The organism is Micromonospora sp. NPDC047812 (assembly GCF_040704175.1).
In the GTDB taxonomy this organism is placed as follows: domain Bacteria; phylum Actinomycetota; class Actinomycetes; order Mycobacteriales; family Micromonosporaceae; genus Micromonospora.
This window is the reverse complement of the sequence record NZ_JBEYRY010000002.1, coordinates 897,498-954,369: the sequence shown is the minus strand read 5'-3', so window position 1 is coordinate 954,369 and position 56,872 is coordinate 897,498. Positions and strand designations below refer to the sequence as shown.

General features: G+C 73.3%; 54 protein-coding genes and 1 pseudogene (1 of these 55 running past the window's edge). 38 read left to right on the top strand and 17 right to left on the bottom strand.

The annotated features are described in order from the left end of the window. On the top strand, positions 1-41 hold the 3' end of the coding sequence (locus AB0883_RS12195) for an ABC transporter ATP-binding protein (RefSeq protein WP_366641718.1). Its footprint begins 760 nt before the window's first position; only the last 41 of its 801 coding nucleotides appear in the window; its start codon lies beyond the left edge, outside the window; the stop codon is at positions 39-41. Between the two features lie 113 nt (positions 42-154). On the opposite strand, the gene AB0883_RS12190 is transcribed toward AB0883_RS12195, so the two are convergent. From AB0883_RS12190 to AB0883_RS12175, 4 genes are all read right to left on the bottom strand, one after another. After that, a complete protein-coding gene (locus AB0883_RS12190) occupies positions 155-916 on the bottom strand; it encodes a VOC family protein (RefSeq protein WP_366641227.1) in 762 nt (253 codons plus the stop codon). 95 nt (positions 917-1,011) lie between these two features. Next, positions 1,012-1,749, bottom strand: a complete 738-nt coding sequence (locus AB0883_RS12185; protein ID WP_121397107.1) for an ABC transporter permease — start codon at positions 1,747-1,749, stop codon at positions 1,012-1,014. A 13-nt stretch (positions 1,750-1,762) separates the two neighbouring features. After that, the gene (locus AB0883_RS12180; RefSeq protein ID WP_366641226.1) at positions 1,763-2,683 is read right to left on the bottom strand and encodes an ABC transporter ATP-binding protein; all 921 of its coding nucleotides are present in this window, start codon (positions 2,681-2,683) and stop codon (positions 1,763-1,765) included. Positions 2,684-2,743: 60 nt separating this feature from the next. After that, positions 2,744-4,918 carry an AAA family ATPase gene (locus AB0883_RS12175; RefSeq protein WP_366641225.1) on the bottom strand — a complete coding sequence of 725 codons (2,175 nt, stop codon included), beginning with the start codon at positions 4,916-4,918 and terminating at the stop codon, positions 2,744-2,746. Positions 4,919-5,151: 233 nt separating this feature from the next. On the opposite strand from AB0883_RS12175, the gene AB0883_RS12170 reads away from it, so the two are divergent. From AB0883_RS12170 to AB0883_RS12155, 4 genes are all read left to right on the top strand, one after another. Continuing rightward, positions 5,152-5,736 carry a helix-turn-helix domain-containing protein gene (locus tag AB0883_RS12170; protein ID WP_366641224.1) on the top strand — a complete coding sequence of 195 codons (585 nt, stop codon included), beginning with the start codon at positions 5,152-5,154 and terminating at the stop codon, positions 5,734-5,736. A 40-nt stretch (positions 5,737-5,776) separates the two neighbouring features. Continuing rightward, positions 5,777-7,135 carry an MFS transporter gene (locus tag AB0883_RS12165; protein WP_366641223.1) on the top strand — a complete coding sequence of 453 codons (1,359 nt, stop codon included), beginning with the start codon at positions 5,777-5,779 and terminating at the stop codon, positions 7,133-7,135. A 28-nt stretch (positions 7,136-7,163) separates the two neighbouring features. After that, a complete protein-coding gene (locus tag AB0883_RS12160; protein ID WP_366641222.1) occupies positions 7,164-7,874 on the top strand; it encodes a DUF3800 domain-containing protein in 711 nt (236 codons plus the stop codon). 287 nt (positions 7,875-8,161) lie between these two features. Further along, the gene (locus AB0883_RS12155) at positions 8,162-9,013 is read left to right on the top strand and encodes a menaquinone biosynthesis protein (RefSeq protein ID WP_366641221.1); all 852 of its coding nucleotides are present in this window, start codon (positions 8,162-8,164) and stop codon (positions 9,011-9,013) included. Between the two features lie 28 nt (positions 9,014-9,041). Here the strand turns inward: AB0883_RS12155 and AB0883_RS12150 are convergent, their stop codons facing one another. Then, positions 9,042-9,983: a hypothetical protein gene (locus tag AB0883_RS12150; RefSeq protein WP_366641220.1), complete on the bottom strand. Its 942-nt coding sequence runs from the start codon at positions 9,981-9,983 to the stop codon at positions 9,042-9,044. After that, positions 9,983-10,939, bottom strand: coding sequence for a hypothetical protein (locus tag AB0883_RS12145; protein ID WP_366641219.1), 957 nt, complete (start codon positions 10,937-10,939; stop codon positions 9,983-9,985). Before AB0883_RS12145 ends, AB0883_RS12150 begins: the two co-directional genes overlap by 1 nt. Before the next feature lie 358 nt (positions 10,940-11,297). On the opposite strand from AB0883_RS12145, the gene paaA reads away from it, so the two are divergent. Genes paaA through paaE form a run of 5 tightly spaced genes read left to right on the top strand, consistent with a single transcriptional unit; the run spans position 11,298 to position 15,039 of the window. After that, positions 11,298-12,365: a 1,2-phenylacetyl-CoA epoxidase subunit PaaA gene (gene paaA / locus AB0883_RS12140; protein WP_366641218.1), complete on the top strand. Its 1,068-nt coding sequence runs from the start codon at positions 11,298-11,300 to the stop codon at positions 12,363-12,365. Continuing rightward, the gene (gene paaB, locus AB0883_RS12135; protein WP_121397098.1) at positions 12,362-12,682 is read left to right on the top strand and encodes a 1,2-phenylacetyl-CoA epoxidase subunit PaaB; all 321 of its coding nucleotides are present in this window, start codon (positions 12,362-12,364) and stop codon (positions 12,680-12,682) included. The genes paaA and paaB overlap by 4 nt, the downstream gene beginning before the upstream one ends. Next, a complete protein-coding gene (gene paaC / locus AB0883_RS12130; RefSeq protein WP_366641217.1) occupies positions 12,679-13,404 on the top strand; it encodes a 1,2-phenylacetyl-CoA epoxidase subunit PaaC in 726 nt (241 codons plus the stop codon). The genes paaB and paaC overlap by 4 nt, the downstream gene beginning before the upstream one ends. Before the next feature lie 55 nt (positions 13,405-13,459). Then, positions 13,460-13,933, top strand: coding sequence for a 1,2-phenylacetyl-CoA epoxidase subunit PaaD (paaD, locus tag AB0883_RS12125; protein ID WP_366641216.1), 474 nt, complete (start codon positions 13,460-13,462; stop codon positions 13,931-13,933). Beyond that, positions 13,930-15,039, top strand: a complete 1,110-nt coding sequence (gene paaE / locus AB0883_RS12120) for a 1,2-phenylacetyl-CoA epoxidase subunit PaaE (protein ID WP_366641215.1) — start codon at positions 13,930-13,932, stop codon at positions 15,037-15,039. The genes paaD and paaE overlap by 4 nt, the downstream gene beginning before the upstream one ends. Positions 15,040-15,127: 88 nt before the next feature. On the opposite strand, the gene AB0883_RS12115 is transcribed toward paaE, so the two are convergent. The 3 genes and pseudogenes from AB0883_RS12115 to AB0883_RS12105 all read right to left on the bottom strand — a co-directional run bounded on the left by AB0883_RS12115 (position 15,128) and on the right by AB0883_RS12105 (position 16,063). Then, entirely contained in the window at positions 15,128-15,379 is a 252-nt protein-coding gene (locus AB0883_RS12115) for a hypothetical protein (RefSeq protein ID WP_366641758.1), read from the bottom strand. A 136-nt stretch (positions 15,380-15,515) separates the two neighbouring features. Next, a pseudogene (locus AB0883_RS12110) lies at positions 15,516-15,893 on the bottom strand (N-acetylmuramoyl-L-alanine amidase); the annotation flags it as partial. Then, positions 15,893-16,063 carry a hypothetical protein gene (locus tag AB0883_RS12105; protein ID WP_366641214.1) on the bottom strand — a complete coding sequence of 57 codons (171 nt, stop codon included), beginning with the start codon at positions 16,061-16,063 and terminating at the stop codon, positions 15,893-15,895. The pseudogene AB0883_RS12110 and the gene AB0883_RS12105, both read right to left, overlap by 1 nt. Positions 16,064-16,276: 213 nt before the next feature. Here AB0883_RS12105 and AB0883_RS12100 point away from each other — a divergent pair, with 213 nt between their 5' ends. From AB0883_RS12100 to AB0883_RS11995, 22 genes are all read left to right on the top strand, one after another. Further along, positions 16,277-18,121 carry an FG-GAP-like repeat-containing protein gene (locus AB0883_RS12100; protein WP_366641213.1) on the top strand — a complete coding sequence of 615 codons (1,845 nt, stop codon included), beginning with the start codon at positions 16,277-16,279 and terminating at the stop codon, positions 18,119-18,121. 142 nt (positions 18,122-18,263) lie between these two features. Continuing rightward, complete coding sequence (mqnC, locus tag AB0883_RS12095; RefSeq protein WP_366641212.1) at positions 18,264-19,454, top strand: cyclic dehypoxanthinyl futalosine synthase; 1,191 nt, start codon at positions 18,264-18,266, stop codon at positions 19,452-19,454. Positions 19,455-19,807: 353 nt separating this feature from the next. After that, positions 19,808-21,010 (top strand): LPXTG cell wall anchor domain-containing protein, encoded by a 1,203-nt coding sequence (locus AB0883_RS12090; RefSeq protein WP_366641211.1) that lies wholly within the window; start codon positions 19,808-19,810, stop codon positions 21,008-21,010. A 222-nt stretch (positions 21,011-21,232) separates the two neighbouring features. Continuing rightward, positions 21,233-22,474 (top strand): cell wall anchor protein, encoded by a 1,242-nt coding sequence (locus tag AB0883_RS12085; protein ID WP_366641210.1) that lies wholly within the window; start codon positions 21,233-21,235, stop codon positions 22,472-22,474. Between the two features lie 148 nt (positions 22,475-22,622). Continuing rightward, complete coding sequence (locus AB0883_RS12080; RefSeq protein WP_366641209.1) at positions 22,623-23,333, top strand: demethylmenaquinone methyltransferase; 711 nt, start codon at positions 22,623-22,625, stop codon at positions 23,331-23,333. 65 nt (positions 23,334-23,398) lie between these two features. After that, complete coding sequence (locus AB0883_RS12075; protein ID WP_121397089.1) at positions 23,399-23,629, top strand: hypothetical protein; 231 nt, start codon at positions 23,399-23,401, stop codon at positions 23,627-23,629. Positions 23,630-23,777: 148 nt separating this feature from the next. Beyond that, positions 23,778-25,055, top strand: coding sequence for a geranylgeranyl reductase family protein (locus AB0883_RS12070; protein WP_366641208.1), 1,278 nt, complete (start codon positions 23,778-23,780; stop codon positions 25,053-25,055). A 192-nt stretch (positions 25,056-25,247) separates the two neighbouring features. After that, positions 25,248-25,613: an NADH-quinone oxidoreductase subunit A gene (locus AB0883_RS12065; protein ID WP_091099323.1), complete on the top strand. Its 366-nt coding sequence runs from the start codon at positions 25,248-25,250 to the stop codon at positions 25,611-25,613. A gap of 14 nt (positions 25,614-25,627) precedes the next feature. Continuing rightward, positions 25,628-26,308 carry an NADH-quinone oxidoreductase subunit B family protein gene (locus tag AB0883_RS12060; RefSeq protein WP_366641207.1) on the top strand — a complete coding sequence of 227 codons (681 nt, stop codon included), beginning with the start codon at positions 25,628-25,630 and terminating at the stop codon, positions 26,306-26,308. Beyond that, on the top strand, positions 26,305-27,042 hold the full coding sequence (locus AB0883_RS12055; RefSeq protein ID WP_121397086.1) for an NADH-quinone oxidoreductase subunit C: 738 nt from the start codon (positions 26,305-26,307) through the stop codon (positions 27,040-27,042). Before AB0883_RS12060 ends, AB0883_RS12055 begins: the two co-directional genes overlap by 4 nt. Then, positions 27,039-28,364, top strand: a complete 1,326-nt coding sequence (locus AB0883_RS12050) for an NADH-quinone oxidoreductase subunit D (RefSeq protein WP_366641206.1) — start codon at positions 27,039-27,041, stop codon at positions 28,362-28,364. The genes AB0883_RS12055 and AB0883_RS12050 overlap by 4 nt, the downstream gene beginning before the upstream one ends. Before the next feature lie 106 nt (positions 28,365-28,470). Beyond that, entirely contained in the window at positions 28,471-29,643 is a 1,173-nt protein-coding gene (nuoE, locus tag AB0883_RS12045; RefSeq protein WP_366641717.1) for an NADH-quinone oxidoreductase subunit NuoE, read from the top strand. After that, a complete protein-coding gene (gene nuoF, locus AB0883_RS12040) occupies positions 29,640-30,956 on the top strand; it encodes an NADH-quinone oxidoreductase subunit NuoF (RefSeq protein ID WP_121397083.1) in 1,317 nt (438 codons plus the stop codon). The genes nuoE and nuoF overlap by 4 nt, the downstream gene beginning before the upstream one ends. Further along, positions 30,956-33,475, top strand: a complete 2,520-nt coding sequence (locus tag AB0883_RS12035) for an NADH-quinone oxidoreductase subunit G (protein ID WP_366641205.1) — start codon at positions 30,956-30,958, stop codon at positions 33,473-33,475. Before nuoF ends, AB0883_RS12035 begins: the two co-directional genes overlap by 1 nt. Next, a complete protein-coding gene (gene nuoH, locus AB0883_RS12030) occupies positions 33,472-34,827 on the top strand; it encodes an NADH-quinone oxidoreductase subunit NuoH (RefSeq protein WP_366641204.1) in 1,356 nt (451 codons plus the stop codon). Before AB0883_RS12035 ends, nuoH begins: the two co-directional genes overlap by 4 nt. Before the next feature lies 1 nt (position 34,828). Beyond that, positions 34,829-35,470 carry an NADH-quinone oxidoreductase subunit NuoI gene (nuoI, locus tag AB0883_RS12025; RefSeq protein ID WP_121397080.1) on the top strand — a complete coding sequence of 214 codons (642 nt, stop codon included), beginning with the start codon at positions 34,829-34,831 and terminating at the stop codon, positions 35,468-35,470. Next, positions 35,467-36,237 carry an NADH-quinone oxidoreductase subunit J gene (locus tag AB0883_RS12020; protein WP_366641203.1) on the top strand — a complete coding sequence of 257 codons (771 nt, stop codon included), beginning with the start codon at positions 35,467-35,469 and terminating at the stop codon, positions 36,235-36,237. The genes nuoI and AB0883_RS12020 overlap by 4 nt, the downstream gene beginning before the upstream one ends. Then, positions 36,234-36,533 carry an NADH-quinone oxidoreductase subunit NuoK gene (nuoK, locus tag AB0883_RS12015; RefSeq protein ID WP_089002424.1) on the top strand — a complete coding sequence of 100 codons (300 nt, stop codon included), beginning with the start codon at positions 36,234-36,236 and terminating at the stop codon, positions 36,531-36,533. Before AB0883_RS12020 ends, nuoK begins: the two co-directional genes overlap by 4 nt. A gap of 11 nt (positions 36,534-36,544) precedes the next feature. Beyond that, entirely contained in the window at positions 36,545-38,503 is a 1,959-nt protein-coding gene (gene nuoL / locus AB0883_RS12010; RefSeq protein WP_366641202.1) for an NADH-quinone oxidoreductase subunit L, read from the top strand. 64 nt (positions 38,504-38,567) lie between these two features. Next, positions 38,568-40,103 (top strand): NADH-quinone oxidoreductase subunit M, encoded by a 1,536-nt coding sequence (locus AB0883_RS12005; protein WP_366641201.1) that lies wholly within the window; start codon positions 38,568-38,570, stop codon positions 40,101-40,103. 52 nt (positions 40,104-40,155) lie between these two features. After that, complete coding sequence (gene nuoN / locus AB0883_RS12000) at positions 40,156-41,709, top strand: NADH-quinone oxidoreductase subunit NuoN (protein ID WP_366641200.1); 1,554 nt, start codon at positions 40,156-40,158, stop codon at positions 41,707-41,709. Positions 41,710-41,799: 90 nt separating this feature from the next. Next, positions 41,800-42,885, top strand: a complete 1,086-nt coding sequence (locus AB0883_RS11995) for a polyprenyl synthetase family protein (protein ID WP_366641199.1) — start codon at positions 41,800-41,802, stop codon at positions 42,883-42,885. Between the two features lie 114 nt (positions 42,886-42,999). Here the strand turns inward: AB0883_RS11995 and AB0883_RS11990 are convergent, their stop codons facing one another. Continuing rightward, the gene (locus AB0883_RS11990; protein ID WP_366641198.1) at positions 43,000-44,181 is read right to left on the bottom strand and encodes an MFS transporter; all 1,182 of its coding nucleotides are present in this window, start codon (positions 44,179-44,181) and stop codon (positions 43,000-43,002) included. A gap of 154 nt (positions 44,182-44,335) precedes the next feature. Here AB0883_RS11990 and AB0883_RS11985 point away from each other — a divergent pair, with 154 nt between their 5' ends. Continuing rightward, a complete protein-coding gene (locus AB0883_RS11985; protein ID WP_366641197.1) occupies positions 44,336-45,118 on the top strand; it encodes a helix-turn-helix domain-containing protein in 783 nt (260 codons plus the stop codon). Between the two features lie 146 nt (positions 45,119-45,264). Here the strand turns inward: AB0883_RS11985 and AB0883_RS11980 are convergent, their stop codons facing one another. Both AB0883_RS11980 and AB0883_RS11975 read right to left on the bottom strand, forming a co-directional pair. Next, positions 45,265-47,376, bottom strand: coding sequence for a PhoX family phosphatase (locus tag AB0883_RS11980; RefSeq protein WP_366641196.1), 2,112 nt, complete (start codon positions 47,374-47,376; stop codon positions 45,265-45,267). Positions 47,377-47,442: 66 nt separating this feature from the next. Continuing rightward, positions 47,443-47,673, bottom strand: coding sequence for a hypothetical protein (locus AB0883_RS11975; RefSeq protein ID WP_366641195.1), 231 nt, complete (start codon positions 47,671-47,673; stop codon positions 47,443-47,445). Here AB0883_RS11975 and AB0883_RS11970 point away from each other — a divergent pair. Beyond that, entirely contained in the window at positions 47,626-48,120 is a 495-nt protein-coding gene (locus AB0883_RS11970; protein WP_366641716.1) for a sigma-70 family RNA polymerase sigma factor, read from the top strand. The genes AB0883_RS11975 and AB0883_RS11970 overlap by 48 nt on opposite strands. Next, complete coding sequence (locus AB0883_RS11965) at positions 48,117-48,809, top strand: zf-HC2 domain-containing protein (RefSeq protein WP_366641194.1); 693 nt, start codon at positions 48,117-48,119, stop codon at positions 48,807-48,809. Before AB0883_RS11970 ends, AB0883_RS11965 begins: the two co-directional genes overlap by 4 nt. A gap of 10 nt (positions 48,810-48,819) precedes the next feature. Here the strand turns inward: AB0883_RS11965 and rarD are convergent, their stop codons facing one another. From rarD to eccE, 4 genes are all read right to left on the bottom strand, one after another. Beyond that, positions 48,820-49,749 carry an EamA family transporter RarD gene (rarD, locus tag AB0883_RS11960; protein WP_366641193.1) on the bottom strand — a complete coding sequence of 310 codons (930 nt, stop codon included), beginning with the start codon at positions 49,747-49,749 and terminating at the stop codon, positions 48,820-48,822. Continuing rightward, positions 49,746-50,246: a GNAT family N-acetyltransferase gene (locus AB0883_RS11955; RefSeq protein WP_366641192.1), complete on the bottom strand. Its 501-nt coding sequence runs from the start codon at positions 50,244-50,246 to the stop codon at positions 49,746-49,748. The genes rarD and AB0883_RS11955 overlap by 4 nt, the downstream gene beginning before the upstream one ends. Positions 50,247-50,331: 85 nt before the next feature. Continuing rightward, positions 50,332-50,718, bottom strand: a complete 387-nt coding sequence (locus AB0883_RS11950; RefSeq protein ID WP_121397067.1) for a phage holin family protein — start codon at positions 50,716-50,718, stop codon at positions 50,332-50,334. Positions 50,719-50,776: 58 nt separating this feature from the next. Continuing rightward, on the bottom strand, positions 50,777-52,543 hold the full coding sequence (eccE, locus tag AB0883_RS11945) for a type VII secretion protein EccE (protein ID WP_366641714.1): 1,767 nt from the start codon (positions 52,541-52,543) through the stop codon (positions 50,777-50,779). A 388-nt stretch (positions 52,544-52,931) separates the two neighbouring features. Between eccE and AB0883_RS11940 the strand changes: the two genes are divergently transcribed. Then, a complete protein-coding gene (locus AB0883_RS11940) occupies positions 52,932-53,252 on the top strand; it encodes a WXG100 family type VII secretion target (protein ID WP_366641191.1) in 321 nt (106 codons plus the stop codon). Positions 53,253-53,278: 26 nt separating this feature from the next. Continuing rightward, complete coding sequence (locus AB0883_RS11935; protein ID WP_366641190.1) at positions 53,279-53,572, top strand: WXG100 family type VII secretion target; 294 nt, start codon at positions 53,279-53,281, stop codon at positions 53,570-53,572. A gap of 157 nt (positions 53,573-53,729) precedes the next feature. On the opposite strand, the gene mycP is transcribed toward AB0883_RS11935, so the two are convergent. Beyond that, the gene (mycP, locus tag AB0883_RS11930) at positions 53,730-55,010 is read right to left on the bottom strand and encodes a type VII secretion-associated serine protease mycosin (RefSeq protein ID WP_366641189.1); all 1,281 of its coding nucleotides are present in this window, start codon (positions 55,008-55,010) and stop codon (positions 53,730-53,732) included. Between the two features lie 152 nt (positions 55,011-55,162). Between mycP and AB0883_RS11925 the strand changes: the two genes are divergently transcribed. Further along, positions 55,163-56,872, top strand: a 1,710-nt coding sequence (locus tag AB0883_RS11925; protein WP_366641188.1) for an SseB family protein, incomplete at its 3' end; no start/stop codon positions are given.

Here is a 56,872-nt window from a genome sequence, read left to right as displayed (position 1 = left end):
ACCACGGCCCCCTGGTGGTCCCGGTCCGCCCCCACCACTGACCCGCCCCGCGCCCCTCCCTCCCATGTCGATCATGCAGTTGTGGTGCCCCGCGAATGGGGCGAGCATGCGTGAACGCCCACCCGGACTGCATGATCGACGGGGGTGGAGGGGCTCAGGGGCGGGTGAGGATGTTGAAGAGGGCGCCGTGGGGGTCGCGGAGGGCGGCGTAGCGGCCCGCCGGGGTGGTCTGGGGCGGGACCAGGATGGTGCCGCCGAGTTCGGCGGCGCGGGCGGCGGCCGCGTCGGCGTCGGCCACGGCAAAGTACACCGACCAGTACGCGGGCGTGTCCGCGGGGAACCCGTCGCCGAGCGGTGGCACCATGCCGGCCACGATCCGGGTGCCCAGCCGCCAGCCGGTGTACGTGACCTGGCCCGCCCGCTGGTCGTCCGGGTGCCAGCCGAAGACCAGCTCGTAGAAGACCTTCGCGCCCTCCGGGTCGGGGGTGACCAGCTCGGTCCAGGTCAGCGCCCCCGGGACGTCGAAGACCTCGGCCCCGGGCATCGACATCGGCTGCCAGACGCTGAACGTCGCCCCGGCGGGGTCGGCGAAGACCGCCATCCGCCCCTGGTCGAAGACCTCGAACGGGGGCACCACGACCTGCCCGCCGGCCCGCTCGACCCGGCCGGCGACCAGGTCCGCGTCGTCGGTCGCCAGGTACGTCGACCAGATCGGCACCTGGTCGGGGACGGCCGGCGGGCCCGCGCCCGCCACCGCCCGCCCGCCGAGCAGGAAGAACGTGTAGCCGCCTGCCTCGGGCTGCGGGTCGATCCGACCGGTCCAACCGAACAGCTCGGGGTAGAACCGTCGCGCCTCGACGAGGCCCGGGGTGGCGAGGTCGGCCCAGCAGGGTGTGCCCGGCGGGACGGTGCTCACGTGGACCCCTCTCGGCGGGGGACGGCCACGTCGGCACGCCCCTGCCGGAATCGTGGCACCGACCCGCCGCGCCCCGCGGCGGATCCGAGGAAACGTCAGCTGAACCGTCGACCCTCGTCGCGCCGGTACGCCCACCCCGCCAGCAGCGCCAGCAGCACCACCCAGACCCCGAGCATGACCATCGACAGCGGGTTGACCGGGTAGTCGCCGACCGCCGCCCACATCAGCTCCACCGCGCCCCGGGTCGGCAGGAACGGCGCGACGGCCTCGACGAACCCGGGCGCCTGGTCCGGTGCGGAGAGCAGCCCGCCCCCGAAGGCGAGCGGGAAGAAGACGACCTGCGCCACCACGATCGCCGCCTTGCTCGGCATCGAGTAGCCGATGGCGAGACCCAGCAACGTGAACGGCACCGAGATCACCGTGACGATCGCCAGGGCCAGCAGGAACGCCGGTGCGCTGATCCGCGCCTCGGTGAGCGCCGCCCCGATCGCCACCACCGGAACTAGGGAGAGGTAGGTGAGTGCCAGCCCGGCCAGCACCCGCCCGGCGAAGCGCGGTGCCGGGCCGGCCGGCAGGGTCCGCGTGTACGGGTTCCAGGGCTGGTCGCGGTCCTCGGCCACCCCGACGCCGTACTGGAAGATGTTCGCGCTCATCACCGAGAAGGTGACCATCGCGGCGGTGGCGTAGGTGGCACCGACCGGGTCCTTCCCGGCGAACGGCACCACGAAGAAGAGCATCGCGACGGCCGGGAAGAAGGCGCTGCCGACGACGGCGACCGGGATGCGGACCGTCTCCAGGAGCTGGTAGCGGGCGTGGACCAGGGCGAGGCGCATCAGATCCGTCCCCTCAGGCGGTGGCCGGCGGGCCGGCCACGGTGGTCGTCGGACGGTCGGCTTCCGAGCCCGGTGCGGCGGTGATGGCGAGGAACGCCTCCTCCAGCGAGGTGGGGCGGACCTCCAGGTCGGCGAACGCGACCCCGGCGGTGACCAGGGCCCGCACCAGCTCGTCGGCGTCGGTGGTGAGCAGGTGGGTGCGGCCGTCGACCCGCTCGGTGCGGACCACTCCGGGCAGCGCGGGCAGGCCGTCGGCGACCAGGCTGACCCGGCGTACGCCGACGATCCCCCGGACCGCGTCCACCGTGTCGTCGGCCAGCACCCGGCCGTGCCCGATGACCACCACCCGCCGGGCCAGCGCCTCGACCTCCTCCAGGTAGTGGCTGCTCAGCAGCACGGTGCCGCCGTCGTCGTGGAACGCCCGGATCGCCTCCCACAGGGTGTGCCGCGCCGCGACGTCCAGGCCGGTGGTCGGCTCGTCGAGCAGCACCAGCCGGGGTCGGCCGACGAAGGCGAGCGCCACCGCGAGCCGGCGGCGCTGCCCGCCGGAGAGGCCGCCGGTCTGCCGCCGGGCCAGCTCGCCCAGGCCGAAGCGGTCGAGCAGCTCGCCCCGGGGGACCGGGTCGGGGTGGTGGGCGGCGACGAAGTCCACCACCTCGCCCACCCGCAGCGTGCCGGGCAGGCCCGTCTCCTGCGGGGTGACCCCGATCTGCCGCCGGCTCGCCGGGTCGCGCGGGTCGCCGCCGAACAGCTCAACCCGGCCGGCGGTGGGCCGGCGCAGCCCCACGAGCAGGTTCAGCAGTGTGCTCTTGCCGGCCCCGTTCGGGCCGAGCAGGCCGACCAGTTCGCCGGCGGGGACCTCCAGGTCGACCCGGTCGAGGGCGAGCACGTCGCCGTAGCGGCGGCTGACCGCCTGGGCGCGGGCCAGGATCACGGGGCGCTCGTCGTGGCTGTCACGGACACCTGTCTACCTTCCCGGCGCAAGCCGCCGGGGTCACCCGAGCGGCGCGGGCAGCGGTCGGGCGTGCAGCACGGCGAGGCGGGAGACCGCCCGGGTGAGCACCACGTAGAGCCGGTGCAGGCCGCGCGGCTCGGCGGCCACGATCGCCGCCGGCTCGACGACGATGACGTGGTCGTACTCCAGGCCCTTGACCAGGGTCGCGGGCACCACCGTGACGCGCGCCACGGCGGCCGGCTCGTCGACGGTAGCGGTGTCGAGGCCGGCGGCGTCCAGCGCCGCCCGCAGCCCGCCGACCGCGTCGTCGGCGGCGATCACCGCCACCGAGCCGTCGAACGTCAGCGCCGCGCGCACCTCGGCCACCGTCGCGGCGACCAGGTCGTCGACGGTACGCACGTCCAGCGCGCCGTCGCGGCGCAGCGACTCGGCCGGGGGTACGTCGACGGCGAGCGCCGGCAGCAGCCGGTTGGCGAACGCGACCACGGCGGCGGGCACCCGGAAGCCGACCGTCAGCGGGACCACGACGGCGTCCGGCTTGCCGAGGTGGCGCAGGGACTCCCGCCAGTCGGCGGCGGCCCACGGGGCGGTGCCCTGGGCCAGGTCGCCGAGGAGGGTGATCGACCCGTGTTCGCTGCGCCGGGCAATCACCCGGCACTGCATCGGGGAGAGGTCCTGGGCCTCGTCGACGACGACGTGCCCGAAGCCGCCCGGCCGCTCGATCAGCCCGGCCGCCTCGTCGATCAGCACGGCGTCGGCCGCCGTCCACTTCGTGGCCTTCGGCGTGCGCCCGAGCTTCGTGCCGGCCGGGGCGGAGCGTCGCGCCGGGGCGGGCGTCGTGCCGGCCGTCGCCGTCGGGTCGGACCCGGGGTCCGCGACGACGAGCCCGCGCAGCCGCGCCTGCTCCTCGGCGTCGAGCAGCCCGTCCGCCGCCGCCGCGAGCCGCTGCGGGTCGGTGAGCAGGGCGTGCACCAGCCCCTCCGGGGTGAGCGCCGGCCAGACCGCGTCGAGGAAGGCGGTGACCGGCGTGGCCTTGCCCATCCGGCGCAGCCAGGCGTCGCTCGGGGACTCGGCGCGCCGCGCCTCGGCCTGCCGTTGCAGCAGCGCCACCACCCGGGCCCGGACGCGCTCGCGCCCCGTGGCGTACGGCAGGCGCTCCCGGCGGGTCTCCTGGACCACCCGGTGCAGCGGGTCCAGCCCGATCCGCCAACGGAACGACCCGTCCGACACCATGATCGGCTCGGTCGGCTCGCCGATGTGCGCGTCGACCGCCCGGCGCAGCACCTCGGCCATCCGGGCGTCGTGCTTGACCGCGGCCACCGCCGGGTCCTCGACGGCCCGCACCGGCACCCGGCCGACCAGGTCCTCCACGGTGGCCTGCTCGACCTCCACCTCGCCGAGCGCCGGCAGCACCGCCGCGATGTACGACAGGAAGGCCCGGTTCGGCCCCACGATCAGCACGCCGGAGCGGCGCAGCCGTTCCCGGTGTAGGTAGAGCAGGTACGCGGCCCGGTGCAGGCCGACGGCCGTCTTACCGGTGCCCGGGGCGCCCTGCACGCAGATCGAGTCGGCGAGGTCGGCCCGGACCAGTTCGTCCTGCTCGGGCTGGATGGTGGCGACGATGTCGCGCATCGGCCCGACGCGCGGCCGTTCGATCTCGGCGGTGAGGATCCGGCTGGTCGTGCCGAGTTCCTCGCCCCGGTCGAGGCGCTCGTCCTCGAAGCTGGTCAGCGCCCCGTTGCTGAACCCGAAGCGGCGCCGTACGGCCACGCCCTGCGGGTCGCGGGCGCTGGCCCGGTAGAACGACCGGGAGACCGGGGCCCGCCAGTCCAGCACCAGCGGTTCGCCCCGGTCGTCGGTGACGTGTCGCCGGCCGACGTGGTAGCGCCGCCCGGCGTGGTCCGCGTGCCACCCGTCCGGCCCGTCGCCGGGGTCGCCGGGCGGGTCGCCGGCGGGCGGGGCCCCGGTCGCCGGGCCGAAGTCGAGGCGACCGAAGAAGAGCGGCGTGGTGGGGTCGTCGGCGAGTTCGGCGACCCGGCGGGCCAGGGTGCGCCCGAGCGTCTCGGCCGCGTACGCGTCGCCGGCCACCTGGTCGCCGGTGGAGAAGAGGGCCTGGGCGCGTTCCCGCATCTGGGCCAGGGCGGCCCGGGAGGTGGCGAGGTGCTCGCGTTCGGCGGCGAGGTCGGCGTCGAGGTCGAGATCGAGGTCGGTCACGCTGAATCCCGTCGGGGTCATCTGCCGGTCGCTCGCGTGTCCGGCGGGCGGATGGGCCGGCCCCCGGCGCGGGACGCCCGATGCGGTGGTCACCTCACCCTGGCCGTCAAGCGACCTGACAGCCTACGCGCCGGGCGCGCCACGCTCCACCGGATTTCGACCGTGGCGCCGCCGCCTCCGGTGCCGGTCGACCGGCGACCCACGGCGGGCGGGCGACCAGGAATCATGGACGCATGACGGAGGCGCGTCCCGAACAGCGCCGGATCACGATCAGCGACCCGCAGGTGATGCGGGCGCTGGCCCATCCGGCCCGAATCGCGATCATGGAACACCTGGGCGTGGTGGAGGGCGGCGCGACCGCCACCGAGTGCGCGGAGGTCGCCGGGCTGTCGCCGAGCGCGACGAGCTACCACCTCCGGGCGCTGGCGAAGTCGGGCCTGGTGGAGCAGGCGCCGAGCCGGGGGGACGCGCGCGAGCGGCTGTGGCGCACGGTCGGCCGGAGCCTGATGGTCGACGCGGGGCGGTCCGCCGGCCCGGAGGCGCGCGCGGCCGAGCAGGCGCTGGTGGAGGCGCACGCGGCCCGGGACATGGAGCGGACCCGGGACTGGCTGCGCCGTGCCGGCGGCGAGTCCGCCGAGTGGTACGACGTCGCGCTGTTCAGCGACACGCTGCTGCTGCTCACCGCCGACGAGTTGGCCGGGCTGAACGAGGCGGTGAGCGCGCTGTTCGAGCCGTACCGGCAACGGAACCGGCAGGCGGATCCGCCGGCCGGGGCGCGCACGGTGGCGGTGCAGTACCGGGCGGTGCCGCTGGCGTAGGGGCTTGCCCCGATCAGTTGTGAAGGATTATTTTCGAAGTATGTCCTTCACAACTGACGGGTCGCGCTGGTCCGACGTCTGGCTCGCGGCCACCGCACGCGGCACCTCGATGTGCGGTGACTTCCTCGCCGCCACCGCCCTGGCGCTCGCCCTCCAGTCCGCCGGCGCCAGCGGCCTCGCCGTGTCCGGACTGCTGTTGGCGGCCACTCTGCCGCTGGTGGTGCTCGCGCCGCTCACCGGGCGGCTCGCCGATCGGGTGGACAGCCGGACGTTGCTGGTCACCGCCGGCCTGGGGCAGGCCGCCGTCTGCGCCCTGCTCGCCTTCGCCGACCATCCGACCCTGATCATCGGGCTCGTGGCGCTGCTCGCCTGCGGGCTGGCCGTCACCCAGCCCTGCCTGGCGGCGCTGCTGCCGGCGATGGTGCGCCCCGGCGACCTGCCCCGGGCGAGCGCGATCAGTCAGACGGCCAGCAGCCTGGGCGCGCTCGGCGGCCCGGTGCTCGCCGGGCTGCTGGTCGGGCAGTTCGGCGCGCGCGTACCCCTGCTCATCGACGCCGTGAGCTATCTCGCGCTGGTGGCCGCGGGTCTGCTGCTGCGCACCCGCAGGGGCGGCCGGCGGGTCACGGCCGCACCCGCGTCCGGGACGGAACGGGCCCCGGCGTGGCGGCTGCGCAGCGACCCCCTGCTGCTGGCCGTCGTCCTCAGCACGGCCGCGGTCATCACGGCCGTCGGCGGCATCAACGTGGTCGAGGTCTTCTTCATCCGGGAGACCCTGGACGGCTCGCCCACGGTGTACGGACTGGTCGGCGCCGCCTGGATGGCGGGGATGCTGCCCGGCAGCTGGCTCTGCGCCCGGCTGGCCCACCGGCTCACCGACGACGGCGCCCTGGTGTACGGGGTGCTGGTGACGCTCGGCGGAATCTGCCTGACGGTGGTCGTCGCCGCCGCCGTGCCCACGGCCGCGCTGCTGGTCCCGCTCTGGCTGGTCGCGGGCGCGGCGAACGGCGGGGAGAACGTCTTCGCCAACCTGCTCACCGCCCGGCGGGTGCCGGAGGCGTCGCGCGGCCGGGCGTACGCCCTCTACGGCGCAGCGGTGCAGGGCGGCTCGATGGGCGGCTACCTCATCGGTGGCGCCCTGCTGGCGCTGCTGGCGCCACGACCGCTGATCGCGGGGGCCGGCGCGGTCGGCCTGCTGGTCGTCGTGGCCTTCGTGCCCGCCGTCGCCCGGTCCGTCCGACGGGTCAGAGCGGCCGGCGCCCCCGGCGCCGCTGCTGAGCCGCCCGGCCAGGCAGAACGACAGGGAGCGGTGGGTCCCGCCGGGCCTCCCGACCCACCCGTAGTCTCCGACGCCATTCGGCGACACGCCGACAACACGATCGGCTCATTCGACGCTCACTGAACGTCACGGCCCGTCGTATTCTCACCCGGTGCTGCTCACCTACGTGGACGAGTCGTTCACCGCCCGCACCTACTGGATCGGTGCGCTGCTGGTGCCCGACGCGACCGCGATGCCGCTGAGCGAAGCCCTCGACCAGGTCGTGACCGGCGCGGCGAAGTCCTACGGCCTGCCGGTCGACGCCGAATTGCACGGCTACGACATCTTCCACGGTCGCAGGGGATGGAAGGGCATCCCGCCCCGAGCGCGGATCGCGGTCTATCGGGCAGCGATGGCGGCTGTCGGCGCCCACGACGTGGCGATCATCCTGCGCGGGGTGAGGCGTGCCCAACTGGCGAAGCGGTACGCCGACTCCGCTCGGCCCGCGCACGAGGTGGTGCTGTCGCACGTGCTCGAGCGGGTCGACGGGTACGCGGCCTCCCGGGGGGAGTACGCGCTGGTCATCGCGGACGAGGTGCACGACCAGGCCACTCACCGGGCAGACCTGAGCCGGTACCGGGTGTCGGGCACCGGGGGGTACCGGTCACGGAAGCTCACCCGGATCGTCGACACGCTGCACTTCGCCCCGTCGCACGCCAGCAGGCTGGTGCAGGCTGTGGACCTGGTGACGTTCCTGTTTCAGCGGCTCGACCTGCCCGGTACCGATCCGCGGGCGGCGGCCGTGAACGAGCAGTTGTGGGGGTTGGTCGCGCCCCGCTGCTACCACTGCTGGTGCTGGGACCCGATGGCCACGCAGTCCTGACCCCTGGATGCACGAGAGGCCCGCGTGAGCGGGCCTCAAGGCGGGCGCGGGAGCCTCGGAGGGCATCCTGCGAGCCCAGGCTAGCAGCAGTTCGTGCGGCACGCACAGAGAACGCGCAGGCGGCGTGACCTGGCAGGTGGCCGCGCCGTACGGGTTGGGGGAAGCCGGCGGGGCGACTCGACGTCGACGCGGTGGCGCCGTCGTGCGTACTGGCGGCGGATGCGGGGTTGGCCACTCCCGACCCGGCCCACTGAGCCACGGGACGGTGGCGGGGATACGGTCGGGGCATGGCTGAGCACGTCGCACGCCCCCGGGTCGGGCACATCCAGTTCCTGAACTGCCTGCCGATCTACTGGGGGCTGATGCGCTCCGGTGCCCTGATCGACGTCGACCTGCACAAGGACTCCCCGGACCGGCTCAGCGCCGCCCTGGTCGCCGGTGACCTGGACATCGGCCCGATCTCCCAGGTGGAGTACCTGCGCCACGCCGACGAGCTGCTGCTCCTGCCCGACCTGGCGGTCGGCAGCGACGGCCCGGTGCTCTCCGTCAACGTCGTCTCCACCCGCCCGCTGGCCGAGCTCGGCCACGGCAAGGTGGCGCTGGGCTCGACCTCGCGGACCGGCGTGCTGCTGGCCCAGTTGCTGCTCGGCGAGCGGTACGGGGTGAACCCCGAGTACTTCCGCTGCCCGCCCGACCTGACCCAGATGCTGCTGGAGGCCGACGCCGGGGTGCTGATCGGCGACGTGGCGCTGCGCGCCCTCTACGAGGCGCCGAAGCGTGGGCTGGAGGTCACCGACCTCGGGCAGGCGTGGCGGGAGTGGACGGGCCTGCCGATGGTCTTCGCCGTCTGGGCGGTACGCCGCGACTTCGCCGCCGCCCACCCGGGCCTGGTCAAGGAGGTGCACGAGGCGTTCCTGCGCTCCCGGGACCTCTGCCTGGCCGAACTGGACCAGGTGGCCGAGGCGGCCGCCCGCTGGGAGCCGTTCGACGCGGCGACCCTGGCGACGTACTTCCGGGCGCTGGACTTCTCCCTCGGCGAGCGCCAGGTGGCCGGCCTGCGCGAGTTCGCGCGTCGCGCCGCCGCCGTCGACGCCGCCCCGCCCCTGCCCGACTCCGGCCCGGCCTTCTTCATGGGCTGAACCCCTGGCCGACCCGGAGGCGGCGGGTCTAGGTGGTGGGGCGGAGGAGGGCTTCGGTGATCTTCTGGCAGTTCTTCATGCCGTACTCGTAGCCCTTGCCGATGGGGTAGCGGACCATCACGCCCATCGTCCAGGTGTCGCCGATGGCGAGGCAGTTGATGTGCATCTCCTGCTCGCGCGTACGGTCGATCCAGCCGTTCTTGATGGCGATGGTCTTGCGCTCCGCGGCCGGGAACGCCTTGCGGATGCCGAAGTCACCGGCGCCCCGGACCAGCCGCATCTCGTCGATCAGCCACTTGGTCCACTCGGGTCCGGCGGCGCGGCCGTCGGCGATGCAGGCGCCCATCCGGGCGGTGTCCCGGGGCGAGAGGGCGGTACGGCTCCAGCCGCCGTCGGCGGCCACCTTGCTGTCGGTCAGGTCGCACAGGGAGATCAGCCGCTTGATCGAGGCGGACCGGCCGACGGTGTTGTAGAACTGCTCGGCCCGGGTGTTGTCGCTGTCCCGGATGATCTTCGTGGCGTCGGCGAGCTTGGCGTCGCTCGGGGTCTGGCCGGCGTCGTCCGCCCGGCGCAGGTAGTCGGCGACGATCCAGGCCTTGATCAGCGACGCGGTGGTGCTGGTCTCGTCCATGTTGTCCGAGCCGACGATCTCGCCGCTGCGGCGGTCGAGGACGCTCCAGGAGTACCAGCCCTCGATGTCCAGGTCGAGGTCCTTCGCCTGGAACGGCAGTGGCTCCGGCGTGGGGCTCGGCGTCGGCGACGGCCGCGAGCTGCGGTCGCTCGGGGCCCCCGTGGCGCGCTCGGCGGGGCCGGCGGGGGCGCCCCACTCCGCAGCGGCGCGGGACTCGAACGGCGAGCCCGGCAGCAGCCGCAGCGAGACGAGCACCAGGGCGATGAGGACCACCGCGATGGCGATGAGCTTGCCGGGGGAGGCGTCGGCGGGCTCGTCGGCCCGGCGCTGGCGCGCCATCAGAGCTTCCCGGCGGGCTGCTGGGGCACCTTGAGGGCGGCGCCCGGCTGCGGGGTCACGAGCTGGCTGGCGACCGAGGCGCAGACCTGCGCGCCGTAGGCGAGGCCGCTCTCCCGGGGGTATCGCAGCATCACCGCGAGGCTCCACCTGTCGGTGACGGCGAGGCAGTTGACGTGCCAGTTGCCGTCGTAGTTGAGTGAGGTCCAGCCGTTCTTCATGCCGACGGGGCCCTGGCTGACGATCGACTGGGGGAGGCCGTCGATGATGCCCCACCGGCCGCCGCCGGAGCGGGCCTTCTGGTCCTTGGCGGCCGTGCTGCCCCTGACCTTGCTCATCTCGTCCAGCAGGAGCTTCGTCCACTTGGGGCCGGCGGCCGTGCCGTCGGCGATGCAGTCGCCGAGCCGGACGGCGTCACGCGGGGACATCCGCGTGAAGCTCCACCAGCCCACGTAACCGGCCACGTTGCCCGGCTTGGTGTCGGTGAGCTCGCAGGTGCTGACCATCCGCCTGATCGTGGCGGCCCGGCCCACCGCGCCGTAGAGGGCGTTGGCGGCGTCGTCGTTGCTGTCCCGGATGGCGGTGGTGATCTGCTTCTTCCGCTCGGCCGGCAGCGGCTTGTCGCCGAGTTGGTTGAGGTAGTCCGCCGCGAACCAGGCCTTGATCATCGACTCGGTGGAGCTGGTCGAGGCCAGGTTCTTCGACCCGGAGATCTCGCCGGTCTCCCGGTCCATCAGCGCCCACGAGAAGAACTCGCCCTTGAAGTTCACCGTGACCGGGCCGGCGGCCAGGGTCGGCGGCGGGGGCGGGGTGGGCGCGGGGGCCGCGACGCTCCCGCCGCCGCTTCCGCCGCTCGCGGCGTCGTCGCCGGCGAGTCGGGCGTACGCGGCCGGAACGAGCAGGCCGCCACCGAGGAGGACCGCCAAGACGGCGAGCACCAGGGTCACGCGGGATCGCATGAGTGGATGAGCTCCAGATGTCAGGGCCGGGGGGACCGGCTGGTTGTCGGACGGATCGGCGGCTCGCCGAGGCGGGGGATGCGCCCTCCGTGTTTCTCGGGCGATCGTCGGCAGCCGATCGGTGTGACGGGGGAAGTCTACGTGCGGATCGGCGGGGCGCCAGAACCCGACACCTGGCAACTTGCCATGTAGGCGGGATATCGAGCCGCTTTGCGGCTGTTGAGAGGATTCACCTTCCCATAGTGAGCCAAGTCATAGTTTGGTCGGCTGCCGGTGGTCGTCGTCGCGCCCGAAAGTGTCTCCGGAAACCTGTTACACCCTCTGGTGTCTCGAGAGGCGAGCTGTAACACTTGACCCCATGTATGGCAACGACTTCTCCGCCGAGGACGCACCCGGCGGCGGCCTGCTCGGCGAGGTCGAGGCGGCGGAGGCGGCCCTGCGGGAGGCCGCCGCACGTGGCCGCCGGGGCGGCGCCCCCGGCCCGGACGATGACCTCGAGGCGTACTTCGCCGAGGTCATCGACGCCGACCAGAAGATCGAGCCGCGCGACTGGATGCCCGAGGCGTACCGCAAGACGCTGATCCGGCAGATCGCGCAGCACGCCCACTCCGAGATCATCGGCATGCAGCCGGAGGGCAACTGGATCAGCCGCGCCCCCTCGCTCAAGCGCAAGGCGATCCTGCTGGCCAAGGTCCAGGACGAGGCCGGCCACGGCCTCTACCTCTACGCCGCCGCCGAGACCCTCGGGATCAGCCGCGACGAGCTGGTCGAGCTGCTGCTGAACGGCCGGCAGAAGTACAGCTCGATCTTCAACTACCCCACCCTGACCTGGGCCGACGTGGGCGCGATCGGCTGGCTGGTGGACGGGGCCGCCATCGTCAACCAGGTCCCGCTCTGCCGCTGCTCCTACGGGCCGTACGCGCGGGCGATGATCCGGGTCTGCAAGGAGGAGTCGTTCCACCAGCGGCAGGGCTACGAGATCCTGCACACCCTCGCGCACGGCACGCCCGAGCAGAAGGCGATGGCGCAGGACGCCCTCGACCGCTGGTGGTACCCGTCGCTGGCGATGTTCGGCCCGCCGGACACCGACTCCACCCACTCGGCGCAGTCCATGGCCTGGAAGATCAAGCGCTTCTCCAACGACGAGCTGCGCCAGCGTTTCGTGGACATGTGCGTGCAGCAGGCCGAGATCCTCGGCCTGACCATCCCGGACCCGGGCCTGCGCTGGAACGAGTCCCGGCAGTCGTACGACTTCACCCAGCCCGACTACGACGAGCTGATGCGGGTGATCAAGGGCAACGGCCCGTGCAACCGGCAGCGGATGGAGCACCGCCGCCGCGCCCACGACGACGGCGCCTGGGTGCGTGAGGCCGCGGCGGCGTACGCCGCCAAGCGGGTGCAGAAGAAGGAGAAGGTAGCGGCGTGAGCGAGCGTAGCGAGCGAACGGACCAGCGGGGCGTGAGCGGTCCTTCGCCCTTGTGGGAGGTCTTCGTGCGGGCGCGGCGCGGGCTGTCGCACACCCACGTCGGCAGCCTGCACGCCCCCGACGCCGAGCTGGCGCTGCGCAACGCGCGGGACCTCTACACCCGCCGCCAGGAGGGCGTCTCCATCTGGGTGGTGCCGGCGGGCGCGATCACCGCGTCCAGCCCCGACGAGAAGGACGCCTTCTTCGACCCGGCGGCCGACAAGGTCTACCGCCATCCCACCTTCTACGACGTGCCGGACGGGGTGGCCCACCTGTGAACGGCCCCTTCGACTTCGCCCTCGCCCTCGGCGACGACGCGCTCGTCGCGGCGCAGCGGCTGGCCGAGTGGACCACCCGCGCGCCGGAGATGGAGGAGGACATCGCGCTGGCCAACATCGCCCTCGACCAGCTCGGCGCGGCCCGGCTCCTGCTGTCGTACGCGGGCGAGCTGGAGGGCGCCGGCCGGGACGAGGACGCGCTGGCGTTCCTCCGCGACGACCGCGAGTTCCGCAACTGCCTGCTGGTGGAGCTGCCCAACGGCGACTTCGCGGTCACCATGGCGAAGCTGCTCTTCCTCGCGGCCTACCAGCTCCCGCTCTACACCGCGCTGGCCGGGTGCGCCGACGAGCGGCTGGCGGCGATCGGGGCCAAGGCCCGCAAGGAGTCGGCCTACCACCTCGACCACGCCTCGCTGTGGGTGCGGCGGCTCGGCGACGGCACCGAGGAGTCGCACCGGCGCATGCAGGCGGCGGTCGACGAGGTCTGGCCGTACGTGCACGAGCTGTTCGCCCCCGACCCGGCGGCGCCGGTCGACCCGGCCACCCTGCGGGCCGACTTCGACGCCACCGTCGCCGCCGTCCTCGACGAGGCCACGCTGTCCCGGCCGGAGTCCGGCTGGGCGCCGGCCGGCGGACGGGACGGCGTGCACACGGAGCACCTGTCCTACCTGCTCGCCGAGATGCAGGTGCTGCACCGCGCCCACCCCGGAGCCAACTGGTGAGCGCGAGGAGCGCGGCGCAGCGGAGCCCCGCGGTCGTGAACGGAAGGCCGCAGCGGTGACTCCGCGGGAGGCCGTGGCGGCGGTGGTGGACCCGGAGATCCGGGTGGTCACCATCGACGACCTCGGCATCCTGCGGGCGGTCGACGAGGACCCGGCCACCGGCCGGGTGGTCGTGACCATCACCCCCACCTACACCGGCTGCCCGGCGATGGACGTGATCCGCGCCGACATCCGGCGGGCGCTGGCCGCCGCCGGTCGTCCCGACGCCGACGTGCGGACCGTCTACAGCCCGGCGTGGAGCACCGACTGGATCTCCGCCGCCGGCCGGGCCAAGCTCGCCGCCGCCGGCATCGCCCCGCCGGCGCCCGTGCGCGCCGACAACGTGGTGCCGCTGACCCTCGCCGTCCGCTGCCCGCGCTGCGGTTCGCCCGAGACCGAGCAGGTCAGCCGCTTCGGCTCGACCGCGTGCAAGGCGCTCTGGCGCTGCCGTTCCTGCCGTGAACCCTTCGACCACCTGAAGGCGCTGTGACTGTCACCATCACCCGCCCGGTCCGTCGCCGGCCGGTCTTCCACCCGCTGTCCGTCGCCGCCGTCGACCGGCTCACCGACGACGCCGTGGCGGTCACCTTCGCCGTGCCGGAGGAGCTGCGGGAGACGTTCGCGTTCTCCGCCGGCCAGCACCTCACCGTCCGCCGCCCCGGCGCCGCCGGTGCGGACGTGCGGCGGTCGTACTCCATCTGCTCCACGCCGGACGACCTGGCCCGGCACGGCCGGCTGCGGATCGGCGTGCGGGAGATCCCCGGCGGCGCGTTCTCCGCCTTCGCCTGCGGCGCGCTGCGCGGCGGCGACACGATCGAGGTGCTGCCGCCGCTCGGGCACTTCACCACGGCCCTCGCGCCGGAGCGGGCCCGCCACTACGGCGCGGTGGTCGCCGGCTCGGGCATCACCCCGGTGCTCGCGCTGGTCGCGACGGCGCTCGCCGTCGAGCCGGCCAGCACGTTCACGCTGGTGTACGGCAACCGCACGGCGAACACGGTGATGTTCGCCGAGGAGTTGGCCGACCTGAAGGACCGGTGGCCGACCCGGCTGCACCTGGTGCACGTGCTCTCCCGGGAGCAGGGCGAGTCGCCGCTGCTCTCCGGCCGGATCGACGCCGACCGGCTGGGCCGGCTGCTGGACACCGTCGTCCCCGGCGACACGGTCGACGAGTGGTTCCTCTGTGGCCCGTACGACATGGTGGTGGACGCCCGGGAGGTGCTCGCCGCGCGCGGCGTGCCGGAGTCGGCGGTGCACACGGAGCTGTTCCACGTCGCGGAGGCCCCGGCCCCGCCGCGACGCCCGGCCGACGAGCCGGGGGGCGGCGCCGAGGTGACCATCCTGCTGGACGGCCGGTCGTCGCGCTTCACGATGCGGCGCGACGAGCGGGTGCTGGACGCGGCGCTGAAGGTGCGCGGCGAGCTGCCCTACGCCTGCAAGGGCGGGGTCTGCTCGACCTGCAAGGCCAAGGTGGTCGACGGCGCGGTCACGATGGCCCGCAACTACGCGCTGGAGCCGGACGAGGTGGCCGCCGGCTACGTGCTCACCTGCCAGTCCAGCCCGACGACCGACCGGCTCACGGTGGACTACGACGCCTGACCGGTCCGCCCGCCGCTCGGCGGGCGCAGCCGGGTCGGCGGGTCGGCGCAGGCACCGCGTCGCACCCGCCGACCCCCTTGCGTGCGGGTCAGCTCGGGGCCTTGACCTGGCCGTCGTAGGCGATGCTGCGCCACAGGTCGAACTGACGGTCGTTGCCGACCAGCGGATTGCCGGCCAGCGCGACGGCGGCGTGCACCTCCTCGTCGTTGCGGAGCTGGCGGAAGTAGCCGGGTCCGACGAGGGCGATGCCGCGGCCGGGTGACTGGATGAGCTTCATGTCGTTCTCCGTGAGGTCGAGGGGTGGGTTGCCGGCGAGCTGGCGGGCCACGTCGGCGCGCATCGGGTCCAGGTCGACGAACGACGGGTCGATCTTGCCGCTGGTGCTGGTCTCCCGGTGGCCCCGGGCGTGGGCTGGCGTCCCGGCCGAGCCGTCGCAGCACGGCGGCGGTGGCGAGCACCGAGGCGCTGTACTGGGCGCCGGTCATCGCCTGGTCGACCCCGTTGTAGTCGATCTCCCAACCGATCATCAGGGTGTTGCCGTCGCCGGCCGGGATGGGGCCGCTGCCGCGACTCACGCCGGCGTGGTTGGCCCGCCCGCCGGAGATGACGTGGAAGACGCCGTGGTAGTCGACCAGCGCCTGGCAGAGCGGGCCGGGCAGGTCGGACCGGCCGTTGACGCAGATGTTCAGGGCGGGGTGCGGGTTGCCGGCGCTGGAGGTGGCGGCGGTGTGGTGCCAGAGCACGCCGATCGGGTTGAACGAGCTGCCGGCCACCCGGCCGAGCCAGTTGCCGTGCTCGACCACCGTGACGCCGGCCGCGCGGAGCACGTCGGCGAGCCAGGGGATGGTGGCCATCAGGTCGCCGTCAGGTCGGCGAGGCACTCCGGGGCCCGGGCCGTGGTGGCCGCGCGCGCCGGTCGGCCCGCCGTCGCGACGGCGAGCGCGGCGGCCCCGAGCGGTACGAGGCCCAGCAGCGCCCGGCGAGGCAGGGGAGGACGGGCGGGTGGAGGCGCCTTCACGATCATCCACGCATGTTAATGGCTCGATCGAGCTGCCGGGAGGGTCTGATCGCGGCGGTCGAGCGGGGCGGTGCGGCGACCGCCCAACATCTATATTCCAGTCCGTCACTGGCAGGTGACGCGGTCGACCGGTGCGCTCCGGACGGACCGGCGGGGTCGAGCTGGCCGTGCCGGAACGCGCGAGCGGCCGGCCGCCGTGCCCCGAGGAATGGAGTGTCGATGGATCAGCAGGTACGACGACGGCGAAGAGCCCTCGTCATCGGTGTCGCCGCCGCGTTGACGGCGGGCGCCGTCGCGGCCGTGCCGGCCCGGGCGGTCAGCGGGGGCAGCCCGGTCACCGACAGCGCGTACGCCTTCGCGGCGAAGGTCGTCTTCGGCGAGGTGCGTGCGTGCTCCGGCGCGCTGGTCGCGCCGCAGTGGGTGTTGACGGCCCGCTCCTGCCTGGCCGACGCGGGGCAGCCCCCGGTCGCGGGCGCCCCCGCGCAGCCCACCACCGTCACGGTGGGCCGGCTGGACCTCACCACCGACGACGGCCGCGTGCAGCGCGCCAACCGGGTGGTGCCGCATCCGGACCGGAACCTCGCGCTGCTCCGGCTCACGGTGCCGGTGACCGGCGTGTCCCCGGTCGCGATCGCCACCGGGGCACCCGTGCCGGGCGAGACGTTGCAGGCGCTCGGCTTCGGCCGTACCGCCACCGAGTGGGTGCCCGACAAGCTGCACGGCGCGTCGGTCACGGTCGGCACCGTCTCGGTTACCTCCGTGGCGATCAGCAACGAGCAGGGCGGGACGACCACCTGCAAGGGCGACGCCGGAGGGCCGGCGGTGCGCGTGGTGGACGGGCGTCCCGAGCTGGCCGCCGTGCACGACGCCTCCTGGCAGGGCGGCTGCCTCGCCGAGACGGAGACCCGGCGCGACGCCACCGAGACCCGCATCGACGACCTGGCCGGCTGGATCCGTCAGAACACGCCGACCAACTGCAACGCCGGTGGGGCGAGTCACGGTGCGGCCGACCAGGCGGGTGTGGTGATCCTGGGCGACTGGACCGGCGACTGCCGCACCGACGCGCTCGCCCAGCTCGCCGACGGCCGGCTGCGGGCGTACCGGTCGAGCGGCGACCTCTCGGGCACCGCCCCGCTCTTCCCGTCGCCCTACCGTTACGTGGGGACGAACTGGGGCGGGGCGAACCGGCCACGGGCGCTGACCGGGGACTTCACCGGCGACGGCCGGACGGACATCATCGCGCAGAGTGGCGACGGCACCCTGACCGCCTGGGAGTCGACCGGCGACCTCTCCGCCGACTACCGGCTCTTCGCCGGAGCGTCCGCGATCGTCGGCACCGCCTTCACCAGCGGCTCGATCCCCCGCCTCATCCCGGGCGACTTCAACGGCGACGGCCGCACCGACCTCCTCGGTCAACTGCTCGACGGCACGCTGCGGGTCTGGACGTCCACGGGCGACCTCTCGGCCGACGCCCGGATGTTCGCCGGGGCGACGAGGAACGTCGGCACCGGGTTCACCACCACGGCCGTGCCGCGGATCCTGACCGGCGACTTCAACGGCGACGGGATGACCGACCTGATCGCGCAGTACGCCGACGGCACCATGAAGGGCTACCCGTCCAGCGGAGATCTCTCCGCCGACCTGATGCTCTTCCCGGCGACCGCCGGGGCGAAGGTCGTCGGCACCGGCTGGCGGAGTTCGTCGATCCCCCGGGCGCTGCCCGCCGACATCGACGGCGACGGCACCACCGACCTGGTCGCCCAGCTCGCGGACGGGCGGCTGCGGGCGTTCCGGTCGTCGGGGGCGATGACCGGCGAGGGGCTGCTGTTCCCCGGGCCGTATCCGTACGTGGGCACGAACTGGGGCACGACGAACCGGCCCCGCATCCTCGTCGGGGACCTCACCGGCGACGGCCGCACCGATCTGATGGGCCAGGACGCCGCCGGCGTCATGCTCGGTTTCCAGTCGACCGGGGACCTGACCGGCGACTACAAGCTCTACGCCACCAGCGCCAGCGCGGTGGGCAGCGGCTGGACGGCCAGCAGCATTCCGCGCGTCTTCTGATCGCAGGGTGCGGCGTCGCCCGTCCCACGACGGGCGGCGCCGCCCCGCTGGCGGGGTGAACGCCGTCACACCCGACGGGCCGCCGGGCGGGCGGTACGGCGGCCACCGGTCGCCCGCCCGGGCGGCGACGTAGGCTCGGGGGGTGAGTGTGAGCCGGGAGATCGACGACATCCTGCAGCGTGGCGCGGACGGCGGGCGGATCACGCCCGAGGAGGCCCTGCTGCTCTACACCGAGGCGCCGTTGCACGCCCTGGGCGAGGCCGCCGACGCGGTGCGCCGACGGCGCTACCCGGACAACGTCGTCACGTACCTGATCGACCGCAACATCAACTACACGAACGTCTGCGTGACGGCGTGCAAGTTCTGCGCGTTCTACCGGGCCCCGAAGCACCGGGAGGGCTGGACCCACCCGACCGAGGAGATCCTGCGCCGCTGCGGCGAGGCGGTCGAGCTGGGCGCCACCCAGGTCATGCTCCAGGGCGGGCACCACCCGGACTACGGCGTGGAGTACTACGAGGAGCTGTTCTCCTCGGTCAAGAAGGCCTACCCGCAGCTGGCGATCCACTCGATCGGCCCAAGCGAGATCCTGCACATGGCCAAGGTCTCCGGCGTCAGCCTCGACGAGGCCATCGCCCGGATCAAGGCGGCCGGGCTGGACTCGATCGCCGGCGCCGGCGCGGAGATGCTGCCCGCCCGCCCCCGGAAGGCGATCGCGCCGCTGAAGGAGTCGGGCGAGCGCTGGCTGGAGGTCATGGAGCTGGCGCACCGGCAGGGTGTCGAGTCGACCGCCACCATGATGATGGGCACCGGCGAGACCGCCGCCGAGCGGATCGAGCACCTGCGGATGATCCGCGACGTGCAGGACCGCACGAAGGGCTTCCGGGCGTTCATCCCGTGGACGTACCAGCCGGAGAACAACCACCTCAAGGGCCGGACCCAGGCCACCACCCTGGAGTACCTGCGACTGGTCGCGGTCGCCCGGCTCTTCTTCGAGACGGTGCCGCACCTCCAGGCGTCCTGGCTGACCACCGGCAAGGACGTCGGGCAGCTCGCCCTGCACATGGGCGTGGACGACCTCGGGTCGATCATGCTGGAGGAGAACGTCATCTCCTCCGCCGGCGCGCGGCACCGCTCCAACCTGCACGAGCTGATCGGCATGATCCGCTCGGCGGACCGGATCCCCGCCCAGCGCGACACCCTCTACAACCGACTGGCCGTGCACCACACCCCGGCCGACGACCCCACCGACGAGCGGGTCGTCTCGCACTTCTCCTCGATCGCCATGCCGGGCGGCGGCGCCGGGAAGCACCTGCCGCTGGTCGACGCCCGCTGAGCGGGGCGTCCGCAGCCATCCGCACGACCCAGACACCCCACCGTCGTCCGGCGGTGGGGTGTCGTCGTACGTGGGCCGCTGTGTGGACCGTCGGCGTACGGAGCGTGACTGTGAATGGCGTCGCCGGCCGACCGATCGGGTGAATTCCCGTGGGCCGTTGATCTCAATTAGGTTGCCGTTCGGAGCCGGCTGCGACGTGGCCGGGGCAGCAAGCCATATCAATCCGGGCATTCCTTAAGTGATTCTTAGCCGCACTGTTCAACACGCCCGACCTGGGGGGTGGCGAGCGTGATCGCTTACCGCTAACGTCCGCGGCCGTACCTTTCCTTCACCCCAACGGGGGGAACTTTTCCATGATCTTCCGTAACCGCTCGCTGGCGCGTATCGGTGCCGGCGCGCTGCTCGCCTCCGGCGCGTTGACCGCTCTCGGTAGCCCGGCCCACGCCTCGGGCACGGAGACGGACCTCGCGATCGACGTGGCCGGCACGCGGGTCGCCGCCAACGCGCAGGGCAAGCTGGCCTACGCCAAGGTGACCAACCTCGGCAAGAACACCCCGAGCGAGCTGGCCGTGCGGGTGGACGTGTCCAAGGTCGACTTCGACAAGGTCGTCGCCGTGCCGGCCGTCGAGGACGGCTGCGACATGGAGGGCACCGGGGAGAAGCCGACCGCCTTCGTCTGCTACGCGACGGAGAAGGGCCTGCCGGGCCCGGGCGAGACCACCGACCTGCCGATCGTCCTCTTCAAGTTCGAGGCCGAGGGCACCTACCAGGCGCCCCTCTCCTTCAAGCTCGTCTCGAAGGACGACACCAACGCGGCGAACAACACCAAGACCGCCACGCTGGACCTCTCGGACGCCAGCGGGCCGGACCTCTCGGTCGTCGCCGAGGACGTCAAGCAGGCCGTGAAGGTCGTCGACGGCAACCCGGTCTACTCCGGCGACCTGCACGCGGGCGGCCGGTCGGCGCTGACCTACTTCATCAGCAACCAGGGTGACGTGGCCGCCGCCGGTCTCAAGATCAGCATCAAGCTGCCGAAGGGCGTCACCCCGACCGAGGTGGAGCCGAGCTGCGAGTACGCGGCCGACAAGTCCACCTTCACCTGCACCTACGCCAACTTCGGCCTGATCCCGCAGGACGAGGACACCAACGACGACGACAAGCTCTACTCGGCCTACGGCTTCTACCACCTGTTCGACGTGGCGGCGGACGTGAAGCCGGGCGCCCTCAAGGGTGGCCTGGTCAGCGTCGAGCCGGTCGGCACCGCGCCCAGCCGGATGCGGGCGACCGCGGCCCTGCCGGAGAACGTCACCGGCCTGCAGGCCACCGATGTGGACGCCACCGACAACTCCGACGGCTACGCGGTGATCGTCGCGGCCAAGGGCGGCGCGGGCGGCGGCGGTGACGACGACGGCGGCCTGCCGGTCACCGGTGCGCAGACCACCCTGATCGGCGGCATCGGCGCCGTGGTCCTGGTCGCGGGCGCGGCCATGTTCATGGTGGCGCGGCGTCGCCGGGTCGTCCTGGTGACCCCGCGCGACGAGAAGCCGACGGCCTGACGGTCGTCCTCCACCGACCCGCGAGGGTCGTTCACATAACGCACGGCAGCGGGGGCGGGATGGGTGACCATCCCGCCCCCGCTGTGCGTCGGGCCGTCCGTCCGACCCGGTCGGCCGGACGGATGAAACACGATCTCCCTGCTGGCGCGCCGCATCGGCCTTCGATAGCGTCCGGCCGGGTTCCGCAACCATCCGTTCTTTCCCTAACCCCCCGGGGGACCGATGACCCTGTTCCATCGCTCGGCCCTGGCCCGCGCCGGTGCCGTGGCACTCCTCGCGGCGGGTGGCCTGACCGCCGTCGCCGTACCCGCCCGGGCCGCCGACGGGCCGGACCTCGCCGTGATCCCGATCAGCACCCAGCTCGCGAAGGGTGTCGACGCGGCCCGGAGCAAGCCGTTCAAGTTCACCGTCACCAACGCCGGCACGGCCACGGCGGAGGACGTCTCGTACCGGGTGAACACCCGGGAACTCAAGAAGAAGCGCGTCGGCTTCCTGGTGCCCGAGGGCTGCCGGGCCATCGAGAGCTACCTCTACCAGTGCTCCCTCGGCGACCTGCCCGCCGGCACCAGCAAGGACTTCGGCGTGCCGCTGTTCAGCACCGGCGGCCGGGGCGACGGCGGCACGCTGATCGTCGGCGTCGCCACCACGACGCCCGAGAGCGACCTCGGTGACGAGGTCGTCGAGGTGCCGGTCACCGTGACGAAGCCCGGCTACGACCTCACCGCCTGGGTGCAGGACGTCCAGGCTGGCGTCGTGGTCAACGGCGCGGTGGCCGACGAGCCGGACCTCAGGCCGGTGCGCCGGGGCGAGAGCGTCCCGCTGGACTGGGCGGTCTACAACGACGGCAGCCGGCCCGCCACCGGCATCTTCTACGGCATCACCCTCCCGCCCGGTGTGAGCTTCGTGACGGTGCCGCAGGGCTGCGTCACGCAGGTGTTCCTCGGCAAGGAGCAGGCGTTCTGCGAGGACGCCGGCGCGGTCGTCCGCCGGGGGCAGTACTACACCGCCGACGTGACGGTGAAGGTGGGCGACGACGTGACCGAGCCGGTGCTGCGCGAGGGCGACCTCTTCGCGTACGGGCTGGACGCCGCCGAGGGCGAGTCGGAGGAGGAGCCGCAGTTCGCCGGCCAGGCGCAGCGGAAGGCCTTCTCCGAGGTCGACACGGCGGACAACCACACGGTCTTCGAGGCCTTCGTCGACCTCTCGGCGCAGCCGAGCCCGACGCCGACGCCGACCGTGGCGCCGACGGCCACCCCGACCGGCGGTCCCACGGCGGTCCCGACCACGACCCCGGGCGGCGGTGGCGGTGGCGGCGACGGCGGGCTGCCGGTGACCGGCGTGCAGGTCGGCCTCATCGGCGGCATCGGCGCGGCCGTGCTGCTGGCCGGCGGCGCGCTGCTGCTGCTCTCGCGGCGGCGCAGGGTCGTCCTGGTGGCGCCCGGCGACGAGAAGTCGACCGACTGACGTACGACCACAGGGGGCGGGATGGGCGACCATCCCGCCCCCTGGCCTGTCCGGCCCGGTTCTCCCCGCCGCCGCTTCACGTGTGGCGTCCATGACCGGCGGTCGACCCACCCACCGCCCGGGTGGGCCGGGCTGGCAGAGTGGAGGGGTGAGCCGTACCCCGCAGGGCCAGCGCGCCAACCTGGACAAGCAGCCGCACGAGGTCGCCGCGATGTTCGACGGCGTGGCGGCTCGCTACGACCTGACCAACACCGTCCTCTCCTTCGGGCAGGACCGGTTCTGGCGCCGGGCCACCCGGACCGCGCTCGACCTGCGGCCGGGTGAGCGGGTGCTCGACGTGGGTGCCGGCACCGGCGTCTCCACCGAGGAGTTGGCCCAGTCGGGCGCGTACGCGGTGGGCGCCGACCTGTCCCTCGGCATGCTGCGCGTCGGCAAGCGCACCCGTCCCCAGGTGCCGCTGCTGGCCGGGGACGCGTTGAAGCTGCCCTTCGCCGACGCCAGCTTCGACGCGGTGACCATCTCCTTCGCGCTGCGCAACGTGAACGACACCGACGCCGCCCTGCGGGAGCTGGCCCGGGTCACCAGGCCGGGCGGCCGGCTGGTGGTGTGCGAGTTCAGCACCCCGGTGAACCCGGCGTTCCGCACCGTCTACCTGTCGTACCTGATGCGTTCGCTGCCGAGCGTGGCCCGCGCCGTCTCCAGCAACCCCGACGCGTACGTCTACCTGGCGGAGTCGATCCGGGCGTGGCCCGACCAGCCGGCCCTGGCCGCGCGGATCGGCGCGGCGGGCTGGGGCCGGGTGGCCTGGCGCAACCTGACCGGCGGGATCGCGGCGCTGCACCGCGCGGTCCGCGCCTAGGCCGATCCGGCGTCTTTTTCGTAAGTATCCGTTTTTGCTCCACTTTGTTCCGTAAGCTCGCCCCCATGACGGGACGACACCAGGCGGTCGGCGCGGAGGCCACCGACGACGACGCGACCGAACTCATCGCCCAGCTCAAGGAGCTGGCCGGCGCGGATCCCGCCGACGTCCGTCAGGTCGTGGCCGAGGTGCTGGCCGCCCTGGACCGCGCCGCCGGCGGCGCGCTGCGCGAGCACCTGCCGGAGACGATCCGCCACGACGCCGGCCTGGACCCGGCCGCCTCCGCCCGGCACTGAGCCCCGCCCCGGCACCCCGCCTCCGACCTCGGCCGACGTGTCCCCGGCAAGTTAGGTACCCCTGATCCGGCGTGGTCATGACGTCGGTCATAGACTCCCACCGTCTGGCTTGTGAAGCATTTCACGAGCATGCGGGAGGAGGCGCGGGATGACCGCGGTGGAACATGACGCCGACGTGATCGTCGTGGGCGCCGGTCCCGGTGGGTCGGCTACCGCGTACCACCTGGCTCGGCACGGCGTACGGGTGCTGCTGCTGGAGAAGACCGAGTTCCCCCGGGAGAAGGTCTGCGGCGACGGGCTGACCCCGCGCGCGGTGCGGCAGCTGATCCGGATGGGCGTGGACACCTCGCCCGAGGCGGGCTGGCTGCACAACCGGGGCCTGCGGGTCATCGGTGGCGGCGTCCGGCTGGAGCTGGACTGGCCCGACCTGGCGAGCTTCCCCAACTACGGCCTGGTGCGTACCCGGCTCGACTTCGACGACCTGCTCGCCCGGCGCGCCGTCGACGCCGGCGCGGAGCTGCGCACCGGCGTGAACGTCACCGGCCCGGTGCTGGGCCCGGACGGCCGGGTCACCGGCGTCGAGGCGGAGGTCGGCCCGGGCAAGGAGCCCGCCACCTTCCACGCGCCGCTGGTCGTCGCGGCCGACGGGGTCTCCGGCCGCTTCCCGCTCGCCCTCGGGCTGGCCAAGCGCGAGGACCGGCCGATCGGCGTCGCCGTCCGGCGCTACTACCGCTCGCCCGCCAAGCACGACGACAACTACCTGGAGTCCTGGCTCGAGCTGCGCAGCAAGGACAGCGGCGACAACCTGCTGCCCGGGTACGGCTGGATCTTCGGGCTGGGCGACGGCCGGGTCAACGTCGGCCTCGGCGTGCTCAACTCCTCGTCCGCGTTCGGCAAGACCAACTACCGCCGGCTGCTCACCGACTGGCTGGCCAACACGCCCGCCGACTGGGGCATGACCGACGAGGCGAACGCGGAGGGCCCGATCCTCGGCGCCGCCCTCCCCATGGGCTTCAACCGGGTGCCGCACTACACCCGCGGCGTGATGCTGGTCGGCGACTCCGGCGGCATGGTCAACCCGTTCAACGGCGAGGGCATCGCGTACGCGATGGAGTCCGGCGAGCTGGCTGCGGAGGTCGCCGTGCAGGCGCTCGCGCGCCCGGCCGGCGCGGACCGGGAGCGTGCGCTGACGGCGTACTCGACGGAGCTGAAGGCCCGCTTCGGCGGCTACTACCGGCTCGGCGGCATCTTCGTGAAGCTCATCGGCCGCCCCGAGATCATGCGGATGGCCACGAAGCACGGCATGCCGCACCCGATGCTGATGCGCTTCGTGCTCAAGCTGCTGGCCAACCTGACCGACCCCCGCGACGGGGACGCGATGGACCGCGTCATCAACACGATGACGAGAGTGGCGCCGGCCGTGTAGCGCGAGGAGTGAGCCTGCGAGCCCTTCCGGTCGCGAACGAAGGCAGCCCCGTGTGACGTCCCCGCCCACGGTCTGTGATGACCGCAGGTGCGGACAAGGGAGATCGACCCCCGCCGACGACCGTCGCGAGGGACGTGAATAGTGTGATTTTTGACAAGGACCAGGGCAGGGAAGGACGAGCAGGAGAAAACGATGTCGCTCTCGCCTTACGCACCGATCATCGGGCTGTTCGCCCTCGCCGCGGGGTTCGCGCTGTTCTCCGTGGGCGCTGCCCGCTTCGCCGGTCCCCGGCGCTACAACAAGGCCAAGCTCGAGGCGTACGAGTGCGGCATCGAGCCCAGCCCGCAGCCGGTCGGCGGCGGCCGGTTCCCGATCAAGTTCTACCTGACGGCGATGCTCTTCATCGTCTTCGACATCGAGATCATCTTCCTCTACCCCTGGGCGGTCTCGTTCGACGCCCTGCCGATCTTCGGCTTCGTGGAGATGGTCCTGTTCATCGTCGCGGTCTTCGTCGCCTACGCCTACGTCTGGCGGCGCGGCGGCCTGGACTGGGACTGAGGGAGGAACCTCAGATGGGTATCGAGGAGAAGCTTCCCGCCGGTGTCCTGCTCACCTCGGTGGAGAAGCTGGTCAACTGGTCGCGGAAGACGTCGGTCTGGGGGGCCACCTTCGGTCTGGCCTGCTGCGCGATCGAGATGATGGCCGCCGGTGGTCCGCACTACGACATGGGCCGCTGGGGCATGGAGGTCTTCCGGGCCTCGCCCCGGCAGGCCGACCTGATGATCGTGGCCGGCCGGGTGAGTCAGAAGATGGCCCCGGTGCTGCGCCAGATCTACGACCAGATGGCGGAGCCCCGCTGGGTCATCTCGATGGGCGTCTGCGCCAGCAGCGGCGGCATGTTCAACAACTACGCCATCGTGCAGGGCGTCGACCACATCGTGCCGGTCGACATGTACCTGCCCGGCTGCCCGCCCCGGCCCGAGATGCTCATCGACGCGGTCCTCAAGCTGCGCGAGAAGATCGGGCACGAGCCGCTCGGCCCGAACGGCCGCAAGATGCTCGAGGCGCGCAAGGCGCGCGGCGACGTCCCGGTCGTCCCCTACGGCTCGATGCCGTCGTCGTACCGCAGCGACAAGGCCCGGCGGGCCGAGTGGACCAAGGCGGTCCGTGAGGGTCGCGAGGAGCAGCTGCGGATCGAGAACTGGATGAAGGCCCAGAACCACCTGCACCAGCACGGGGGTGTCCAGAAGTGACCGCGCCTCAGGACAGGAAAGACGACGGCGGCGTGCCGGTGCCGGTCACGCCGGCCGGTGCCAGCAGCACCGCACCCGCCGAGTACCCCCCGGCCAGCCCGGCCGGCCGGGGCATGTTCGGCAACCAGGGCTCCGGGGACGTGTCCGGCTTCGGCGGCCTCGTCCGCCAGCGGCGGACCATCGAGGACGCGCCCCGGCCGTACGGGGGCTACTTCGACGAGGTCCGCGACGCGCTGGAGGAGGCGTACCCCGCCTTCGCCGACGCCGTCGAGAAGGTCGTGGTCGACCGGGGCGAGCTGACCCTGCACATCCGCCCCGAGCGGATCGCCGAGGTCTGCCAGGTGATGCGCGACGACATGGCGCTCCGCTTCGAGCTGTGCTCCTCGGTCTCGGGGGTGGACTACCTCGGCGCCGACGCCCGGCGCCTGCACGTCGTCTACCAGCTCACCTCGATGACCTACCGCCGCACGGTACGGCTGGAGGCCGCGGTCTCCGCCGAGGACCCGCACCTGCCGAGCGTCACGTCGGTCTACCCGACGGCGGACTGGCAGGAGCGCGAGGCGTACGACATGTTCGGCATCGTCTTCGACGGTCACCCCAACCTGACCCGGATCCTCATGCCGGACGACTGGGAGGGGCACCCGCAGCGCAAGGACTACCCGCTCGGCGGCGTACCCGTCGAGTACAAGGGCGCTGAGATCCCGCCGCCGGACCGGAGGAGGTCCTACCAGTGACCACGTCGAACTACGCCACCGAGCGCGACACCACCGAGGGGAAGGTCTTCACCGTCACCGGTGGCGACTGGGACAGCGTCGTCTCGGGGACCGACCCGATCAACGACGAGCGGATCGTCGTCAACATGGGTCCGCAGCACCCGTCGACGCACGGCGTGCTCCGGCTGATCCTGGAGCTGGAGGGCGAGACGGTCCGCGAGGCCCGCTCGGTCGTCGGCTACCTGCACACCGGCATCGAGAAGAACCTCGAATACCGCAACTGGGTCCAGGGCAGCACCTTCGTGACCCGGATGGACTACCTCGCCCCGATCTTCAACGAGACCGGGTACGCGCTGGCGGTGGAGAAGCTGCTCGGGGTCTCCGAGCAGATCACCGAGCGGGCGAACACCATCCGGGTCCTGATGATGGAGCTGAACCGGATCTCCTCGCACCTGGTCTGGGTGGCCACCACCGCCATGGAGCTGGGCGCCATCAACATGATGCTCTACGGCTTCCGCGAGCGTGAGTACATCCTGGAGATCTTCGAGATCATCACCGGCCTGCGGATGAACCACGCGTACGTCCGGCCGGGCGGCGTGGCGCAGGACGTGCCGGACGAGGCGATCGTCAAGATCCGCGAGTTCCTGAAGCTGATGCCGAAGCGGCTCAAGGAGTACGAGAGCCTCCTCTCCGGGCAGCCCATCTGGCTCGAGCGGACGAAGAACGTCGCGGTGCTCGACGTGACCGGCTGCCTCGCGCTCGGCGTGACCGGCCCGGTGCTGCGCTCCGCCGGCCTCGCCTGGGACCTGCGCAAGACCATGCCGTACTGCGGCTACGAGACGTACGAGTTCGACGTGCCGACGCACACCGACGGCGACGTGTGGGGCCGCTACCTGGTCCGGCTCGCCGAGATCCGGGAGTCGCTCAAGCTCGTCGAGCAGGCGTTGGACCGGCTCCGGCCGGGCCCGGTGATGGTGGCCGACAAGAAGATCGCCTGGCCGGCGCAGCTCGCCATCGGCGTCGACGGCATGGGCAACTCGCTGGAGCACGTCGCGAAGATCATGGGTCAGTCGATGGAGTCGCTGATCCACCACTTCAAGCTCGTCACCGAGGGCTTCCGGGTGCCGCCGGGCCAGGTCTACGTCGGCATCGAGTCGCCCCGCGGCGAGCTGGGCGTGCACGCCGTCTCCGACGGAGGCACCCGGCCCTACCGGGTGCACTACCGGGAGCCGAGCTTCGTCAACCTCCAGGCCCTCCCGGCGATGGCCGAGGGCGGCCTGATCGCCGACGTGATCGCCGGTGGGGCATCGCTGGACCCCGTCATGGGGGGGTGTGACCGGTGAGCGCGAGGAGTGAGCTTGCGAGCCCCAGTCGCCCGCGCGAGGAGAGAGCGGAGCGAGCCCCGCAGTCGCGGGCAAAGGCGTGCCCGGTCGTGAACGGAAGGCGACGCTGATGAGCGTTTTCACTGACGAGACCCGCGAGCGGGCACGGGAGATCATCGCCCGCTACCCGGCCGACCGGTCCCGGTCGGCGCTGCTGCCGCTGCTGCACCTCGTGCAGGCCGAGGAGGGCTACGTCTCCCCGGCCGGCGTGGCGTTCTGCGCCGAGGTGCTGGGCCTGAACAAGGCCCAGGTGGGGGCGGTCGCCACCTTCTACACCATGTACAAGCGCCGGCCGACCGGCGACTACCTGGTGAGCGTCTGCACCAACACGATGTGCAACGTGCTCGGCGGCCAGGAGGTCTACGACACCCTCGCCGAGCACCTCGGCGTCGGGCACGACGAGACCACCGCCGACGGGAAGATCACCCTGGAGCACGCCGAGTGCCTGGCGGCGTGCGACTACGGCCCGGTGATGACCGTCAACTACGACTTCTTCGACGGGGTGGACCCGCAGACCGCGCGCGGCGTCGTCGACGAGCTGCGCGCCGGTGGCCGGCCGATGCCGACCCGGGGCGCCCGGCTCTGCACGCTCAAGGAGATGGCGGTGCAGCTCGCCGGCTTCGCCGACGAGCGGGAGGGCGCGGTCGCCGACGGCGGACCGGGGGAGCCCACCCTGCGGGGGCTGCGGCTGGCGCAGGAGCACGGCATCTCGGTGCCGGGCTTCGACCCGAACACCCCGATCCGGAGCAAGGCCGAGGCCGACAAGGCCGCCGCCGAGGCGAAGGCCAGGAGCGAGGCCGCGAAGCCGGCTCCCGAGCCGGCCAGGACCGCCCCCGCCGCGAGCGGCAACGGCGCCGGGCCCGCCACGGCCAGCGGCAACGCGGGCACCGGCGCACCGACCCCCGCCGCCGAGGCGACCGGCAGCACCACCCGGGACGTGAAGGCGCCGGACGACAAGTCGCCCGAGGTGCGGGCCGCCGAGACCCGGCAGCCCGACGCGGCGACCGCCGTGCCGGACGCGCCGGGCACCAAGGTTCCGGTGGACACCACGGCGCCGGCTCCCCGCGACGCGCAGGAGGCGGAGGCCGCCGGCGCGGCGGCCAACGCGCCTGCCGGTGACGGCAAGCCCGCCGGCGACGAGGCCGGGTCGCAGGAGCGCAACCTCAAGGAAGCCGAGGCGGGAACGGGCACCGGTGGCGCCGGTTCCGCCGTCGCGAGCGAGACGGGGGTCCAGAAGTGACCACTCCCCGGCCGGAGACCCTGGCCAAGCTGACGCCGGTACTCACCAAGCGCTGGCTGTCGCCGGACGCCTGGCGGATCGGCACCTACGAGAAGCTCGACGGCTACGCGGCCCTGCGCAAGGCGCTCAAGGCGCACCCGGACGACCTGATCCAGTTGATCAAGGACTCCGGCCTGCGCGGTCGCGGCGGCGCCGGCTTCCCCACCGGTCTCAAGTGGGGTTTCATCCCGCAGGGCGACGGCAAGCCGCACTACCTCGTGGTCAACGCCGACGAGGGGGAGCCGGGCACCTGCAAGGACCTCCCGCTGATGACGCACGACCCGCACGCCCTCGTCGAGGGCGTGATCATCGCGTCGTACGCGATCCGGGCCAACCGCGCCTACATCTACATCCGGGGCGAGGCGGTGCACGCCGCGCGCCGGCTGCGCAACGCCGTGCGGGAGGCGACCGCCAAGGGTTACCTCGGCCGGAACATCCTCGGCTCCGGCTTCGACCTGGAGCTGGTGGTGCACTCGGGCGCCGGGGCGTACATCTGCGGCGAGGAGACCGCGCTGCTGGACTCCCTGGAGGGCTTCCGGGGCCAGCCCCGGCTGCGCCCGCCGTTCCCGGCCACCCACGGCCTGTACGCGAGCCCGACGGTGGTCAACAACGTCGGCACCATCGCGAGCGTGCCGTACATCGTGCTGGGCGGCGCCGACTGGTGGAAGACCATGGGCACCGAGAAGTCTTCCGGCCCGATGATCTACTCGCTCTCCGGCCGGATCGCCAACCCGGGCCAGTTCGAGTGCACGATGGGCGTCACCCTGCGGGAGCTGATCGAGCTGGCCGGCGGCATGCAGCCCGGCCACAACCTGCGGTTCTGGACGCCGGGTGGCTCGTCGACGCCGCTGCTCACCGCCGAGCACCTGGACGTGCCGCTGGACTTCGAGGGGGTGGCGGCGGCCGGCTCGATCCTCGGCACCACGGCCACCCAGATCTTCTCCGACCAGGACTGCCCGGTCTACGCGACCTACCGGTGGCTGGAGTTCTACCACCACGAGTCGTGCGGCAAGTGCACCCCGTGCCGCGAGGGCAACTACTGGATGGTCCGGGTCTACCGGCGGATCCTCGCCGGTCAGGGCACCCACGAGGACCTGGACACCCTGCTGGACACCTGCGACAACATCCTCGGCCGTTCGTTCTGCGGTCTGGGTGACGGTGCGACCAGCTCGGTGACCTCGTCGCTGAAGTACTTCAAGCAGGACTACCTCGACTACATCGAGGGACGTACCGCGCCGAAGCTGTCGGACAAGCAGCTGGTGGGAGCCCACTAATGACCGACGTAGCGAAGCAGACCGAGACCGTCACGCTCACCATCGACGGCGTCGAGGTCACCGCCCCGAAGGGGGCGCTCCTGATCCGGGTCGCCGAGCAGTTGGGCACCGAGATCCCCCGGTTCTGCGACCACCCGCTGCTGGCCCCGGCCGGCGCGTGCCGGCAGTGCCTGGTCGAGGTGGAGGGGCAGCGCAAGCCCGTCGCCTCCTGCACCCAGACCGTCGCCGACGGCATGGTGGTACGCACCCAGCTCACCTCCCCGGTCGCCAAGAAGGCGCAGGAGGGGGTCATGGAGCTGCTGCTGCTCAACCACCCGCTCGACTGCCCGATGTGCGACAAGGGCGGCGAGTGCCCGCTGCAGAACCAGGCGATGTCCACCGGGCGCGCCGACTCGCGGTTCCACGAGCACAAGCGGGAGTACCCGAAGCCGCTGCCGATCAGCACGCAGGTGCTGCTCGACCGCGAGCGCTGCGTGCTCTGCCAGCGCTGCACCCGGTTCTCCGAGGAGATCGCCGGCGACAAGTTCATCGACCTGATGGGCCGGTCGTCCGCCGAGGAGATCAACATCTACCGGGACGAGGACTACGGCGCCGACCCGGACGCGGGCTGCCCCGGCCACGCCGACGCCGCGGCCGACTCCGGCGACGTGCCCTTCAACTCGTACTTCTCCGGTAACACGGTGCAGATCTGCCCGGTCGGCGCGCTGACCGGCACCCAGTACCGGTTCCGGGCCCGGCCGTTCGACCTGGTCTCCTCCCCGAGCGTCTGCGAGCACTGCTCGGCCGGGTGCGCCCAGCGCACCGACTGGCGGCGGGGCAAGGTGCTGCGCCGGCTGGCCGGCGACGACCCGGCGGTGAACGAGGAGTGGAACTGCGACAAGGGGCGGTGGGGCTTCCAGTACACCCGCGCCTTCGACCGGCTCACCACCCCGCTGGTCCGCGACCCGCAGACCGGCGAGCTGCGTGAGGCGGCGTGGAGCGAGGCGCTGGCCGTCGCCGCCGAGGGCCTGCGCGCGGCGCGGGACGGCGGGCGGGGCACGGCCGTGCTCACCGGCGGTCGGCTGACCGTCGAGGACGCCTACGCGTACGCGAAGTTCGCCCGGGTCGCGCTGAACACCAACGACATCGACTTCCGGGCCCGGCCGGTCTCCCGCGAGGAGACGGACTTCCTGGCCAGCTCGGTCGCCGGGGTCACCGACGTGACGTACGCCGACGTGGAGAAGGCGCCGGCCGTCGTGCTGGTCGGGCTGGAGCCGGAGGAGGAGTGCCCGATCCTCTTCCTGCGACTGCGCAAGGCGTACCTGAAGAAGAAGCTCACGGTGTACGCGATCGCGCCGTTCGCCACCCGTGGCCTGGAGAAGCTCGGCGCCAAGCTGGCCCGGGTGGTGCCGGGCGAGGAGGCGACCGTGCTCGCCGAGCACGCGACGGTCGCCGAGGCGCTCAGCGCCGAGGGCGCGATCCTGATCGTCGGCGAGCGGCTGGCCAGCGTGCCGGGCGGCCTCTCCGCGGCGGCCGACGTGGCCCGGCGTACCGGCGCGAAGCTGGCCTGGGTGCCGCGGCGCGCGGGTGACCGCGGCGCGGTCGACGCGGGCTGCCTGCCCAACCTGCTGCCCGGTGGCCGCCTGGTCAACGAGCCGGCCGCCCGGGCCGAGCTGGGCGAGGCGTGGGACATCCCCGCCGGGGTGATCCCGAGCCAGGCCGGCCGGGACACCGACGCGATCCTCGCCGCCGCCGCCGGCGGTCAGCTCGGCGCGCTGGTGGTGGCCGGGGTCGACCCGGCCGACCTGGCCGACCCGCGGCTGGCCGAGACGGCCCTGGACGAGGTGCCGTTCCTGGTCAGCCTGGAGCTGCGGATGAGCGCGGTGGCCCGCCGGGCCGACGTGGTCTTCCCCGTCGCCCCGGTGGCCGAGAAGGCCGGCAGCTTCCTGGACTGGGAGGGTCGGCTGCGCCCCTTCGAGGCGGTGCTGAACACCGCCGCGATGACCGACGGCCGCGTGCTGGACGCGCTCGCCGCGCAGCTCGACGTGCAGCTCGGCACCGGTGACGTGCTCAGCGTCCGCCGCGAGCTGGGCGCGCTGCCGCGGACCCGGACCGACCGTCCCGCCGCCCCGTCGGTGGAGCCGGCCGCGGTGCGGGAGCCGGGCGCCGGTGAGGCGGTGCTCGCCACCTGGCACCAGCTGATCGACCTGGGCAGCCTCACCGACGGCGACGAGCACCTCGCCGGCACCGCCCGCCCGCCGGTGGTCCGGCTGGGCAAGGGCACCGCGGAGGCGCTCGGCGTCGCCGACGGCGACCCGGTGACGGTGGGCACCGACCGGGGGGCGCTGACCCTGCCGGCGGCGATCACCGAGATGCCGGACGGCGTCGTCTGGCTGCCGACCAACTCGCCCGGCGCGACCGTGCGACGCAGCCTCGGCGCGACGTCCGGAGCGGTCGTGCGGATCTCCGCCGCCGCGGTCGCCGCCGACGCGGCCGACCGCCCGGGCCCGCTCCTCAACGCAGGGGGTGTACACCAGTGAACGCGGTCTACCTGGCCCAGGACCCGACGCTGGCCGACTTCGGGCGGGACCCGTGGTGGCTGGTCCTCATCAAGATCGTCTTTGCCTTCGCCTTCGGTCTGGTCGCCACGCTGCTCGGCGTCTGGTTCGAGCGGCGGGTCGTGGGCCGCATGGCCGTGCGGCCCGGCCCCAACCAGGCCGGCCCGTTCGGTCTGCTCCAGACCCTCGCCGACGGTCTCAAGATGGCCTTCAAGGAGGACATCCTGCCGAAGGCGGCGGACAAGGTCGTCTTCTTCTTCGCCCCGACCATCTCGGTGATCTGCGCGGTCACCTCGCTGGCGGTGGTGCCGTTCGGCCCGATGGTGAGCATCTTCGGCCACTGGACGCCGTTGCAGGTCACCGACGTGCCGGTGGCGGTGCTGGTGCTGCTGGCCTGCTCGTCGATGGGCATCTACGGCATCGTGCTCGGCGGTTGGGCCTCCGGCTCGACCTACCCGCTGCTCGGCGGCCTGCGCTCCAGCGCCCAGATGATCTCGTACGAGGTCGCCATGGGCCTGAGCATCGTGGCGGTCTTCATGACCGCCGGCACGATGTCGACCAGCGGGATCGTCGCCGCCCAGGGGGACGGCACCCGGCTGAGCATCGCCGGCTTCGAGGTCCCGGCCCCCGGCTGGTACGCGATCCTGCTGCTGCCGAGCTTCATCATCTTCTTCATCGCCACCGTCGGCGAGACCAACCGCGCGCCGTTCGACCTGCCCGAGGCGGAGTCCGAGCTGGTCGCGGGCTACATGACCGAGTACAGCTCGCTGAAGTTCGCGCTCTACATGCTCAGCGAGTACGTCGCGATGGTCACCATGTCCGCGGTCACCACGACGCTCTTCCTCGGTGGCTGGCGGGCCCCGGCACCGATCACCACCATCTGGGCCGGCGCCAACTCCGGCTGGTGGCCGATGCTGTGGTTCTTCGCCAAGGTCGTCATGCTGGTCTTCGTCTTCGTCTGGCTGCGGGGCACCCTGCCCCGGCTGCGCTACGACCAGTTCATGCGCTTCGGCTGGAAGGTCCTGCTCCCGATCAACCTGGTCTGGATCCTGGTCCTGGCCGGCCTGCGCTCGATCGAGGACTGGGACTCGCGCAGCAAGCTGATCGCCGTCGGCATCCCCGCCGGCATCCTGCTGCTCGCCACGCTGCTCTGGCCGAGCCGCAAGCCGCAGCCGAAGCCGACGGTCCAGGAGCAGGTCAACGACCGGCCGTACGGCAGCTTCCCGCTGCCCCCGATGGACCTGCAGGTACCACCGAGCCCGCGCACGAGGCGCGTGGTCGCCGAGCGGGAGCCGGCCAACATCGCCGCCGGCCCGGACTCCAGGGAGGTGTGACGTGGGCGCGATCACCGGAACGTTCAAGGGATTCGGTGTCACCTTCTCGCACATGTTCAAGAAGGTCGTCACCACCGACTACCCGTTCAAGCCGCCGGTGTCGGCGCCGCGCTACCACGGGCGGCACATCCTCAACCGGCACCCGGACGGGCTGGAGAAGTGCATCGGCTGCGAGCTGTGCGCCTGGGCCTGCCCGGCGGACGCGATCTACGTCGAGGGCGGCGACAACACCGACGAGCAGCGCTTCTCGCCGGGTGAGCGGTACGCCAGCATCTACCAGATCAACTACGCCCGCTGCATCTTCTGCGGGCTCTGCATCGAGGCCTGCCCGACCCGCTCGCTCACCATGAGCAACGAGTACGAGCTGGCCCGGGACAGCCGGCAGGATCTGATCTTCACGAAGGAGCAGCTGCTCGCGCCGCTGCTGCCGGGCATGGAGCAGCCGCCGCACCCGATGCGGCTCGGCGACAGCGAGAAGGACTACTACGTCGGCGCGCTGACCAACCCGGGCACCTCGGCCGGCGCGGAGCACTCGGCCAACAACCCGGGCCGGTACCAGGTGGAGGAGCACCCCGGTGTGACCTTCCCCGGCGCCGAGCAGCACGCCCAGCGGGCAGCGGCCGCCAAGGGGGACGGAGCATGACCACGCAGACGGTGCTCGCCGCGGCGGGCGGGGTCTCCGGTGGGGAGCAGGTGACGTTCTGGATCCTGGCCCCGCTGGCGCTGATCGGCGCGATCGGGATGGTCGCGGCGCGCAACGCCGTGCACTCGGCCCTCTGGCTGGTGCTGACGATGCTCTGCCTGGGCGTGTTCTACGTGCTCCAGGCCGGGCCGTTCATCGGCATGGTGCAGATCATCGTCTACACCGGCGCGATCATGATGCTGTTCCTCTTCGTGCTGATGCTGGTGGGCCGCGACGCCTCGGACTCGTTGATCGAGACGCTGCGTGGCCAGCGGGTCGCGGCGGTGGTGCTCGGGCTCGGCTTCGCCGGCCTGGTCGGCGGCGGGCTGTGGCGCGCGCTGGAGGGCACCACGGCGGTCGGCCTGGAGCAGGCCAACGCCGAGGGCAACGTGCAGGGCATCGCCCGGCTGCTCTTCACCAAGTACGTCTTCGCCTTCGAGCTCACCTCGGCGCTGCTCATCACGGCCGCCATCGGCGCGATGGTCCTGGCCCACCTCGAGCGGCGCAAGGAGGACAAGATGGACCAGCCGAAGACGATGCGGGCGCGCTTCGCCCCGGGCAACTACCCGGGCCCGAAGCCCGGCCCGGGTGTCTTCGCGACCTCCTCCTCGGTGGCCACCCCGGCCCGCCTGCCCGACGGCCGGCTGAGCGAGCGGAGCACCCCGGACATCCTGCCGGTGCGCGAGCTCACCGACCGGGAGACCACGCTGAAGGGGACGGACAAGTGACGCCGGACTACTACCTGGTGCTGGCCGCGGTGCTCTTCACCATCGGCGCGGTCGGTGTGCTCATCCGGCGCAACGCGATCGTGCTGTTCATGTGCGTCGAGTTGATGCTCAACGCGGCCAACCTGACCCTGGTCACCTTCAGCCGGATCAACGGTGACCTCAACGGCCAGATCATGGCGTTCTTCGTGATGGTGGTGGCGGCGGCCGAGGTCGTGGTCGGGCTCGCGATCATCATGGCGATCTTCCGGACCCGGCGCTCCGCGAGCGTCGACGACGCCAACCTGCTGAAGTACTGAGGGGTCCTGCGGTGGGAACGATTCTGACGAACGCCCCGGCTGAGCCGGTGGGCACCGTCGCCTACGCGACGGCGGACGGGCTGCTGGGCAGCGTCTGGCTGCTGGTGGCGATTCCGCTGGTCAGCGCAGCGGTCCTGCTGCTGCTCGGCCGGCGGGCGGACCGCTGGGGGCACTGGCTCGGGGTGGCCGCCATCGGCGCCGCGTTCGTGCTGGGCCTGACCTACTTCCTCCAGCTGCGTGGCCTGGAGAACAAGTCGGTCGAACTGAGCCTGTGGGACTTCATCACGGTCGGCGACCTGCGGGTGGACTTCGGTCTGCTCTTCGACCCGCTGGCCGCCGTCTTCGTGCTGCTGATCACCGGGGTGGGCTTCCTGATCCACCTCTACGCGGTCGAGTACATGTCGCACGACGCGGGACGTCGGCGGTTCTTCGCCTACTTCAACCTGTTCGTCGCCGCCATGCTGCTGCTGGTGCTCGGCAACAACTACGTGATGCTCTACTTCGGCTGGGAGGGCGTCGGTCTGGCGTCGTACCTGCTGATCTCCTTCTGGTACGAGCGGCCCAGCGCCGCCACCGCCGGCAAGAAGGCGTTCCTGATGAACCGGGTCGGCGACGCCGGCCTGGCGATCGGCATCTTCATCATGTTCGCCACCCTCGGCACCACCCAGTACGACGAGGTCTTCAACGGGGTCGGCTCGCTGACCGCGACCACGGTGCTGGTGCTCGGCCTGCTGCTGCTGCTCGGCGCGACCGGCAAGTCCGGCCAGTTCCCGCTCCAGGCGTGGCTGCCGGACGCGATGGAGGGCCCGACCCCCGTGTCGGCGCTCATCCACGCCGCCACCATGGTCACCGCCGGCGTCTACCTGATCGCCCGCTCGAACCCGATCTTCTCGGCCAACTCCACCCTCCAGCTGGTGGTGGTGAGCGTCGGCGCGCTGACGCTGCTGATCGGCTGCATCATCGGCGCGGCCAAGGACGACATCAAGCGGGTGCTGGCCTGGTCGACGGTGAGCCAGATCGGCTACATGTTCCTCGGCGTCGGCCTCGGCGGCGCGGCGTACGCGCTGGCGATCGTGCACCTGCTGGCGCACGGCTTCTTCAAGGCCAACATGTTCCTCGGCGCCGGCTCGGTCATGCACGGCATGAAGGACCAGGTCGACATCCGCCGCTTCGGCGGGTTGTCGAAGCACATGAAGATCACCTGGGTCACCTTCATGATGGGCTGGCTCGCCATCATCGGCATGTTCCCGTTCTCCGGCTTCTTCTCCAAGGAGCCGATCATCGTGGCCGCGTTCGAGCGGGACGACTGGACGGCCTGGCTCTTCGGCATGGCCGCGCTGCTCGGCGCCGGGCTCACCGCGTTCTACATGACCCGGCTCTTCGTGCTCACCTTCCACGGGCCGAAGCGCTGGACGGAGGACATCGAGCACCCGCACGAGTCGCCGAAGCTGATGACCATCCCGCTGGTCCTGCTCGGCGCGGGTTCGGTCGGGGCCGGTTTCCTGCTCGCCACCTCGGTGCCGGACTGGCTGGAGGCCACCGCCGGGCTGGGCGCCCAGGAGGAGGGGCACCACGCGGTGCTCTCGCACACGGTGATCACCGTGCTCTCGCTGCTGGTCACCGTCCTCGGCGCGGGCCTGGCCTGGTTCCTGTTCCGCAACGGCACGGCCACCGCGCCGCAGCCGGCCGGGGTGCTGGTCACCGCCGCCCGGAAGAACCTCTACACCGACGCGGTAAACGAGGCGGTCTTCGAGAAGCCGGGCATCTTCCTCACCCGGGCACTGGTCTACCTGGACAACCGGGGCGTCGACGGGCTGGTCAACGGCCTGGCGGCGGGGATCGGTGGCGGCTCGGGCCGGCTCCGGCGGCTCCAGACGGGCTTCGTCCGGTCGTACGCCACCTCGATCCTGACCGGCGCGCTGCTGGTCCTGGCGGCGTTCCTGGCCGTCGAGGCGGGGTGGCTGGCGTGATCGACCTCTTCCAGGCGGCCGTCACCGGCGGACCGCGCAGTGACGACGGAGGTAAGGCCGCATAATGTCCGACTTCCCGTTCCTCTCGGTGCTCACCGTGGCACCGCTGGTCGGCGCCCTGGTGGTGGCCTTCCTGCCGCGCAGCCGGCCGGAGCTGGCCAAGCAGGTGGCGCTCGGCTGGTCGCTGCTGGTGCTGGCGCTGTCGGTGGTCATGTGGGTGACCTTCAAGGTCGGCGGTGACCGCTTCCAGTTCCGCGAGTCCTACGTGTGGATCCCGAACTGGGGCGTCAACTTCACCTTCGCGGCCGACGGCATCGCGCTGGTGATGCTGATGCTGATCGCGGTGCTCGTGCCGCTGGTGATCCTGGCGTCCTGGCACGACGCCGAGTCGTCCAAGCGGTCGGTGCCGGTCTACTTCGCCCTGCTGCTCGTCCTCGAGTGCACGATGATCGGCGTCTTCGCCGCCGCCGACGTCTTCCTGTTCTACGTGTTCTTCGAGGTCATGCTGGTGCCGATGTACTTCCTCATCGGCAGCTACGGCGGCCACCAGCGGCAGTACGCGGCCGTGAAGTTCTTCCTCTACTCGCTGGTCGGCGGTCTGTTCATGCTCGCCGCGGTGATCGGCCTCTGGGTCGTCGGCGGGAAGACCTTCGACTGGCAGGCGCTGTCCCAGGTGGACATCTCCACCGGCACGGAGCGCTGGCTGTTCCTCGGCTTCTTCCTCGCCTTCGCGATCAAGGCGCCGTTCTTCCCGTTCCACACCTGGCTGCCGGACGCCGGTGGCGCGGCCCCGGCGGGCGCGGCGGCGCTGCTCGTCGGCGTGCTCGACAAGGTCGGCACCTTCGGCATCCTGCGCTACTGCCTGCCGCTGTTCCCGGACGCGGCCAAGTGGTTCGCCCCGTGGGCGCTGGCGCTGGGCGTGATCGGCATCATCTACGCCGCGTTGCTGGCGGTCGGCCAGAACGACCTGAAGCGGCTGGTGTCGTACACCTCGATCGCGCACTTCGGCTTCATCGGGGTGGGCATCTTCGCCTTCACCACCCAGGCCGGCACCGGCGCGGTGCTCTACATGGTCAACCACGGGCTCGCCACCGGCCTGCTCTTCCTGGTGGTGGGCATGCTCATCGCCCGGCGCGGCTCGGCGCTGATCAGCGACTTCGGCGGCGCCGGCAAGCTGGTGCCGCTCCTGGCCGGGGTGCTGTTCTTCGCCGGTCTGGCCTCGCTGGCGTTGCCCGGCACCGCGCCGTTCGTCTCCGAGTTCCTGGTGCTGATCGGCACGTTCACGGTGAACAAGCCGGTCGCGGTGATCGCGACGCTCGGCATCATCCTGGCCGCCGCGTACGTGCTGTGGATGGTGCAGCGCACCACCCAGGGCACGCTCAACCCGGCGCTGACCCAGATCGACGGCATGAAGCGCGACCTGAACCTTCGCGAGAAGGTCGTGGTCGCCCCGCTGATCGCGCTGATCGTGCTGCTCGGCTTCTACCCGAAGCCGGTCACCGACGTGATCAACCCGGCCGTGCAGGCGACCATGCAGGACGTCGGCCGGACCGACCCCGCCCCGACCTCGGGCGGCACCGTCCAGGAGGCGGCAAAGTGAGCGCGAGGAGCGAGCTTGCGAGCCCCGCAGTCGCGAACGAAAGGTTTGCGCAGTGACTGAGCTGAAACTGCCGTCGATCGACTACGCGGCGCTCGCTCCGACCCTGATCATGCTGGGCGCCGCGCTGCTGGGCGTGCTGGTCGAGGCGTTCGTGCCCCGCCGGCTCCGGCACGTGGTCCAGCTGTCGATGGCCCTGCTGGCGGTGCTCGCCGCGCTGACCATGGTGGTGCTGGCGGCCGACGAGCGGAAGATCACGATCGGCGGGGCGATCGCGGTGGACGGGCCGACGCTCTTCCTCCAGGGCGCGATCCTGGTCCTCGCCGCGATGGCGCTGCTGCTCATCGGCGAGCGCTCGGTGGAGCGGGGCGGGGCGTTCGTCGCCCAGGCCGCGGTCACCGCCGAGTCGGCCGACGACCGGCGGCAGGCCGAGGGCAAGAACGGCCTCACCGAGGTCTACCCGCTGACCACGTTCGCGATCGGCGGCATGCTGATCTTCGTGGCGGCGAACGACCTGCTGACCATGTTCATCGCGCTCGAGGTCTTCTCGCTGCCGCTGTACCTGCTCTGCGCGCTGGCCCGCCGCCGGCGCCTGCTGAGCCAGGAGGCCGCGCTGAAGTACTTCATGCTCGGCGCGTACGCCTCGGCGTTCTTCCTGTTCGGCGTGGCCCTGATCTACGGCTTCACGGCGGGCGTCCCGGGTCGGCCGGCGGGTGTCGACTTCGCCACCATCGACGCCGCCGTGGCGAACTCCCCGGCCAGCCCGGTGCTGCTCTTCGCCGGCATGGCGCTGCTCGCCATCGGCCTGCTCTTCAAGGCGGCGGCGGCCCCCTTCCACGTCTGGACCCCGGACGTCTACCAGGGCGCGCCGACCCCGGTCACCGGCCTCATGGCCGCCTGCACGAAGGTCGCCGCGTTCGGCGCCCTGCTGCGGGTGTTCCACGTCGCCTTCGACGGGGCCCGGTGGGACTTCACCCCGGTCCTCGGCGTGGTGGCGGTGCTGACCATGCTGGTCGGCGCGGTGCTGGCGGTCACCCAGACCGACATCAAGCGGCTGCTGGCGTACTCCTCCATCGCCAACGCCGGCTACCTGCTGGTCGGCGTGCTGGCGCCGGGGGCCGACGGGATCTCCGGGACGATGTTCTACCTGGTCGCGTACGGCTTCTCGGTGCTCGCCGCGTTCGCCGTGGTGACCCTGGTGCGCGACGCCGACGGGGAGGCCACCCACCTGTCCCGCTGGGCCGGGCTGGGGCGGCGCTCGCCGTTCTACGCCGGGATCTTCACCTTCATCCTGCTGGCCTTCGCCGGAATCCCGCTGACCAGCGGCTTCACGAGCAAGTTCGCGGTCTTCGGCCCGGCGCTCGACGGCGGGCAGGCCTGGCTGGTGATCGCCGGCGTGCTGACCAGCATGGTGCTGGCCTTCCCGTACCTGCGGGTCGTGGTGATGATGTGGCTCTCCGAGCCGGGCGAGTCGACGCCGACCGTCGCCGTGCCCGGCGGGCTGACCTCGGCCGCGCTGATGATCGGCGTGCTCGCCACGCTGGTGCTCGGTGTCGCGCCCGCGCCGCTGCTCGACCTGGCCACCGGCGCCGCCGAATTTGTCAGATGACCGACGCTCACGCCCGCGGGGGCCGGTACGCCACGGCGTGCCGGCCCCCGCGCCGTATCCCCCGTCCCGGGCAGGTCGGAGGGGTGTGGCATGGTTGATGGCGTGGTGAATCCGGCTGGCGAGCGTTCAGGTGCCTCCGGGTCCGGCGGCCGTCGGACCAGGGTGAGCACGAGTCAGTTCGGCGCGCTCGGCCTCTATCTCGCCGATCCCCGCGTCGAGGCGTCCGTGCTGGATCTCTTGGAGGGCGTCGAGTCCGAGCTGCGGGCGAGCGTGGCCAGCGCCGACCCGTTCGTCACGGAGGCCGCCCGGCACCTCGTGGAGGCCGGCGGCAAGCGGTTCCGGCCGCTGCTGGTGGCGCTGGGCGCGCAGTTCGGCGACCCGACCGGGGCGCAGGTCGTACCGGCCGCCGTGGTGATGGAGCTCACCCACCTGGCGACGCTCTACCACGACGACGTGATGGACGAGGCCGCCGTGCGCCGAGGGGCGCCGAGCGCCAACTCCCGGTGGACCAACTCGGTCGCCATCCTCGTCGGCGACTACCTCTTCGCCCGCGCCGCCGACATCGCCGCAGACCTGGGCATCGAGGCCGTACGCCTCCAGGCGCGCACCTTCGCCCGGCTGGTGCACGGCCAGATCGCCGAGACCGTCGGCCCCCGCCCCGGCGACGACCCGGTGGCCCACTACCTCGACGTGATCGCGGGCAAGACCGGCTCGCTGATCGCCACCTCGGCCCGCTTCGGCGGCATGTTCGGCGGTGCCGCCCCGGAGCACATCGAGGCGCTGGCCGGCTACGGCGAGACCATCGGCGTGGCCTTCCAGCTCTCCGACGACCTGCTCGACATCGCCTCGGAGTCGGTGGAGTCGGGCAAGACGCCCGGCACCGACCTGCGCGAGGGCGTGCCGACCCTGCCGGTGCTCTACGCGCTCGGCTCGGACGACGCCGACGCCGCCTCGGTGCGGCTGCGGGAGATCCTGGCGACCGGCCCGCTGACCGACGACGACCTGCACGCCGAGGCGCTCGGCCTGCTGCGCGAGAGCCCGGCGCTCAAGCGGGCCCGGGAGACGGTCCGCAGCTACGCCGAGGACGCCCGGGAACAGCTCTCGCCGCTTCCGCAGGGCCCGGCCCGCCGCGCCCTCGAGTCCCTCTGCGACTACATCGCCGACCGCACCAGCTGACGCCCCGCCCGTTCGACGGGCGGCCATCCGTGCTGACGGGGCCGGATCCCCGCACGACGCGGCGGGCGGCACCGACAGGGTCGGGCCGGCCTTCCCGGTAGGCGAGCAGGCGGCTCAGCGGCGGGCGAGCAGCCGGCTGCCGGCGAGCATCAGGGTGGCGGCCAGCAGCATCGACCCGGCGGCCACGAGCCACATCGTCGGGTAGCCGGCGTGCGCGGCCACGGCACCGAGGCCGAGCGGTCCGAGGCAGCCGCCCGCGTACACCCCGGTCTGGGTGACCGAGGTGGCGGCGGCCGGGGCCTGCGGGTGCAGCCGGACCACCGCGAAGGTCATCAGGCCCGGCCAGGCCCAGCCCAGGCCGAAGCCGAGCAGCACGCCGGCCACCAGCGGCACCGGCCCGGCCGCCGCGAGCAGGCCGAGCCCGGCCGCGCCGACCACGAGCATGCCGGCGATGAGGGCGACGTGTCCGGTGGCGCGGCGGTCCGCGAGCCAGCCGACGACGATCCGGGCCGCCACGCAGACCGCGCTGCCCAGGGTCAGGGTCAGCCCGGCCAGCCCGGGTGACAGCCCCCGGCCGGCGGCGGAGTCGACGACGAAGGTGGCGAGCGCGTTCGCGGCCGCCGCGGCGAAGGTCGCGGCCGCACCGACCACCACCAGGGCCGCGGTGGCGCGGCCGGCGCGGTGGTGGGCGGCCGTCCGGGCGGGGCGCGGCTCCCGCGCGGGTACGGCCGGCAGCGCCGCCAGGGCCGCGCCGGCCGCCGCCACGAACGCCCAGCGCCAGCCGGCCGTCAGCGCCACGGTCGGCACCGCCGCCCCGGCCAGCAGGGTGGCGACGGGGATGGCGGCCTGCTTCACCCCGAACGACAGCCCCTGTCTGCGGGCCGGCACGTGCCGGGCGAGCGTGGCGTTGCTGGCGAGCTGACCGAGGGCGTTGGCGGTGCCGGCGAGCGCGAGCAGCCCGAGCAGGACCGGGTACGAACGGGCCAGCCCCGCCACGGCCAGCAGGCAGGCGGCGGAGAGCAGGATGCCGGCGCGGGCCACCACCGTCGGCCCGTGCCGCTCGGCGAGGACGCCGGAGGGCACCGAGGACAGCGCGCCCACCCCGAAGTAGACCGACACGGCCAGGCCCAGCCCGGCCGGGGAGAAGCCCAGGTCCTCGCCCATCTGCACGGCGAGCCCGCCGAGCAGGAAGACCGGCAGGACGCAGGCGATGGTGACGGCGACGGCCCCGGTCACGGCCCGGGCGGGCCGGGGCGGGGTGACGCCCGGGGCGGGCCGCAACGCGATGTCGGTCATGGTCCGGCAAACCTACGCGAGCGGCGTTTGCGTCACGGAACGTGCCTGTCGAGCAACGCGGCGTTCATGACGATCTGGCATCCTCCACCCGAACAGGCATTTCGCACCGGGCCTGTTTTTCATATGGTGTAAGTCCCCGGCGGCGGAGGTGGTTGTGCGCGACCCCTTGGCGGAACCTTCGGATCTCATCCGGAGTGTGTCCCGCGCGCTACGCGTGCTCGAGTCGGTCGGTCGCGCCCCGAAGGGGCTCACCGTCAAACAGATCGCGCGGCGCTGCGAGCTGACCGTGGCGACGACCTACCACCTGGTCCGCACCCTGGCCTACGAGGGCTACGTGATCCGGCGCGAGGACGGCACGTACATCGTGGGCCTGGAGGTGGCCGACCGCTACCGCGAGCTGGTGACGGCTTTCCGGGGTCCGCCGGCGGTCGGGGAGAGCCTGCGCCGGGCCGCCCTGGACACCGGCTACAGCCACTACCTCGGCCGGTTCGTGGGCGGCCAGGTGGCGGTCACGGCCGTGGCCGAGGGCCCGCGCTCGCCGTACCTGGAGGACCTGGTGCCCGGGTTCGACGAGGGAGCGCACGCGACCGCCCTCGGCAAGGCGCTGCTCGCCACGCTGACCGCCGAGCAACGCTTCCGCTACCTGCGCGACTACGGCATGCGTCCGTTCACCTCCGCCACCCTGACCACCGCCGAGGCGTTCGAGGTCGACCTGGCCGCCGGGGACCGGCGGGGCATGCAGCTGGAGCTGGGGCAGTTCCGGCAGGGCGTGGCCTGCGCGGCGGTGCTGGTCAGCCCCGACAAGGACATGGAACGTCGGGTCGTGCTGGCCTGCGCGCTGCCGGCCGGCGAGATGATGACCTCCGCCCGGGTGGTCCGGGCGAAGCTGCTCACCGTCGCCCGGACGATCGCCGACAACCTGGCCGCCGACAGCTGATCCCGCCCGCCACCGGCCGGCAGCCCCGGGGCACGCCGCCGCGTCCGGCCCGCCGCCCCGGCGCCGGCCGCAACGACCGAGGGCCCTCTCCCCGGCTGGGAGAGGGCCCCGGCGGCGGTCCGGCGCCGACCGCCCGAGGAGTGGTATCAGCTGCCGATCGGCCCGCCGTCCAGGCGCCAGGCCACCACCACGCCCGGCTTGGCGTAGTCGCCGTCCGGCCAGTTCGAGGCCGGCTTCTCGACCGACGCGCCGCTCAGCTCGCCAGGGTGCTGCACCGCCACGAAGACCGAGCGGTTGTCCCCGGTGATGAACGGGCCGCAGGCCTCCGCGCCCACCGGCACGGTGAGGAACTGCTTCAGGTGGCCCCGCTCCGGTCCCTCGACGGCCGTGGCGAAGAGGCCGTCGTTGCTGCCCAGCGCGTTGCCGTCCGTGGAGATCCAGAGGTTCCCGGTGGCGTCGAACGCCACGTTGTCCGGGCAGGAGATCGGGGAGACCTTCGTCTTGTCGTACCCGGCGAAGAAGGTCGACGGGTCCGCCGGGTCACCGGCGACGATCGGCAGCGACCAGCCGAAGGTCTCGCCCGCGTTGTCGTTGCGGTCCTCGACCAGCTCCAGCACCTGACCGTGCTTGTTCAGGTTGCGCGGGTTGGCCTCGTCGGCGGCCGGCTTGCCGGCCTTGCCCCGGTCGGTGTTGTTGGTCAGCGCCACGTACACCTTGCCGGTGAGCAGGCTCGGCTCGACGTCCTCCGGACGGTCCATCTTGGTCGCCCCGACCTTGTCGCCGGCCAGCCGGGTGAAGGTGAGCACGTCGGCGGCCGTCATCCCGTCGACGTACGAGCGGTTGCCGCTGACCAGTTTGATCCACCGGCCCCGGCCGTTGAACGCCCCGTCGGAGGGGAGCCGGCCGGAGCCGTCGATCTCGCCGGCGCTCGTCCCGTCGAGCTTGGCCACGTAGAGGGTGCCCGACTCCAGCAGGGTCAGGTTGTGCCGGCGGGCCACCCAGGAGTTGCCCTTCATGAACTTCTTGTCGGAGACGAACTTGTACAGGTAGTCGAACCGCTCGTCGTCGCCCATGTACGCGACCACGTGTCCGCTCCTGGCGACGATGACGTTCGCGCCCTCGTGCTTGAACCGGCCCAGTGCGGTGTGCTTGCGCGGGCGGCTCTCCGGGTCGTACGGGTCGATCTCCACGATCCAGCCGTGCCGGTTGGCCTCGTTCGGGTGCTTCGCCAGGTCGAACCGCTCGTCGGCGCGCTCCCACTTGCGGCTGCCGCTCGGGTAGCGGGTGGTGGTGTTGATGCCGTAGCGGGCCAGCTTCGCCTTGTCCGCCTCCGGCGCGCCGTCGCCACCGACGAAGTACTGGTTGAAGTTCTCCTCGCCGGAGAGCACGGTGCCCCACGGGGTCACCCCGCCGGCGCAGTTGTTCAGCGTGCCGACGACCGTACGGCCCTTCGGGTCGGCGGCGGTCCGCAGGTGCGCCGAGCCGGCGGCCGGACCGGTCAGCTCGAACTTCGTGGCCAGCGCCGTGACCCGCCGGTTGTACTGCCGCCGGCCCTTGGTGACCGGCCGCCACTGCCCGGTGCCGTCGACCCGCTCCAGCTCCACCACGGACATGCCGTGCGCGGCCATCGCGATCCGCAGCTGCTCGACGCTCAGCGCGTCCTGGCTGGTGAAGCCGGGGAACATCAGGTCCTCGTTGGTGTACTCGTGGTTGACCACGAGCAGGGCACGCTTCCGCCCGTCCAGCGGCAGCACCCCGACGAAGTCGTTGTTGTAGCCGAACTGCCGGGCCTGGGCGGCGGCGGTCTGGGCGTGCACGTCGAACTCGGGGGCGCCCGGCACGACCGGGTCGCCCCAGCGCAGGACGACCGCGTGGTCGTACCCGTTGGGCACGACGAGGCTGTCGAGGGTGTTCGGCGGGACCGGCTTGAAGGTCAGCGCGCCGCTCCCGACGCCGCCGGCGGGGCGGCCGAAGTCGGCCGCCTCCGGGACCACGGGGGCGGCGGGGGCGGCCACGGCGGGGGCGGCGCCGGCCACCGCGCCGCCGAAGCCGAGGACCAGCGCGCCGACCGCGCCGGCCCGGACCACGCCGCGCCGGGACACCTCCGCGTTGACCACGTCTCCGAAGTACGCGTTGTCGGACGTGTTGGGCACCGGGTGGTCGCACGCGTTGCCGCACCGGTAGAGACAGGTCATGGCGTCGCGGCTGCCGTGGCGGGTGGCGCCCAGCAACGGAAGCAGCCGGGGACGGTCGCTCATGGAAGGAGCCTCCTGATGGGGTCGGTGCACGCCGGACCAGCCGCTGGCGTGCGTACCCGCCGGACGCTAGGAGGGCGCGGTGAGCGAGCGTCGGCGGCGGCGTGAACCGGGCGTGAACACCTCGGCCGGGAATCCCACGGTGACCTGCGGCTGAACCGTTCGGGGCGGCGGCGCGTATTCCCGTGCGAACGCCACCGCCGGGCTCGCGCCGACAGCGAGGAGACCGCCATCAGCGACCACGACGCCCACCTGCTCCGCGCGCTGCACGACGAGCACGCCGAGGCGCTGTACGCGCACGCCCTGCGGCTGGTCAACGGCGACCGGCAACGGGCCGAGGACCTGGTGCAGGAGACGCTGCTGCGGGCCTGGCGGCACCCGGAGTCGCTCGACCCGACGCGCGGCTCGGTCCGGTCCTGGCTCTTCACCACCGCCCGCAACCTGGCCATCGACGCCTGGCGGCGCCGCTCCGCCCGGGTCGGCGAGGTCTACACCGACGAGCTGCCCGAGCCCCCCGAGGCCGTGGACGAGGCGGAACGCGCGGTGGAGGCGTGGATCGTCGCCGAGGCGCTGAACCGGCTCAGCCCCACCCACCGGGAGGTGCTGGTCGAGTGCTTCTACCAGGGACGGTCGGTGGCGGAGGCGGCTTCCCGGCTGGGCGTACCGCCCGGCACGGTCAAGTCCCGGACCCACTACGCCCTGCGCTCACTACGGTTGGTCCTGGCCGAGATGGGGGTGACGGAATGACCCGGTGCGAGTTCGCGCACGACGACGGCGCGTACGTGCTGGGTGCGCTGGCCCCCGCCGAACGGGTGGCCTACGAGCGGCACCTCGCCGGCTGCGCCGCCTGCCGCCAGGCGGTCGCCGAGATCGCCGTCCTGCCCGGCCTGCTCGGCCGGCTCGACCCGGCGGGGCTGGAGCAGTTCCTGCCGCCGCCGGAGGACCCCCGGGTGCCCGAACTGCTCGCCGCCGCGCGGGAGCGCCGCCGCCGGGAGCGGTCGGCCACCCGCCGCCGGTACGCCCTCACCGCGCTCGCGGCCGCCGCGCTGGCCCTGGTCGTCGGCGTCGGCACCGCCGTCCTGCTGCCCCGGGAGGCGACCGGCCCGACCCCGGTCGAGGTGCGGATGGTCGCCATGCAGCCGGTCGCCGGGACGGTGCCGGTGCACGCCGAGATCGCCCTCAACGGCACCGAATGGGGCACGGAGGTGAAGATGCGCTGCGGGTACGACGCGAAGGCCGGCTACGCCAAGGCGTACACGTTCCGGCTGGTGGCGCACGGCCCGGGCGGCGCGACGGAGCAGGTCGGGTCCTGGCTCGCCGCGCCCGGCGACGACCTGCGGATCACCGGCGTGACCCGGTTCACCGACGCGGAGCTGGTCCGGCTGGAGCTGCTGCGCGCCGACGGCACCCCCGTCCTCGTCTACGACGTCCGCTGACCCGCGCCGGTCAGCGGGGCGCGGCGGCGGCCTCGGCCCGGCGGGCGGCGAGGGTGGCGGCGCGGGTACGGCGGGAGTGGCGCACGGCGTCGACGGTGAAGACGATCAGCGCGGCCCAGACCAGGGCGAAGCCGGCGAGCCGGGCCGGCGGCATCGGCTCGTGGAAGATCAGCACCCCGCAGCCGAGCTGGAGGATCGGGGCGAGGTACTGGATCATGCCGAGACCGGTGAGCGGAAGCCGGTTCGCCGCCCCGGCGAAGAGCAGCAGCGGGATCGCGGTCGCCGCCCCGGCCGACACCAGCAGCAGGGTGTGCCCGACCGACACCTGCCCGAACGTGCCGTCGCCGGCGGCGGTGAGCCAACCCAGGTAGGCCAGCGCGGGCAGCGCCAGCACCGCCGACTCGACGAAGAGCCCTTCGGCGGCGGGCAGCCCGAGCTGCTTCTTGGCCAGGCCGTACCCGGCGAAGCTGAACGCCAGGACCAGCGCCAGGTACGGCAGTCGGCCGTAGTCGACGGTCAGCACGGCCACCGCCAGCCCGCCGATGCCGAGCGCCACCCACTGCGTGGGCCGCAGCCGCTCGCGCAGCACGGTGACGCCCAGCAGCACCACCACCAGCGGGTTGATGAAGTAGCCGAGGGCCGTCTCCACCACCCGGTCGGAGTTCACGCCGTAGATGTAGGTGCCCCAGTTCACCGCGATCAGAGCGGCGGCGACGCCGATGCCGGCCAGCGCCCGGGGCCGACGCAGCAGCGCCTTCAGGAAGCCGACGTTGCGCATCGCCGCCAGCAGCAGGGCGACGAACGCCACCGACCAGACGATGCGGTGGGCCAGGATCTCGATCGACCCGGCCGGGCGCAGCAGCCGCAGGTAGAGCGGGAAGAACCCCCAGAGCAGGTACGCGACGAAGCCGTAGAGGTAACCGAGGCGGAGTGGCGTCACGCCTCCACCGTAAGGGCCGGGTGGCCGCCCGGTTCCTTGCCGGTGACCGGGCTCACCGGCTGGTTCCGCTGGTCGAGCTGCATCCAGCGGTGCGGATCGGTCATCGGGGCGAACCCGACCTTGGCGTACACCGCGTGGGCGTCGGCGGTGGCCAGCAGGATCCGGCGTACGCCCAGGGCGGCGAGGTGGTCGCGGACCGCCCCGGCCAGCCAGGTGCCCAGCCCCCGGCCGCGCTCGCCGGGGTCGACGTAGACGTCGCAGAGCCAGGCGAAGGTGGCCCGGTCGGTGACCACCCGGGCGACCGCGACCTGGCGGCCGTCCCCCGGGCGGTAGACGCCGAACGGCACCGACCCGGCGAACGCCCGCGTCACCGTCTCCCGGTCCCGCCCGATCGCCCAGTACGCGTCCGTGGAGAGCCAGTGGTGCACCAGGCCCAGGTCGATCCGGGCGGGGTCGGTGCTGAGCAGGTAGCCGTCGTCGCGGGTCAGGGTGAACATGCCCGCGACGCTAACCCGGCCACCCGGCCCGATCAGTGGCCAATTCCCGCCCTCTGGTCGCGGCCCGCCCGCTGGTCGGTCCGGGTCAGTCCCGGTCCAGGGCGGCCCCGAGGATCCAGGTGACGATGCCGACGAAGAGCGCGCCGAGCACCGCCTCCGGCCAGAAGCCGTCGACGTGGAAGGGCAGCCCGGCCTGGTCGGCGATCCAGCTCGTGAGCAAAAACAGCAGCCCGTTGACCACCAGCGCGATCAACCCGAGGGTCAGCAGGTAGAAGCCGCAGCCGACGGTCTTGATGATCGGCTGGAGCACCGCGTTGACCACGCCGAAGATCACCGCGACGAGGACCAGCGTGACGACCGCCTCGCCGGCGGACGCCGAGTCCAGCGTGATGCCCGGGATGAGCAGCGTGGCCAGCCAGAAGGCGAGCGCCGTGCTGCCCAGCCGGATCAGCAGCCCTTTGAGGAAACCCATGGCCGGGATCGTGCCACGGACGGACAACGTGCGGAAGGCGCGCGACCGTCGGCTGTGCTCAGCGGCGGGACGGGCGGCCGACCAGCTGCGACTCGATCGGGGTCGGGGAGAGCAGCGCCCAGCGCAGCGCCCGGCGGTTGACCACCGCGACCATGTCGTCCCGGATCCGGGTCAGCCACTCCGCCGACCCGCCGAGCCCCAGCGCGGCGCCCGCCACGGCGGCCTCGGCCGGGTCGAGCGGTTGCAGCACGGCCAGGTCGGCGCGGCCCAACGCGTCGGCGTCGGCGGGGGTCAGCTCGTCGCGCACCAGCAGCGTGGTCCGCCACGGGGACCCCGGCTCCGTCTCGGCGGGCGTGGGGCCGGCGTCGACCACCACCAGCAGCGGGCGCAGCGGCGAGCCCGGCTCGCCCACCGGACGGCCCGGCGGCACCACCGGGATCATCGCGCCGGGGGTGCCGACGCCCCGGACGAACGGCTCCCACCCGCGCGGGCGGGCGGTCTGCACCACCACCCGGGCCCCGAGCGCCATCGCCCGCACCGCCACCAGCTGCGCCGCGCGTATCCCGCCGACCAGCATCACCCGGGTGCTCTCCGGCCGGAACAGCCGGACCGTCACCGCCCCGCCGTGCCGGTTCGTGCCGACCATCAGCCCCGCCTCGCCGAGGGTCAGCTCCAGGCCGTCGGGCGCCGGGCCCGGACCCGCCGTGCCCGCCGCCGCGAGCGGCAGCGTGCCGGCCAGCCCGTCGAGCTGCGCGCCGTCGAGCCGGTGCACCTCGCCGCCCACCTCGGCCACCAGCCGGCGCAGCGCCTGCGCCGCGATCGAGAGCTCCGCCGGGGTGGCGGCAGCCAGTCGTACGGCCAGCTCGGTCGGCGCCGACGCGGGGTCGGCACCGGCCCACGGCCCGACGCCGAGCGAGACGGTGGTCGCCGTCGCGGGCAGCGCGAGTAGCCGGGTCACCAGCCGCCGGCCGGCGTCGGTACGCGGGTCGGGCCAGCGGCGCAGCCGGAACGTGGTCTGTAGCAGGTCGCCCGCCCGGACCGCCTGCCAGGACTCCTGCGCGGGATGGTCGTCGTGGTGGGCCAGCTCCGCCAGCACCCGCAGCGTCGCGTGCTCGCCCAGCGGGCGGGCGGTGACGGGTCCGATCCGGCGTGCGATCCGGCGCACCGTTCCCGAGAGCGCCCGCCGCAGCTCCTCTGCCGTCCAGCCCTCGACGCGCAGCACCCGCACGGCGAGCACGGCCCGTTCCCGGCCGGCGAGCCGCCCGTCGGTGAGCTGCCGGTACGAGGTGGCGACGGCGCCGCCACCCGCGCCCACGGTCGGCGCCGGTGAGCCCGTCAGCAGGAGCTGGAGCCGCACCGGGGGGCCGTCCGGCGCGGCGGCCGGCAGCAGCGACGCCGGGACGGGCAGCGCGCGGGGCGCGTCGCCGAGCAGGTCGGCCGGGTCGCCGACCTCCAGCACGGCCACCATGCCGGCGGCGTCGTCCAGCACGGCGGCCGGCGTGCCGGCCAGCTCGGCGGGGCGCACGACCGCGCCCGGGTCGACCAGGTCCAGCAGGGCCGCCGGGCCGGCGGCCGGAGGCAGGGCCCGGCGGCGGGTGGCGTAGCCCAGGCCCGTGGTGAGCCACTCGAAGAGCCACCGCCCCCGCAGCCGCACCCAGGCCAGGGGCAGCAGCAGTGCGGCCACCCCCACGGCGGCCAACGTCAGCAGCACGCCCCGGCCGGCGGCCGCGACCACGGCGGCCACCGCCACCTGCGTGGCGACGACCTGACCGGCCCGGAGACCGGTGCCCCGCGGCCGGGCGGCCGGGTGCCGCGACGGCGACAGGGCGACCGGGGGTGCGGGTGTGCCCGCCACGGTGCCGATCGAACCGGCAGGGCGGGCCGACCCGGGCGGTGCCGGTACGAGGGCCGCGGCGGTCGGGCCGGGATCGTGGCCCGGGGCCGCCCGGTGCGGGCCCGCGCCGGTGGTCACCGTCACCGCGCCTCCTCGACCGGTCACTCGCCGCGACATCGACGCCGCCCATCGTAAGGGGCGCGCCCGGTGGGGTGGGGGCCGCGGTCGTCCACAGGGGATCGCCACGGGGTAGCAGAAACGCGACCGGACCGCTACCGTCAGCGACGAGTTTCGCTGACCCCCGCGCCCGCCGTGTTCGACCTCCGGGCGGCGCGAGCCGACGGCCAGCCACGATCGATGAGACGAGGTGACGTCCCGGGTGTCCCAGACCCAGGCAGAAGCAGCGGTGATGCAGCAGACCGCCGCGAAGTTCGAGCAGGTCGACCAGTCCCTGCAGTCCATGCTGAGCAGCCTGATGGCCGAGTTGGAGGTGTTGCAGCAGGCCTGGCGCGGTGCCGGCGGGCGCTCGTTCGAGCAGGTCAAGCAGCAGTGGGCGCAGGACCAGGCGGCGCTGCAGCGGGCGCTGCGCGAGACCGCCGGCGCCGTCCGCAGGGCCGGCCAGCAGTACGACGTCTCGGACGCCGAGGCCGCCAGCCGGGTGTCCACCACCAACCGCGGCGGCATCCAGCTGCCGCTCTGACCCGGTCTCGGGGGAGGAGACATCCGATGGACCACGGTGTACTGGTCGTCAACTTCGCCGCCCTGCAACAGGCGAGCGCGGACATCCAGAAGGCGCTGAACGCGCTCGACTCGCAGCTCGGGCAGCTCGAACGGGACGCCGCCCCGCTCGTGGCGAGCTGGTCCGGCGAGGCCCGCCAGGCCTACGAGCAGCGGCAGGGCCGCTGGCGTTCGGCCTCGCAGGACCTCCAGGCCATGCTGCGCGACATCAAGCTCGCGGTGGACGACTCCGCCAGCGACTACCTCGACACGGAGAAGAAGAACGTCGGCCTGTTCCAGTGAGCCCCGCCCGATGGTGGCGTCGACCGTGAGGCGGTCGGCGCCACCATCGGCCGTCCCGGGCGCCGGCTGACCAGCGGGTCATCGAGGTGGCGGCGGCGGTGACGCGGGTCGCTGTCGACCGCCGACCGGCTGGTTCGCTGTCCACCGACGGGCCGCGTCAGGCGGGGTCGGCCGGCCGCCAGCGGCGCCGGGCCCCGCGCGGCACGACGAGCGCCAGCAGCGCCGCCAGGGCCACCACCGTTCCGCTGGCCCCCGCCACCAGCAGCGCCCGGTCCCGGGCCGTCGCCCGGCGGGCCCGCTGCGCCAGCACCGCCGGTTCGGGCCGGTCGTCCGCGAGCGCGCTGACCTGGGGCGCCCCCTCCGGCGTCCCGCCCCCGGTCTCGGTGACCGCCCGGTACGGGTTCAGCACCCCCGCGCCGTACCCGCCACCCCGACCGTCGCCCGGGGCAGGATCGGCGGTCGTCACGATCCGCTGCGCCACCTGCGCCGCGGTCAGCTCCGGCCGGTACTGGCGCAGCAGCGCGGCGGTGGCCGTCACGAAGGGTGCCGCGTAGCTGGTGCCCTCCGCCCGGTGGTGGCCCTCGCCGGGGGCGGCCATCAGCACGTCGCTGCCCGGGGCGACCAGGTCGACGTACGAGCCGGTCTGGGAGAACGGTGCCCGCGCCCCGTCCGCCCCGATCGCGCCCACCCCGAGCACCCCGTCGTACGCGGCCGGGTAGGGCCGGGGATCACCGGCGTCGTGCAGGTTGCCGGCGGCGGCCACCACGACCACGTCCCGGTCGACCGCGTAGCCGATCGCGGCCCGCACCGCCGGGTCGTCCGCGTACAGGACGACGGAGAGGTTGAGCACGTCGGCCTCGTGGTCGACCGCCCAGCGGACGGCGCGGGCGAAGTCCCCGGCACTGACCGTGCGCCCCGACTCCCGGCCCTCGACCACCTGCTGCTCGCTGACCCGTACCGGCAGGATCCGGGCACCCGGGGCCAGCCCACGGAACGCCGTACCGTCGCGGAGGCCGGCGGCGATGATGCTCGCCACACCGGTGCCGTGGCCGGCGCAGTCCCGGCTGCCGTCGCCGCCCGGGTCGAGCAGGTCGGTGCCGTCGAGCACCCGGCCCGCCAACTGCGGGTGCCGCCGGTCCACCCCCGAGTCGATCACCGCCACCGTCACCCCGGCGCCGGTGGCGAGCGGTGCCAGCCGCTCCGGGGCGTACCGCTGCTGGGGCCAGGGGCGCGCGGACACCGGCCGGACCGGGGCGAGGGGCGAGGCGCAGCCGGGGACCGCGCGGGCGACGGTCGGCGCGGATGCGGACCAGCCGGCCGGCACCGGGCCGGGGGCGGGTCCGGCCGGGCGGCCGGCGATCGCGGGGGCGGCCGGGACGGCGGTCAGCAACGCCGTCGTCAGGGCGGCGAGGAGCGGGCGCGAGGGGGACCGGGACATCGACCGCCTCCGTATCGTGTCGACTCCGGAACGGGATGTTAGCGCCTCCGGCGGCACCGGGCGCACCGCCGCCGGCCAGCGATTGTGATCTTGCTTCTACCTTGTAGGTTGTACGCGATACCTATGGCCTGTTCGCGGGAGGAGGGGTGGCCGTGACCGAGTGGGAGCCGGCCACCGACGCCGAAGCGGCGATGCGGGACGCGCTGCGCGCCAACGACCAACAGCTCTACTTCCGCGTCCTGGCCCGGAGCGAACTGCTGCTGCCGGTCTCCGCCGAGGCGCTCGCGGGGACGGCGCCGGTGGGCTGGGGCACCTGGACCACCGGCGGTCGCACCCACGTGTTGGCGTTCACCTCCGGGGCGGCGGTGCGCGCCTGTCTCGGGGAGCACGGCGGCGCCGTCCGGCGCATCCCGTACGCCGATCTGTCCGACGGCTGGCCCAACCACGAGTGGTGGCTGGCGGTGAATCCCGGGCTGCCCATCGAGGGCTACCTGCCGGCCTGGTTCGTCGCCCAGCTTTCCCGGGGCGACGTCCGGCTGCCCGGCCGCACCATGGGCGCCCGGGCCCGGCTGGAACGCGTGGAGACGGCGGCCCGGGCGCGGGCCCAGGCCGCCGGCCAGGACGCGCCGGGCGGGCCGGAGCCCGGGCCGACCACCCGGGTGGCCCGACCCGACGGCACGCTCCGGCCCGAGCCCACGGCCGCGTCGGCCACCGGCCGGATCCCCGCACCCGCCCGACCCGGCGCGGCCCACCCGCCCGCCCCGCCCACGTTCCCGGCGGAGCACCTGGACCCGCGGCGTGGCGACCCGACTGCCGGCGGACCCGCCCGGTTCGACGCCGTGGCGGCCCCCGACCGGCTCCCGCCGCCGCGCCCCGCGCCGCTCACCGAGCGCCCGAGGGGCCTGCCGACGCCCGACGCCCACCCCTCGCCGTCGACCAACGGTCGCCCGGCGGGGGAGGCCCCGGAGCGGCCGAACCGGTCGTTCTTCGAGCCGGCCTCCGGTCGCGCGGCCGCCTACCGGCAGGAGGCGCTGCGCTCGGGCGAGCGGGCGGCTCCGCCGTCCCGCCTCGCACCCGGCAGCCAGCCGTTCCCCCGTCGCCGGCCGCTCGGGGAGCCGGTACCGGAGGAGTCCACCCGACCGATCCCGAGCGCCCCGACCGAAGCGGAGCCGACCCACGCCTTCCCGGCGCCGGCCGCCGAGCCGACCCACGCCTTCCCGGCGCCGGACGCGGAGCCGACCCGGGCCTTCACGGTGCCGGCCGGCGAGCCGACCCGGGCCTTCACGGTGCCGGCCGGCGAGCCGACCCGGGCCTTCACGGTGCCGGCCGCCGAGCCGACCCGGGCCTTCACGGTGCCCGGGGGCGAGGCCACGCAGGTGTTGCCGCCGCGCGGGCCCGACGTGGACGCCACCCGGGACCTCCGGGCCCCCGCCCCGGGGGCCGGGCCGCCACCACCGGCGTACGGCGAACGCCGAGCGGAGCCGGCCGAGGACGTCACCCAGGCGCTGCCCCGCCGGCAGCCCATCCCGGAACCGGTCGGGCCCGAGCCGGTCGCGGAGCCGGTGTCCGGACCGCCCGCCTCCCGGCGCGGCTTCACGCCGATCGTCATCGAGGGCACCGTCATCGAGTCGCGGGACCTCACCGGACCGCCTGCCCCCGAGCCGGCCCCACCCGCCGAGGAGACCGTCTCGCTGTTCGAGCCGGTCCGGCGCCGCCGGGAACCGGTGACCGCCGCCGCCGACCCCGCACCGACCGCGCCCGCCCACCCGTCGTCGCCCCCCGGCACCGTGCGGTCCGCCGCCCCGTCGTGGTCCGGCGACGCCACCGTGTCTCTGGATCCGACGGTGTCCCTGGATCGGACG

What these genes read in the sequence shown, in the direction of transcription:
- AB0883_RS12090 (WP_366641211.1), top strand. Translation starts at nt 19,808, where the DNA reads ATGATCTTCCGTAACCGCTCGCTGGCGCGTATCGGTGCCGGCGCGCTG.
- AB0883_RS12085 (WP_366641210.1), top strand. Translation starts at nt 21,233, where the DNA reads ATGACCCTGTTCCATCGCTCGGCCCTGGCCCGCGCCGGTGCCGTGGCA.
- AB0883_RS11950 (WP_121397067.1), bottom strand. Translation starts at nt 50,718, where the DNA reads ATGGGTTTCCTCAAAGGGCTGCTGATCCGGCTGGGCAGCACGGCGCTC.
- mycP (WP_366641189.1), bottom strand. Translation starts at nt 55,010, where the DNA reads ATGTCCCGGTCCCCCTCGCGCCCGCTCCTCGCCGCCCTGACGACGGCG.
- AB0883_RS12065 (WP_091099323.1), top strand. Translation starts at nt 25,248, where the DNA reads ATGTCGCTCTCGCCTTACGCACCGATCATCGGGCTGTTCGCCCTCGCC.
- paaA (WP_366641218.1), top strand. Translation starts at nt 11,298, where the DNA reads ATGTATGGCAACGACTTCTCCGCCGAGGACGCACCCGGCGGCGGCCTG.
- AB0883_RS11990 (WP_366641198.1), bottom strand. Translation starts at nt 44,181, where the DNA reads ATGACCGACATCGCGTTGCGGCCCGCCCCGGGCGTCACCCCGCCCCGG.
- AB0883_RS11980 (WP_366641196.1), bottom strand. Translation starts at nt 47,376, where the DNA reads ATGAGCGACCGTCCCCGGCTGCTTCCGTTGCTGGGCGCCACCCGCCAC.
- AB0883_RS12070 (WP_366641208.1), top strand. Translation starts at nt 23,778, where the DNA reads ATGACCGCGGTGGAACATGACGCCGACGTGATCGTCGTGGGCGCCGGT.
- AB0883_RS12020 (WP_366641203.1), top strand. Translation starts at nt 35,467, where the DNA reads ATGACCACGCAGACGGTGCTCGCCGCGGCGGGCGGGGTCTCCGGTGGG.
- AB0883_RS12075 (WP_121397089.1), top strand. Translation starts at nt 23,399, where the DNA reads ATGACGGGACGACACCAGGCGGTCGGCGCGGAGGCCACCGACGACGAC.
- AB0883_RS11965 (WP_366641194.1), top strand. Translation starts at nt 48,117, where the DNA reads ATGACCCGGTGCGAGTTCGCGCACGACGACGGCGCGTACGTGCTGGGT.
- AB0883_RS11995 (WP_366641199.1), top strand. Translation starts at nt 41,800, where the DNA reads ATGGTTGATGGCGTGGTGAATCCGGCTGGCGAGCGTTCAGGTGCCTCC.
- AB0883_RS12115 (WP_366641758.1), bottom strand. Translation starts at nt 15,379, where the DNA reads ATGCGCGCCGACGTGGCCCGCCAGCTCGCCGGCAACCCACCCCTCGAC.
- AB0883_RS12100 (WP_366641213.1), top strand. Translation starts at nt 16,277, where the DNA reads ATGGATCAGCAGGTACGACGACGGCGAAGAGCCCTCGTCATCGGTGTC.
- AB0883_RS12150 (WP_366641220.1), bottom strand. Translation starts at nt 9,983, where the DNA reads ATGGCGCGCCAGCGCCGGGCCGACGAGCCCGCCGACGCCTCCCCCGGC.
- AB0883_RS11935 (WP_366641190.1), top strand. Translation starts at nt 53,279, where the DNA reads ATGGACCACGGTGTACTGGTCGTCAACTTCGCCGCCCTGCAACAGGCG.
- AB0883_RS12005 (WP_366641201.1), top strand. Translation starts at nt 38,568, where the DNA reads ATGTCCGACTTCCCGTTCCTCTCGGTGCTCACCGTGGCACCGCTGGTC.
- AB0883_RS12145 (WP_366641219.1), bottom strand. Translation starts at nt 10,939, where the DNA reads ATGCGATCCCGCGTGACCCTGGTGCTCGCCGTCTTGGCGGTCCTCCTC.
- AB0883_RS12165 (WP_366641223.1), top strand. Translation starts at nt 5,777, where the DNA reads ATGTCCTTCACAACTGACGGGTCGCGCTGGTCCGACGTCTGGCTCGCG.
- AB0883_RS12035 (WP_366641205.1), top strand. Translation starts at nt 30,956, where the DNA reads ATGACCGACGTAGCGAAGCAGACCGAGACCGTCACGCTCACCATCGAC.
- AB0883_RS12185 (WP_121397107.1), bottom strand. Translation starts at nt 1,749, where the DNA reads ATGCGCCTCGCCCTGGTCCACGCCCGCTACCAGCTCCTGGAGACGGTC.
- AB0883_RS12060 (WP_366641207.1), top strand. Translation starts at nt 25,628, where the DNA reads ATGGGTATCGAGGAGAAGCTTCCCGCCGGTGTCCTGCTCACCTCGGTG.
- AB0883_RS12155 (WP_366641221.1), top strand. Translation starts at nt 8,162, where the DNA reads ATGGCTGAGCACGTCGCACGCCCCCGGGTCGGGCACATCCAGTTCCTG.
- AB0883_RS12105 (WP_366641214.1), bottom strand. Translation starts at nt 16,063, where the DNA reads ATGATCGTGAAGGCGCCTCCACCCGCCCGTCCTCCCCTGCCTCGCCGG.
- AB0883_RS11955 (WP_366641192.1), bottom strand. Translation starts at nt 50,246, where the DNA reads ATGTTCACCCTGACCCGCGACGACGGCTACCTGCTCAGCACCGACCCC.
- AB0883_RS12170 (WP_366641224.1), top strand. Translation starts at nt 5,152, where the DNA reads ATGACGGAGGCGCGTCCCGAACAGCGCCGGATCACGATCAGCGACCCG.